Raw genomic sequence first — 57,521 nt, 5'->3', positions numbered from 1 at the left:
AAGGGTGTAGCTAAAAATTCTATAAAGTCTAAAATAACTAAAAAATACTTTAAAATTGTTAATGAGCTTTGCATGGGTTCACCCCCAAAAATTTAATAAAATAACATCGGATCGGTATAATGAGTGTTTTTTCGTCTATAGCTCTAGTTTCCTCACTGCTTTACTCTTGGTTCCTTGTTCGTTACAAATTGTAACATAAAATTTTAAACTAAGCATTCCAGACGAAAAAATTTTTTCTAAGTTCCCTTAAATCTATAGTACAAGCTAGGTTTCGACTATTCCGTATCAATGGATAACATTTAAACAATTCGATATATCAATATTTCGGTTATAAAAGAATTAGGGGGAGGATAAAACACATTGTTAAATTCCTATGAGAATATATTTATAGGTACATAATAATATTTACTTCTCAGAAAAAAACAATTGTTAATACAGGACATAGTGTTAATAAAATATATTTAATTGTTGATAAAATTCAATCAAAATAATTGTATATTTATCTTATGTATCTACTTATTTAATATTTTAATTAAGAATCTATAAGTTATAAAATTGTATTTGTTATAATTAAAGAAATTGTTTAACTTAGTTATGATAATTGTTCAATGAATCAACAGAAAAATTTTGATATTTTTATTTCTTATGGTAGAGCAGATAGTAAGGACTTTGCCATCAAGCTTTATGAGAGTTTAAAAGCAGAAAATATTCTGGCTTGGTTTGATCAAAATGATATTCCTTTGGCGGTTGATTTTCAGGAACAAATTAATGAGGGAATTGAAAAGTCTGATAATTTTGTGTTTATTATTTCCCCTCATTCCGTTAATTCTCCTTATTGTTTAAAGGAAATTAAATGGGCATTAAAATATAATAAGCGGATAATTCCTTTGCTTCATGTTGAAACAATTTCTTGGGAAACTTGGCAAGAAAGGAATCCTAGTAAAACAGAAATTCAATGGCAAGAAGATCAACAGCGAGGATTACATTCAAGCTATGATAATATGCACCCAGAAATTAGTAAAATTAATTGGGTTTATTTTCAAGAAGATATCTATAATTTTGAAAATTCATTGAAAGATTTAGTTAAAACCATAGAAAAAAATAGAGATTATGTAGAACAACATACTCGATATTTAGTTCAGTCTTTAGAGTGGGAAAATAATCAGAGACGGAGTAATTATTTATTAATTGAACAACAAAGTCGCCAAGCAGAACGGTGGTTGAAAAAGAGATTTATAGAAGAACAACCTCCTTGTGTTCCCACAGATTTACAGTGTGAATTTATTACAGAAAGTATCCAAAATGGTAATAATTTAATGAGTGATGTTTTTATTGCTCATGGAGAAAAAGATGAAGAAATTACCGATAAAATTAATAGAACTCTGCGGAGAGAATGTTTAACTATATGGTTAGCTAAACTTGATATTGAGACAGGAACAACCTTCCAAGATGAAATCAATAAAGGTATCGAGGAAGCAGATAATATTATTTACTTAATTTCTTCACAATCTCTACAATCAAAATATTGTCAGCAAGAAATAGATTATGCACTTAAACTTAACAAAAGAATCATCCCTATTTTAGTTGAAAATATCGATATTAGAAATCTTCCACCTGAGATTAGCAACCTACAATATATTGATTTAACAGACTATAAAAATGCAGAAAAATATAGTCTGGGTAGAGATAAATTACTAAAAATAATCAAAGATGATGCAACTTATTGCCAGCAACATAAAACCCTATTAGTCAAAGCCTTAAAATGGCAAAGACAAAATTATAATCCCAGTCTTTTACTACGAGGTCATAATCTTCAATATTATGAACATTGGCTAAAAATTGCCCTAAACAAAAAACAATATGCTCCCTTACCTCTACAAATTGAGTTTATTAAAGCCAGTCGTCAAAACCCAAACGAATCATCCTTAGAAGTATTTATTTCCTATTCTAGAAATAACTCTGACTTTGCGCGTCAATTAAATGAATCATTACAAAAATTGGGAAAAACAACCTGGTTTGATCAAGAAAGTATCCCCCCAGGTTTTGATTTTCAACAAGAAATTTACGAAGGGATTGAAAACTCAGACAACTTTATCTTTATTATTTCCCCTGACTCTATTAATTCCCCTTACTGTGATGATGAAGTAGAATACGCCCACAGCTTAAATAAACGCATTATAACCATTCTTTATCAACCCGTATCCTCTCAAAATTTAAACCCTATTTTAGCCAAAATACAGTGGATTGATTTTCAAAAATATGGGGGAGACTTTAACGCTAATTTTCCGGAAGTTGTTCGCACCATTCATAGCGATAGAGAATATGTTCATCTCCATACTAAATGTTTACAAAGGGCCAGAGAATGGCAACAAACTAACCAAAATCCAGATCGATTATTACGGGTTGACGAATTAGCGATCGCCAAAAACTGGTTAAAAAAAGGCGAAGAAAACAATAAACAACCTCCTGCCACAGTTTTACAACAAGAATTTATTGAAGCCAGTCAAAAAGCCCTTGATGCAGAAATTACTGCTGAGAAAGAACGACAAGCAGAGATATTGCGCTTACAAAAAGAACGTACTCAAGCAGCAGAAGCCAAACTCCAGCAGGAGAAAAAAAGTTTCAGACGACAAAGCTTTTTACTAGGGGTGGTAAGTATTTTACTTGCCGTTGCAGCCGTCGCTGGACATAATGCCATTCGTCAGTCTCGTCAAGCTGCCATTAACGAACTAGAAGCCATTCATGAATCATCCCTGGCCCTGTTTGCCTCCAATAATAAACTAGATGCACTGGTAAAAGCCCTTAAAGCTTGGCAAAAATTCAAACAGTTAGGCTACAGTAGTCCAGACTTGAAACGTCAACTGCAACACGCACTCAGACAAGCTGTTTACCAGGTCAAAGAATATAACCGTTTATTAGACCATCAAGGGGCCGTTAACGGCGTTGCTTTCAGTCCCAACAGTGATCTCATTGCCTCAGCAAGTTCAGATAATACCGTTAAACTGTGGGCAAGAAATGGTCGCTTGCTGACAACTTTGGGTCAACCAGATAGCAAAACAACCCATCAGGGTGTGGTTACTAAAGTTACCTTTAGTTCTGATGGCCAGTTTCTAGTTTCGGCCAGTGAAGACAAAAGTATTAAAATATGGCGAAAACATCAAGAAAATAATTACCATCTCTTACAAACCATTGAAGGTTGCAAAATTCAAAACGATAACAATAATTGTCCCGGCCATTTTGCTGGGGTCAAAGACATTGTCATCAGTCCCGATAATCAAATCATAGCCTCATCCAGTGCAGACCATAGTATCAAACTTTGGCAAAATGATAACCAGGGAAGCTTTCAAATCTCACAAACTATTAGTGGCTGCAAAGTCGATAATGATAACTGTTTAGGGCATTCCGATGAGGTTAATGGCATCGCCTTTAATCATAACGGTATGATCCTGGTCTCCGGAAGTGAGGATCAAACTATCAAAATCTGGCAAAAAGATGATCGAGGTAAGTACCAACTCCTAAAAACCATCGAAGGTTGTGAGGTTAATAATGATAATTGTCCGGGACATCAAGACGATATTAATGCAGTAGTATTCAGTCCTGATGGTAAATTTATCGCTTCGGCCAGCCAAGACAAGACAGTTAAACTTTGGAAGTCCGACGGTACTTTAATGAGAACATTTAGAGGACATCTCGACGAAGTGGAAACAGTGGTGTTTAGTCCTGATGGCCATAAGATTGCTTCTGGTAGTCGAGATCATGTCCTGAAACTATGGCGGTTAGACGGGACCTGGTTGACCAACTTGTATGGCCATCATGGTGAGATTCATAACCTTGCCTTTAGTCCTGACGGTAAAATTATTGCTTCTGCTAGTAGGGATGCAACCATTAAACTTTGGAAACTTAATCACCCCTTACTGACTACCTTTTATGGTCATAACAGTCGGGTTTATGACGTTGCTTTCAGTCCTGACGATAAAATGATTGCCTCTGCTAGTCGAGATGGAACCATTAAACTATGGAATACTCAAGGTATTTTGCTTAATACTCTTATAGGCCATCAAAGAGAAGTTGAGCAAGTGACATTTAGTCCTGATGGCCAAATGATTGCCTCTGCAAGTTGGGATAATACGGTTCAACTCTGGAAAAAAGACGACCAAACAGAAAATGACCATGACTTTAAATTGTTCAAAACCCTCGATAGTTGTCGCAGACATCCCTATACTCATAGATGTCCTGGACACAGAGATCAAGTTCATGGAATCACTTTTAGTCCCGATGGGCAAAAAATAGTCTCTCTCAGTAAAGATAGAACGGCAAAGGTTTGGAGTAGAGAAGGAAAATTATTGAAAACCTTCGTGATTGAAAAGGGTACACAGGTTTCTGACGTGACTTTTAGTAAAGATGGTCAGATTTTAGTTATCTCCAGGGATAATATTGTTGACCTCAGAGAAAGGCAATGGAAAGATATCTATCAACGGTTTGAGATTCTCGATGGCTGTGAAACCGATGATTCTAACTGTCAGGGACACACAAATACGGTGGAGGGTGTGGCTATTAGTCCCGATGGTCAAATGATTGTTTCTGCTAGTCGGGACCATACCTTAAAACTGTGGAATCTTCAGGGTGAGTTATTAGAAACTTTACATGGTCACAGTGGTGAGGTGCAAGGGGTTGCTTTCAGTCCCAATGGTCAAGTGATTGCTTCTGCTAGTCGAGATGGAAGCGTTAAACTTTGGGACACCCAGGGTAAGTTACTAACTACTCTCAACGGCCATTCTGCGGAAGTGTATGCAGTGGAGTTTAGTAGTGATGGTAAAATGTTGGCTTCGGCCAGTGCTGATCACACTGTTATTTTATGGCAATTAGATCGTGTGGTTGATTTTGATCAGGTACTTCAAGCAGGTTGTCGCTGGACTCATAATTATCTTAAGTACCAACGCCCAGAAGATGAAACTTTGACTATTTGTAATGGCGTTTCTTCTAGCAATTGATAATTAATAATATTAGCAAAAACGTCCTAATCAAAATGCGTAGTGCTATAACGTTATTGTGAACTTAGTATTATAGCAATTTTCATTTGCATAGATTACAAACTCAAAGAAAAATACTCCCCACACTTCCCACCCCACCCTCACTAAACCGAGATTTTGATGCACCCAATTGAAAACTGCTATTATACTACAAAAAATAAATCCGACCCTTAACATCGATCTATAAGAATAAGAAGAAGTTATGTTTGCAAACATTCCTGAACGACAAATAAATATCCTGCGTTGGATAGCAACCCTGAGTTGGCTATTATTAATTGCATCATTATTCTACGATCCCATCACCCCTTTGCTCACTCAACCTGGTATCGAGTGGAGTCGATTTACAATTGATAAAATAACCCAATTAGATTGTGTAGAGTTTCAAGGAGAATGCTTAATAGAAACCCCTTATGCCATGGGAACATCAATATTTTGGGGTTTTGTAATTCCTTTAGCCATTGTTATTTTATTTATGGTAGGACATGAATTTTGGCGGAGAATTTGTCCTCTTTCTTTTCTTTCGCAAATTCCTCGCGCATTGGGATTACAAAGACAACGTAAACGAGTTAATGAAAAAACGGGGAAAACTCGCTACGAGTTAATTAAAGTTAAACGAGATTCTTGGCTAGGTCGTAATTATTTATACGTACAATTGGGCTTATTTTATTTAGGAATTACCAGTCGTATTTTATTTCTAAATTCTGAGAGACTTTTACTAGGAATTGTTTTAGTTTGTATTATTTGTGCGGCTGTTTTAACGGGTTATTTATATGGGGGCAAATCTTGGTGTCAATATTTTTGTCCCATGGGGCCAGTGCAAAAAATTTATAGTGAACCCAGAGCATTATTAAATAGTAAAGCTCATGAAGGGGAACGAAAATTAATTACTCAGTCCATGTGTCGTACTGTTAATTCAGAAGGAAAAGAGCAAAGTGCTTGTGTTGCTTGTAATAGTCCTTGTATTGATATTGATGCAGAAAGAAGCTATTGGGAAAATATTACAAATCCAGAACAACAATGGCTTTATTATGGTTATTTTGGTTTAGCTATTGGTTATTTTTTAGTTTATTTTCTTTATGCAGGAAACTGGGAATACTACTTTTCTGGAAGTTGGAGTCATGAAGATAATCAACTAGCCAATCTTTTAAGTCCTGGTTTATATTTGTTTGGTCAATCAGTTGCTATTCCTAAACTATTTATTGTTCCTTTTGTTATTGGTTTTTTTGGTTGGCTAGGTTATCAGTTAGGTAAACAAATAGAAAAATCTTACAAAGCTTTTTTACTTCGTAATCATCAATTAGTTAATAATGAAATTGTTCGTCATAGGATGTTTACTATATCAACTTGCTTGATCTTTAATATCATCTTTTTCTTTGCAGGGAATAATTTTATGAGTTTTCTGCCTAATTTTCTTGATCCCTTTATACCCATTTCAGTTATAGTTTGTAGTGGTATTTGGTTACATAGAACTTGGCAGAGAAATCCCCATATTTATGAAAGAGAAAGTTTAGCAAGTCGCCTGCAAAAACAATTGATTAAATTAAAGCTTGATGTTTCACAATTTTTGGAAAATCGTTCTTTAGAAGACCTCAGTGCAGATGAAATTTATGTCTTAGCGAAAGTTCTTCCAGGGTTTGACAAAGAAAAACGTTTACAAGCTTATAAAGGAATGGTTAAAGAATCTATTTCCGAAGGATATGTCAATATTATTAATAGTCATGAAATGTTCAAAGATACTCGATTAGAACTTAATATTACAGATAAAGAGCATGAACTTATTTTAACCGAAATTGAAGTAGAAAATCCTAGTTTATTTACTCCCCAAAAACAGAGTAATCATGAAGATTGGTTAAGACAAGAAAGTTATCATCAAGAGATATTAAATACATTAATTAAATCATCAGAGAATCATCCCCATCAAAAAATTATTTTGGATTTGTTTGATATAGCAGTAGGGAAAAAGTCTGTTGAAGCTTTTAATGATCTCTTGGAGAAACTATCGGTAGAAGAAAGAGAGAGTATTAAAAATATTCGAGAAACTTATTCTATTACTACAGAAGAAGAAGAGGAAATTCTTACCCATTTAGGTACTGAAGAACTTTGGAAAACTATTGCTTATACTTTGAGTATGCTTCAAGGAATAAATACTATTTCTGAACAACAAAATACCCTTTCTCAAGATAATAATATGGTAACAATTAGTTCTGAGCAAATGGTGTTTTATGAACAAGCATTTAAGAAATTTGATAAAAATGGAGATAACCTTTTATCCTTGGATGAACTACAAGCTTTACTGAGAGCAGTAGGACGGTATTACTCTGGTGAAAAAATGGATAAATTAATGGCAACAATAGACGAAAAAATTAGTAAATATGGTTTAACTTTTGAAGTATTTATTAATTTAATACAGAAGGTTTTATCAGATACAAAAGAGAGTCCAATTAAGCAGTATTTTGATTTCTTTGATATGGACCAATCAGGAACAGTAAGTGCCGAAGAATTACGGTTGTGTCTAAACGATTTAGATTTAGGTTTGTCTGAAACTGAAATTGAGCAAATGCTACAAACAGTTTTCAAAAATAGCGACCAACAATTGTCTTATGAAGAGTTTTCTGATAACTTTAAACAAATCACCCAGGACAAACTTACCTAGAATTTGAGAAATACTAAGTTATATCATTTTCATCAACTTAGACAACATAAGTTTATATTGTAGGGGTTAACGGCCGTTAACCCCTACTAAACATGTTTATAGCAATTTTCATTTGCATAGATTACAAATTCAAAGAAAAATACTCCCCACACTTCCCACCCCTCCCACACTCCCCACCCTCACTAAACCGAGATTTTGATACACCCAATTGAAAACTGCTATAGTTAGACTGACAAAAATTTGTATTCCCAGAAATCAATCTTATTTTTTAATTGTTCCTAAAAGACCTAATCACTGGAACCATAACAGTGGCTACAATACCAGCAACAAAACCGTTATTATAAAGATTAAGTCCAGCTTTGGGGATACCCACAGATAAAACGGCTGATGAGTGAATCAAACCAGCTAAAACCCCTAAAAACCAGCCAAACTTCCCTGCAATGGGAGCAAGAGTTGTGCCGAATAAAGCAGCTAAAATCAAAGGTGCATCATTAGCATTGACCGATCTCGTCAGAGTCCCCAGAAAAATACCCATCATAATAGGAATAATATTTTTAGGGTGTTTACCAAAAGCACCAAACCCTATAATAGTGAATACGCCAGCTATGGTCGGTCCATTGAGGTCAGCTTTAACCAATAGAATGTAAATTAAACCAATAAGTCCGCATAAACCCATATTTACCAAGGTTGGACCCAATCCTACCAAAGCAATAAAATCTGTGGGAGCTTGACCCGATGAGCTTAGAATAGTCGGTAACTTAGCCCATGCACGTCTATCTATATAGAAACCTCCCAAAATCATCGACGTAATCAAAACTAACAAAAATGTCCCCAGAATAGTATTGTTACCTGAAGTCCAAATCATGACCGGATCGGGAACAAAACCGTAGGCTTTGTAAAGCGCAACAATTAAGTTACCCATTAACCCGGCCGTAAACCCAATATTATACAAACTGAAACCTAGATGGGTTTTAGGAAGATGGGCTGCTAAGGGAGGTAAAATCAACCCAAGCATTAGGGACGTACCCACAGCCAATGGTATTCTAAAGGGTAGAGAAAGAGTGCTGCTATAAAGAATTTCCGAAAAAATGGGAGCTAAAGCCCCACCGAAAAAAGCAACATTGATGTAATTAGCAAACTTTTCTTGGCGAAATCTAGCATAAAGATAGACTCCTGCGACAATAGACCAAATATTGACCAGATTCTTCCCAAAAAGACCAAACCCTAGCAACAAAAATAAGCAAGCTACCGCCGTACCAGAAATTTTAGCTTTAGTGATACGATAGAGGGCGCAAACCATCAGATTCAACAATCCAGCGTTGACGAAAGTAGCTCCCATTCCCCCGATGCCGATATAATCAGTAATTAAGGTGTCGCGCACTGTGAGAATACGAAACAACCCAGTAATAATTTCCTTTGGGGGTGACATCACAAAACCAAAGATAATAAAGGTTATGGCATAAAAGGTAATAATATTTAGGATGGTGTTATCGGATACGGGTTTAATAGGAAATTCTTGATTATTTTTTCTTTTATTTCTTCTAAAAAGGTTTTTCAAATTCATATATTTTTTAGTAATTAATTATTAAATTTAGTTATTTATAATAATTGATCTTGGTTGACATAGACTAGATCAGTAAAATATAAAGATAATCTAAACTATATTTTTTCTTAACCCCTAAAATCAAAAAAGCATTTATAATAAGTCTAAAAAATTTGATTAAACAGAAAAATATGGCAGCACTCACAGTTTGGAAGTTCGATACCCCAAAAGGGGCGCAAGAAGCATTAAGCAAGTTAGCTCCCTTACAAAAAGAACATATCATTGAAATCAGAGATGCAGCAACTGTATCTTGGGCTGAGGGCAAAAAGAAACCTAAAACCAAACAAGCAATCAATTTAGTGGGTTTAGGAGCTTTAGACGGAGCTTTTTGGGGCTTACTCTTTGGATTAATCTTTTTCTGCCCAATTTTCGGTATCGCTGTTGGTGCAGGGATGGGAGCTTTAGGGGGTTCTATGAAGGACTATGGCATCAATGATGATTTTATCAAAGATGTGAGAAACAAGGTCACAGAAGGAACCTCAGCCCTGTTTTTGCTAACCCGTGATGTAACCCTGGACAAAGTAGAAGAAGCCCTTGGGGACATCAAGGCTGAACTCATTCAATCTAATTTATCCAATGAAGAAGAAGCCAAACTAAAAGAGCATTTTAGTCCAGAAGTTTAGTGATAAATTTTAGTCAAAAAAGAGTCATATTTAGATCAACATCTTCACTAAAAAATTGATCTAAATATTGACTTTTTCAAGGTCATTTCATTTATCATTCGTTTGGAAGTAGGCTTGAAATCTCTCCCAAACTTCTTTCTCCCTAAAGGGAGAGGCTTGAAACCAAAATGTTCAATGTTCAACGTTCAATGTTTGGTCATGAGCAGCAAATATCAACCAGAACCAGTAACAATAATTGTTTCTACCGCATTAACCGCTTTAGCACTTGGTTTAACAGGAAAATATAACAGCACTTGGGTCAATATTTTACTCACCTTGATTTTTTTCTTTTCAGGACAAGCAGCCGCAACTCTTTACTGGTCACTAATTCTGAATTTAATTAGAGATGAGTTTGATTATAACAAAACTTTTAGGGACAACAAACTTATTTTTTGCTGTAGAGTTATTAGATTTTACTTAAGAATTCAAATAAAAATATTATCGTTAAATTGTACTACTAAAGATATAACGTTTTTCGGCTATTTCTCTAGCTTTATTAGCTTTCTTCTTTTCTATATTGGTCTCTTAATTAAATTGATACACGTTATTTTTGTTAATATTAATTTCACATTTTAGATTTGATTGAAAATTAAAAGTAATTAGTGCTATCATCAATCAAAATAATAGTTGAAAGGACTTTTATGAAAATTACTACTACATTAGCCACCGCATTTCTCATCGCCACAACATCCTCAGTTTCAGCCGATGTTGTTGTTGATCGAGCAATTAGCGAAGATCAGGTATTAACGGCACAGAAAGCATGGTGTGATGCCCTAATAAATATCAGCAAAACTCACACCATGCAAGGTCAAGCAGCCGCATCAGAACTTGCTGAAAAAGTCATTGATTCTGCTTATGGTTACCAAATGGGTGTTGTTTTATTTAAGCCCACACTAACAGTTAATCCACAAACTTTCCGCACTACCAGAGAAGGCGCACTTTCTTATTTTGTTGGTGGGAATCCAGCCTATCCTGATGACGACGGTTTTGCACTGAATGGTTGGACTAAATGTGAAATTGATAATCGTGCCATTCTCATCATAGGAAATAGTGCCAGCACAATGGGTAAAGTTCACCTTACTGATAAAAATGGCAATGTAACATCAGTGGATAAAAGTTGGAAATTCGTTAAAGATGATAATGGTCAACTGCGCATTGTTTTGCACCATTCCTCATTAGAATTTACTGGTGAGTAAACTACTCTAAATAATTGTAAGCAATTAGGATTATCGAATTTAGAAACATCCTGGTAACAGCAAAATTACTTAATCCTAAATCTATTCTAATTGTCTTACCTTATGTTGCGGTTTCAGGTTTATTCAAAACAGAACTATAGTATTTACAATCAATATTTTTTGAGATCGTATCTAAAAAGGGGTATAATAATTCAATCGAGTATGATACGAAATCTGCTTATGATAGTAGAAGAAAATTTTAGTCAACATTTGTTGCTGCTTTAGTTTGTTATTCTACTTTGTAAAGAGGATTTGATGTTATACCAAATCCGATTGTCAAAACCTCTTTATTATTTTGCTATCTTTCTTCCCACACCTCCCACACTCCCCACCCTCCTCAACTAGAAAGATAAGGGGGGTATCTAAACCGGATTTGGTATTAGTTGGCGAACACATTTTTTTAGAGCAATTATCAAATGTTTCAAATAAACATTGAAAGTCTTATACAAGTTTTCACAATCTTTTTTATAAGATTAGTGGTGACAGTTGTAATTATAGTTATTGGTTTATGGCTGAGTAAAAATATTCATAAACTAATAGTTAAATTTTTGAATAGAAGCCGTCTTGATAATACTGTTATTTCTTTTATCAGCAATATCAGTAAACTAGCTTTGAATACAATTGTTGTTTTAGTTGGCTTAGGAAATTTGGGGGTTAGAACAACATCCATTGTTGCGCTTTTAGGTGCTACTGGTATAGCAGTAGGTTTAGCTTTACAAGGTTCTTTATCTAATTTTGCCGCAGGAATAATCTTAGTTATTTTTCGCTATTTTAAAGTTAATGATTTAATTGAAAGTGGAGATATAATCGGCTATGTGGAGGGAATTCGTATTTTTACTACAGTAGTCAGAACTTTAGATAATCGAGAAGTAATTATTCCTAATAATAGATTAATTGAAGATAAAATAATCAATCACTATGCTAAACCTGAACGTAGAATTGATTTAGTTGTAGGAGTTAGTTATGTAGATGATATTGATAAAGTAAGGCAGATTATTGCCACTGTTTTAGAACAAGAATCAAGAGTTTTAGATAAACCTGAGCCAAAAATTCTTGTAGGAGAATTAGCAGATAGTAGTGTCAATTTTTATGTTTACCCTTGGGTTGAATCTGTTAATTATTTACCTGTTAAATATGCTTTAATTGAAGGTATCAAAAAAAGCTTTGATGCTCACGATATTAGCATACCTTTCCCTCAAAGAGACATTCATATTTACCAAAATTAGTTTTAGTTTGTAAATAAGCTAAAAGTTGTTGTTTGAAATGATAATTAACAACTTACCCAAAATTAAGGTTGCCAAATATGAATACGAAACAACAACCACAAGCTAATAGTAACTCCAACTAATCCGGCTAAAATTACATTCATGATTGCTAATAAGCCTAAAATATCCATCGGTACAATGACCAAACCAGGGTTAACCATCGTTCCCCCTGGTACGGGTTGCAAAATAGTAGTTGCCCCTTGAGGTAATGAAAGAATGATATAGAGTAGTCTCCCAAGGGTTATAATCCCAATTAAAACCGCCAATAAAATAACCCCTAAATTAGCAGTAATACCAATCCATATAGTTCGGATAATCTTAGCTTTTTTCGGGTGTTTTTCGCCCTTTTCAAGTTTCTTTCCTAGTTGAGTATAACCCAAACACCAAAAAATAGTAAATAAAAGGGTCATAATATCAATAAAACTAAAAATATTAGTAATATCAATTCCTGCCATTGTCTGTTCCTTGGAAAATATCCATTGAAACGTTAACAAAACAACAGGAATAGAACCTAAAATAAGTTGACACCAAAAACCAATCCAACCTAAACGGCGTAAGTTAGCAGCAATTTGGAGATGAGTGGGTGGGGTACGAGACAATAATTTAAACATATCTAAAAGTTTAAAATTTTATGCTAGGGTGATTAGTTTGAAATTTGGCGATCGCTTTTTCCAATCCTTCTAGAGAATCATTGGTAATCAAAAACGCTTTAAACTCTTCTCCTTGACTAAGATGTTCAGCATAAGCTGACTGTAAATAGGGGCGAAATGACTCGTTTTCCCGTAAATGAACTTGTAAAAAGGCTAAGATTAAAGCTTGATTATAACTGGTCAATAAACCAGGTTCAGGAAGGGATAAATAGACAAAGTTATCTATTAACTCAGCCAAACCCCCATCCAGTTCAGAAATATCAGCATGGGTATCCCCTTCTTGTAAACTCAAATAACGATTAGAACTCTTAAACCAGGGAAATGGCCTCACTTGTTCCAGTACAAAAGGTGTGGCTGGATCATATTTTCCTGCTTGAACATACACAGGAATAGAAACTCTTGATAACCCTTTTGGACCAAAGATAGCACTTTTTAGAGGATTGGTAAGTGCAATGGCTTTGACTCGTTCATCTTTTAAGGAATACACTTCTGGATCTAAATTTAAAGCACTACATTGTAACAATAAAGATAAATTCAAACTACCAGGACATTCTTGGGCTAAATGTTCAAACTCAAGGGTTGCACCGGCTACTGCTAAGGCAGTATAACCCCCAAAAGAATGACCAATAACTGCTATTTTATTAAGGTCTAATTTCCCTCTCATAGCTATTTGATTACGTCTTTCTAATTCATCAATCACATAACTAATATCTTTGGGTCGATCAATAAATTCACTGGTTAAAAAGATTTGCCTAGATAGTCCTCTTTTCAGATTTTGAAGTTGTTGGCGATCGCTACCTGGATGTTGGGGTACAGCAACAACATAACCATAAGAAGCTAAATGTTCAGCATAGTCACTAAAATGTTCGGGTGAGGAGGCTAAACCATGAGAGGCAATAACGATGGGATAAGTCCCATTTTGCTGTTGTTGGGGCTGATAAATATATACTTGAAAGGTTCGGTTTCGTTGGCTATCTGTAAGAGTCCATTGGTTTTTTTGGACTGGCAATTTTCCTGGTTGACGTAAATCAGGAAGGGTAGAAAAATCTGTAGGTAAAGCGTTGGCTATTTCTTGTTGAGCAAGTTGACTAATTTCTTCGCGGAAAAAATTGGTAGCAATAATAATTGAATCGAAACGGGCTGCTAAGGAAAGAGCCTGATTAACATTAATTTGCATATTAGTGGGAAGATGACGCAATACATTAATCAAAGTTAAACCTTCATCATCGAAAGCTGATTTAACTATGGCACCACGCAACGCATATTTACCGTTTCTCCCCCCTTGAATATTGATATGTTCTCCCCAACGAGTCAGCATATCTTCTCCCATTTCTGTTCTGAGTAACCTTGAGAATAAAACAGGGTCAATTTCTAGTTTTTTGCTTAAAACTTCTCGAAACCGTATTTGTTCTGCTTCTCCTACTCCAGCCATCCTAAAATAATCTGCTAATCTTCTATCAATGGTTCCCTCATCAGCAAAGTTTTCTAAGGAACTGATATTTAAAGATAAGCGTAACGGACCAACAATAAAATTAATTTTTTCAGCAGTAATGGTTGGCCCATGCGTTCCTACTATTACTAAGATACTCCCTATTAAGGATAGAAAAAAAGACGTATTTTTAAATTTCATGATGTTGCTTCCAACACTATTTTTATTATCTTGTTTAAATTTTATACCCAACTGTCCTTTTAGGGATAAATTTGCTAGTATTATTTGGGTATTCTTTTTAGGAAAGTTACGATGAATAGCATATTTAGAACACGCAAAGGGACGATCTCAGACATCCCCTTTCTTGCCAAAATCGAGTATGAAGCCTCTTTGCCACCTCTTAATTACTGCTTTTGGGAAGGTCTTTTGCAGGGAACTGGGACAAACCCATTGCAATTCATTGAGGCAATGCTGAGGGCTGACGCTGGTAACTGGGGTGACGTGGCTGATTTCTTGATTATAGAAGATCAGGGAAAACCGATGGCAGCGGCCTCTGGTTATACCCCGAATTCAGAGGATTACTGCCCTTTTCGGCTGTCTAAGCTTGGTAAGATAGCCCAAGAGTTAAACTGGTCTGAGGAGATTGCCACGACATGGGGTGATCGCTATGTGCAGTTTTGGGGTGGAAACTTACAACCATCTTTTCTGACTCCTCAAGCGACATGGATTATTGAATCGGTTGCGGTATTGCCAGAGGCACGGGGTCGCGGTTTGGGAAAACTATTAATCAAAACCTTATTAGAAGAAGGGCTCTCAAAACAGCACTCTTACGCAGGAATTATGATTATTCATGGTAACGAGGCGGCTCGTCATACCTATGAATCTCTTGGATTTAAGCCCTATCAAACGTTTTATGCAGATTACTTCCTAGACCAATGCAATTTTGGCGTTGAATTTCCAGGAGTCACTAAGTACCGACTTCGCCTTGACTAAATAAGAGCTTTTTCTAGATTAATCAACTCAATCAATACCCAATTATTGCTGAACTTCAAACTGACTAAAAAACGAAATGATCCTGTTTACTTGCTTGAAAAGAATTTTGTCAATTCTGCTTGTTGCTTGTTTATTGGTTGCTTGTAGTACAACAATAGAAGTAAACAATAATAGTAATAACCCAGAAACTAGACTCTCAGGAACTATCATAGTTTGGCAGAGCTTTTCTCGGAGTGAGTTGACAGAATCCTTAATTTCTCAATATAGGGAAATTTTTGATGAGTACATTGGCAGGTTTACCCAACTCTATCCCCAAGTCAAGATCATCACGAAGTTTATAGAGGAAGAAAAGTTAGTTGCAGAATTAGAGAGGGAATTAGAAAAGGGTTTAGGTCCGGATCTGATCTATACCAGATCCATCTATATTCTTCCCCTCATTAGAGCAAAAGCCTTGCTTCCTCTTAAGGAAGATGCTCTTGATTTGTTACAATTTCGCTCTGAGGCACTAGATCAATTCTTGTATCAAAACAAAATATATGGAGTGCCTTTAGACTTGAGTACCCAGGTTCTCTGCTATAACAAGAATAGAGTCAAAGAACCACCAAAAACCCTCTCAGAACTGATTAATCAAGCTAGAGCAGGATATTCTGTGGGAATGTTATCCAGTTTTAGCGATGCTTTTTGGGGAACGCAAATTTTTGGCGGTCAACTATTGGATGATCAAGGGCGTGTAATTTTAGACCAAGGTTTGGGTTGGGTAAAATGGATGGAATGGCTAAAAAATGCTAGAAACGAGCCTAATTTTATCCTCAACGAAGATTCCCTTATCCTACAAAATGCTTTTATTGAGGAACGCTTACCCTATCATGTCTGTTGGTCTGATAAAATTCCCTTTTTGAGAGAATCATTGGGTGCAAACAAATTTGGAATTGCTCTCTTACCCGGAGAAGAAAATGGGCAAGCAGCCCCTCCCTTGCTTGTGAATGGTTTCTTGTTCAGTTCTGCATCAAGTAATAATCAAACCAAAATTTCCCTGAGATTTGCTCAGTTTTTAGCTAATACCCAACAGCAAACAGCACTAGCTGCCCAATTACGCTCCTTTATACCAGCAAATAGAGAAGCATTGATCGATCTTCGCTTGTTTCCGCTTCAAGGAATTTTGCAAAAGCAAACTCTATCAGTTACCGCATTTAGTTTAGATGAGACGAAAAAAATAAATGCTGTCAGAAAATATGGTAGAGATTTGTATAAGAGGGTGATGGCAGGAGCAATTTCTCCTGAGCAAGCCGCAAGTCAATTGACTCAAACTGTCAACACTCAATTTAAAACCCCTTAAAAATAGAAGCAGATGACAGAAACAACTGAGTTGGATTTAACCCCTATTTTTGAACTAATCTGGAGATGTTTACACGCTCTAGAACGTCCTCTAGTTCAGATTCAGTTGTTTGCCATTATCATTAGCTTGGCTCTGGTTTGGTTCCTTTCTCAAGGAATATGGATTCTCTGGCTAAGACGATTTCCGAGCATGAATGATGGGGAATTAAGCGATCGCCCGCCCTCTCTCAAGCACTATGCAACTAACTTGCTTCGCTTAATGTTTACCCCAGTTCTCGGTTTAATGGTGGTTAGCCTTCTGGAAACTGGTTTCAGCCAAGGGGGTTGGAGAGCAGGACTAATAACCGTTGGCATCAAAATCTTGTGGACTTTTTTTTTCTATCGTGGCTTTTTAATAATCTGCTATGAGGTTTTTCCTTCTGCTCATGTCAGCCGCTATCGCCGTCTATTCTCCGCGCCTTTATTTATCTTGTTTGTCATCAATACTATCGGAGGTTTATTAACAGACATAGACAAATTGTTTCAAGTGGCAGTTATTCGCCTATTTGAGACCCCAGTGACTTTAGGAGCTATCTTCATAATTACAATCGGAATTTATTTCTGGGTGATGGGTGTATCCATAGTTGAACAAATATTTTTGTACGTCTCTTTTCTCATCGCCCAGGAACCAACTGGGGCAGCACAAGCAATTTCTATTATTATTCGCTACTTTCTGATCGGCATTGGCATCGTTTTATTTTTCGGTTACTTAGGGTTTGATGCAACTGCTCTGGCGGCTATTAGTGGGGGACTATCAGTGGGGATTGGATTTAGTTTGAAAGAAATTATCGGTAATTTTGTCAGTGGAATTGGTCTTCTCTTTGAAGGCTCTTTGCGTCCCGGTGATATAGTCGAAGTTGAAGGAGAACCCACCACTGTTGAAAAAGTCAGTATTCGCGCCACAACCGTCAAAACTGTTGACAATGTTGAAAAAATAGTCCCCAACCAAACCTTTTTCACCTCTATTGTCACAACCTACACGGGGACAGATCCAGTTATTCGTGTCTTAGTTCCAGTGGGAGTTAGCTATAATTGCGATCCAGAGGAGGTTATTGAGATTCTGCTGGATGTGGCTCGGCAGAATGATGACGTGCAAACTGAGCCTCAACCTTCTGTTCACTTGATGGGATATGGTGATTCTAGTGTGGATTTTCGCTTAGCAGTTTTTATTGACGATCCTGCCATTCGTATTACCGTAAGGAGCGATCTCTACCGAGCTATCTGGAAAGCCTTAGTCGCTCATAAGATTGAAATTCCCTTCCCACAAAGAGATTTACATATTCGCACTGATAACACAAAGAATGGTTAATTCAACCACCAATATTGAAGTAGATTGTCTAATTTCTAATTTCACCAACTTGTTCTAAAATTGTTAAGGGTTTTAACTCTTTTAATGTCTTTAATTGTTGCTCATTTTTAACTAATAATGCTCCAGAAAATCCTAATGAATTAACAGAAATTGATTCATATTTGGGTTGCGATCGCCTGACAATCATCATCCATTCTCTAGTTATCAAAAGGTTATAAGGTTCTGTTTTTCCTTCTTGATTAATAGTAATTTTTAGACTTTCTAACAAATAAGAATAATTGTCGAAAATTTGTTGAGCTAATTCTAAAATGCTATTATTATTTTGAGTTGATATTTTAGCTATACCATGAACAAAATTAAAACAAGAAACTTGACCTATCTTATCTTTATATTTTGCTGTTTCTATTACATTATCAACGGGAGTTTTAGGTAATTCTGGGATGAGGGGAAAAGGAACTAATTGAAGATGTTTATGATTTTGACTTGCTCCGGCTATTTTACCACTATTATAAAACCCCAAACCATCAACTTGTAATAAACAGACGGATAAAGCAACAAAATCATTTAAGTTTAGTAATGTTTCTTGTTCCTCAAACTCCCGAGTAATTACTAATAAGTGATTTTCTACCACATTAAATTTATTTAATAAACAAACATGAGTATCTGAAATATCAGCTACAAATAAGTCTTTTTCGTAAGGTAAAAAAGGATTAAAATCTTTACCCAATTTTTTTTGTTGTTTTTTCGTCTTATCTTTTCTTCCTAAATTAGTAACAATCCTCACTAAAAAGTCAACTTCTCCATCTTCTATTAATTCATACTCTGTGGGAATCGATTTTAAAGCACCACAATTTAAAGCGTGTTCTGTTTGTTGTTTGACTTTTTGCCATAAACTATTAGGCTGTAAGATAATATTGGTTGTTTTTTTCATAATAAATAACCTAAATATCCTCTTTTTTCAATAACCAGATTCCTGTCTCAGTCATTCCTGAATCATCGGGTTGTATTAATAGAAAATGAAGACCTTGACTACTTTCTTTTTGCTGCTCATACTTTTGTGCAGATTGAGCCATTTCCGAATCTTCAAACGTCAATAAAACCCAACGATCCACTAACCGTGATTCTAAAATTAATCCCCCAGATTTTCCAACTTCAGTAGGAATATAATTTAAAGAAAATGGCTTATTATCTGCCAACCAACGGGCTAAATACATTGATTTTCTACCACCATAAATGACCACACCAGGAATATTTATACCAGAAGCAATACCTAAATCAATCGGGTTTAACTCTTCAGATAAATCTTTGATTGGAATAGGGCGATCTCTAAAATAATCAAAAAAATCTCCTGCTTTAAAGGTCGCAAAACGCCATTTATCACCCCATAAATTTTCAGGTACAGCTTGAGGAGGTAATTGTTTTAGTTTAAGAGAACTAGGAAATTTTTCTTTTAAAATTTGTTTCAATTGAGGAGTTCTTCTACTAGCTTCAATTTTAACTCCTAATGTTTTCCCAAATAGTTGAAATAAACTAAGACATTGAGGACGAAAAACCTTAATAAGATCAGGAGAATATTGCTTAACCAAAGATTCTAATTCAGTGATTAACCAATTAGAATTAGCTTCGGACTGTTGACAACTTCCTTGATGAATGATAGAAGAATTTTGATCACAAACAATGAGATTCCAGACAGTATTATCTTCATTTTCTTGTGATAAATGTTTATAGAAATCTGCTTGCCAAATAATCATAAGATTTGGATACAGTTAATTACATTAATTCAAAACTAATAATAACATAAACAATTTTTTAAGACTATTTTCATCAAATTTAACTGTATATGTGGATTTCATAGGGGTCAACGGTCATTGACCAAACATTGAACATTTTGGTTTCAAGCCTCTCTCTTGAGGGAGAAAGAAGTTTGGGAGAGGTTTCAAGGCTACTTCCAAACGAATGATAAATGAAATGACACTATTCATTAATTTGTAACGAGATGTAACTATTTCTGGATTAAGTCTCCCAACGGCTTAACTAGAGTCAAACACTGCGATACTCTAGAATAAGTCCCCTCATCGTTACATTGAATTATTATCTTACCCTCTATGGTTGTTTCTAGTCGCGCTATTCGTATCGGTTCCCGAAAAAGTCAGTTAGCTTTAGTGCAAACTTACTGGATACAAGAACAACTACAAAAACACTATCCAGATCGTCAGTTTGACGTAGAAACCATGAGTACCCAAGGAGACAAAATTTTAGATGTTGCCTTGGCAAAAATTGGAGATAAAGGATTATTTACCAAAGAGTTAGAAACGGCCATGTTGCAAAATCAAGTAGATTTTGCAGTACACTCGCTCAAAGATTTACCCACTAATTTACCCGATGGTTTAATGTTAGGCTGCGTCACCGAAAGGGTAAACCCTGCCGATGCACTGGTAGTCCACGAAAAACATAAAGATAAACAACTGGATACCTTAGCAGAAGGGTCGGTGATTGGAACATCTTCCTTACGTCGTTTAGCCCAACTACGTCACCATTATCCCCATTTAACCTTCAAAGATGTTCGTGGCAACGTTAACACTCGTTTGGCTAAACTAGATTCAGGGGAATACGATGCAATCATCCTCGCTGTAGCCGGTTTACAACGCTTGGATATGAGCGATCGCATTCATCAAGTTATCCCCGATGATATTTCCCTCCATGCTGTGGGCCAAGGGGCCTTAGGTATCGAGTGTCGCACCGGTGATCCCGAAATTCTAGAACTACTTAAAGCTTTAGAACATCCCGAAACCCGCGATCGCTGTTATGCAGAACGGGCGTTCTTACGAGAATTAGAAGGGGGTTGTCAAGTTCCCATCGGTGTTAACACCAAGATTGAAAATAATGTCTTAACCTTAATCGGAATGGTGGCCAGTCTTGACGGCAAAACCTTGATTAAAGATACTATTGAAGGGGAACCTGCTCAAGCAGAAAGCTTAGGTCAAACATTAGCCACCCGTTTACGTGATGCTGGTGCAACAGAAATCTTAGCCGAGATATTTGCCGAAATTCAGCGACAATGATCGAAAAATTGGGTAGAAACCCCGTCCTTGTAGGACGGCTTTATATTGTGTTAGATTGGTTGAGTTAGTAAGTGGCAGTGACTTTCAGGCGTGGGTGAAACACCTAGTAGTAGGACGCTCTAGTTAAAGGTCTAGTTCTAGCCTCTACAAGTAAAGGGTCTGAATTGAGCGAAACTCAAAAACCGAACTAACGTAAAAGCTCAGACCCTTTTTAGGGCGAGAGAGTGGGGGCAATTGGCATCGCCCATCGCATGACACTGAGATTCGAGTCTGTACGGTTTTAGTAGTTGTGGTTCGAGCAATGACTAACTCGAGTTAGTTATCTCCTTTAAAAGAATCCTCGCCGTTTTACGGCGCGGGAGTGTCAATAAGTCCATATAGCAACAAACAATATTTTTAACGAATATGTCAGAAAACAAAAAATCAGGATTTGGCATCCCCGGATTAGGCAAAATCAAAGAACTTCAAGATGCTTTCCAAAAAGCTCAACAAGTTCAAGCCGGGGCGCAACAACTCCAAGAAGAATTGGAGCAGATGCATATTAAAGGGTCCGATGCGCAGCAATTGGTTGAAGTGGTTATGAGTGGTAACCAAGAGCCTCGTCAAGTGACCATTAAACAAGAAGCTTTAGACAAAGGTGCAGAGGCTTTATCTGAGCTAGTAACCGCAGCTATGAAAGATGCTTACGCCAAGTCCACTGAAACTATGCGCGGAAAAATGGAAGAACTGACCAGTGGTTTAAATCTTCCTGGTATGTAGTATCTCTGTTTGTAGTCAGGAAAGCGATCGCTTTATCTTGACTACCCACTTTTTTAGTAGATCACAAATACTCAAATCTTACTTTTGGATACGTTATTCCGTTCATTTTGCATTTTTAATATACCACACACCAATCAAACGGCGCAAACTCGTTATCTATTTTGTTATCATTTCTTGATAAAAGGGTAAAAATTAGGCAACTGACCAAATATAAATAATGTAAAACTTATGATAATAATTGATTATAAAAAATTATATAAGACCAAGAAAGGAATATAAATTAAGTGGTAAAAATGACTCTAAGTTGATAGTATAATTAGGTTATATAGCAATCAGTTATCAGTTGTGAGAATTAAGTCTGAGTATAAGGGAACAGGCAATAGGAAATAAGACAAAAGATATTTCATGAATCATTCCTGACTGCTATATAGAGAATTGGACAAAAATTTGAGTTTATTAATAAACCCCAACCAAATTAAAAATTATAGTTGGGGCAATTAATGCTTTTCTTACTAAGCAAGTTCTAATTTTCTTTGATGTTATTTAACCATTCACGGAGTTGTTCAGCAGCAACTTCTCGGCCTCCTAAACCGAAAGCCAAAGCAATAGCTGCAGCAATACCACCAACTAATAAACCAAAAGCTAAATTAACAATATTGGGAGCAATACCCATCTGTTGTAAAGCCATAGCGATAACAAAAACAAGAATTGAAATACGCGCCGTATGACCTAAAAACCTAGCTTGACGAGTGCCTGAATTAGTAATCAAATTAAAGCAAAGATTGGCTAAATATAGTCCTAAAGCCAACACAGCCAAGCCAACCAACACTTGACCTGCGATCGCTAACAAAGTACCAACCACAGCCCTTAAAGCTTCGATTTCGAGAATATCTACCGCCGTTAAAGAAGCAATCAACATCACCGCCACTAAAACAATAACACCGGCAATTTGCGACGGGGTTCTAGTTTCAGTAGTAGTAGTTTCTGGAGTTTCTTCGCTGCTGGTTTCTGGGGTTTTAGGGGTTTGAGCGATACCCAACCATTGAAAAATATTGTCAAAACCAACACTCCCTAAAACATTGCTGACCATATCCGAGAGATATTGTCCTCCAGCATAGGCTAATCCTAAAACCACTGTAGCCGCCAATAATTTCGGCAACAGCGTTAACACTTGATTGAGCATTTCCGTCGCCGGTTGGGAAATAGCTTGAATTTGCAGTGCATCTAAAGCGGTAATAGCAACAGGAATTAAAATTAAAACCTTAACAACATTGCCAACAATATTGGATAAAGAGTTACCAGTAGGTTCACTAGATAAGCCAAATTTTGCCCCTACTTGATTAATGGGAGTTGTAGCCAATAAACTACTAACCACCCCTTGAACAATTCTTGCTACAACCCAACCCACAGCAGCGATAATAACCGCCCCCAGGACATTAGGAATAATAGCTAAAATTTGGTCTAAGAGTCCCTGTACAGGAACTAAGGTTCCTTCTAGCTGAAGGGTACTGAGAATGGAGGGTAAAAAGAGGAGAAAAATGAACCAGTAGGCTGCTTTCCCGATGGTTTGGGACACAGATATTTGTTGATTGTCTTCCCCTAACTTTTCTTCCAGATTAAAACTCCCTAAAACCCGAGTGATGATCGTCTTGGCTAGGGTAGCCAATAACCAAGCAATAGCCGAGAGAAGACCAGCCCCTAATAATTTAGGTAAGAAACTGGTAAGTTCTCCTAGAAGGGCATTAAGAGGTTGATAAACCGCCTCAAGTTGTAGGGTGTTTAAGAAAGCAACAACAGCAAAGAGAATAATCAGCCAATAGGCGAAGTCCGATAGCCATTTTTCGATGGGGATCGAACTATCTGAAGAATCATTGCCAGTAATCCAACCAGCGATTTGATTATCAATTTCCGTACTATGGAGTATTTTTTTGACAATACCTCTGACAATAGAGGCAATAATCCAACCAGCCAAGAGGATGAGCAGACCTTGTATCAAAGTCAAACCGTCAGAAAACAGTTTAGTAAATAAAGCAGGATCAACAATTGAAGTTTGTTGTGTGGGTTCTTGCAGAAGAACCCAGCGGGTGAACGTAGTCATAATTTAACCTTGGGATAATCAAGGGGTATATTTTCGGTTTTAATATAGCGAACTACCCACTTAATTTTCAAAATCCGTAGTTTTATCCTAATGTCGGGCAGAATACCCCATGCTTCTACAAGATGGGGATGAATGACCAACCAAAATATAAACCGACCGAAGGGAGTCCACATAAAACTTAACTTTTTTGGATAAAATAGATAAACTTTGCTAGAGTAACCTTAAGGAGGTACTAGACATGGGTAATAAAGCGTATAAATTTCGGTTGTATCCTAATCAAAAACAGCAACAATTCTTAGCAAAATGTTTTGGTTGTTCAAGATTTGTGTATAACTATTTTCTGCGCTTAACTACTGATATCTATGCCGATTGTAAAAAGAGCTTAAGATACAAAGAATGGGCTAAATTACTAACATCTCTAAAAAAAGAGTTTGAGTGGCTAAAAGAGGTCAATTCTCAAGCATTACAGCAAACGCTTAAAGATTTAGAAACTGCTTATTCTCGCTTTTTTAAGGGATTAGCCAAGTTTCCTAGATTCAAGAAAAGGTCTAATAAGCAATCTTTTCGAGTTCCTCAACACTTTTCTATTACCTCAGAAGAGAAGTTACAACTTCCGAAAATGTCTCCTATTAAGATGATAATTCATCGAGAAATAGAAGGAGATATTAAAAGTGTAACGATTAGTAAAACTCCATCAGGAAAATATTATGCTTCAATTGTTACAGAGTTAGACATACCAAAAGCTCCCTTAAATGGGGAAAAAATAGGCATGGATCTAGGACTTAAAGATTTTTGTATTACCAATAAACCTGAAAAGTTTGAGAATCCTCGTTATTTCCAACGTTCATTAAGAAGGTTAAAAATTAGACAAAGGAGGTTAAGTCGAAAAAACAAAGAATCTAACAATAGAAAAAAAGCTAGAGTTAAAGTAGCCAAAATTCATGAAAAAGTGGCTAACCAACGATTAGACTATCAACACAAAATAAGTCTCAAACTGACTAACGAAAACCAAGTTATTAGTTGTGAAGACTTAAATATTAAAGGGATGGTTAAAAATCGAAAACTAGCCAAGCAAATCAGTGATGTGGCTTGGGGACAATTTTTAACACTTTTAGAATATAAAGGAGATATCTATGGGTGTGAAATTAAGCGAGTTGATAGATTTTTTCCGAGTTCTAAAAGATGCTCTAATTGTGGTTATATCAAAGAAGATTTGACCCTAAAAGATAGAGAATGGATTTGTCCAGAATGCCATGCACACCACGACAGGGACATTAACGCCTGTTGGAATTTGCTTCAATTCTCTGATTCAAAAATACCGTTGGAAGAACGGAAATCCACGCCTAACCAAACTGTTGAAATGCAGTGCATCAAGAGCGTTAGTTCTTGAGGGTAGGAAGCCCCACCCTCAACGAAGTAGGGTGGGGTACTTCACTAAGACTACGCTTAAAAATTAATTATAATTTCCTTGTAGCCCCCTAAGAAGGACTTCCCGTCAAAGTAGGAACCGATTGATGGGTTAAACACTGCCAATACCAACTAAATAAGTTAGAGTGGGGGTAGGTTAAAGAAGCGATTGCAGGGGCAGCAGGAAAGGGCCATAAACGATCAAAAACAATGTTTTGACCTTTGAGGCGAAATTGTAACAAATATAAGGATGGAGGGGCATCTAGGGACTCTAATAACCCTTGCGCTAACTCATGTAAAGGACGACGTAAGGAATTCTTTAAGGAAATGGGTTGTTCGTAGGAATTAGGAAATGCCCCTTCGCCAATGATTTCCCCATAAATTAATTCTTTGGGAGTAACAGCGATGGGTAGCCACAAATCTCCTAACCAAGAATCTCGAATACTGGTTTTGTAGCCTAACATTTTATCTACCCATTGTCTTCTTCCCTTAACATCTTTGCAGTCTTGGTAAATTTTTTGTCCCGGAAAAGATAACCAGTGAGGTACTTCGATGGTTAGGGGACAATAGATAATATCCGGATCAGGTTTAGCAGACTGAGCATTTTTTGACCATAACGTGGCTGTGGCCATCACTTCAACCTGAGTTGAGGGAGAATCAGCCTTAATGGCTGCTTCAAGTGCCATAACCATTTTTTCGGTTGCAGGAGAAGCAGGATACATCGTACCTTGAGTTTTCACCTGAGCATTGACGATAATGAAAGCTTTACGCATATCGGTTTAATGGTTGAGCGAATCTTGTCTTTTCTAGTTAGTCGAGTCAATCTAAAGAGACCCCTATTAAAGAGATCATCCATGTTTATCCTTACCGATAAACAGGTAATGTGAAATGGAAATAGCTACCTTGTCCCGGTACACTATCAACCCAAATTTGGCCATAGTGTACACGAATAATTTTACGACATAAAGATAACCCTAATCCATAACCTTCTTTTCCTTGATCTCGTTGTAAGCGGAAGTGGCCTTCAAAAATCCGTTCTTGTTTTTCTTCGGGAATACCGGGGCCGGTGTCACACACACTTACTTGTATTTTTTGACTGGTGCGGTGAAGAATTGATAAGGTAATTTCTCCTCCCCCTGGTGTATATTTAATCGCATTATCGATCAAGTTGACAATGACCTGACGAATTAATTCTTCATCTCCATAGACTGGAGGCACATCTTGAGGGATATCTTCGATCAAGGTTAAGGATTTTTCTCTTAATACTTCGTTATATTGTGCTACTATCTCTTTGGCAAGCCCAGGTAAAAACACTTCTGTCCGTTCCACGCGCAACTGAGCATTCATGCTTTTGGACGCTTGTAAAATGTCCGTAATCAGACGATTCATTACCCGAAATTGATTACGGGTTTGATGAAAGAGTTGGGTTATTAGTTTTTGCCGTTTCTCGCTGTCGTCTTGAGTTTGAGCTAGTTCTAAGGTTTCTACAGCAATGGAGGCCGCCGTTAGGGGACTGCGTAAATCATGGGCTAACATCGCTAAGACTTGATCTTTGAACTTGAGTTGTTCTTGTAAATTTTCTTTATCTTTCTTGAGACGAAATATTTCATCAGAAAGCCGCATCAGTTCGGCTGAATATCCAACATGAGTGGATTGTTCTGATGATTCCTTTGGATCATTATTTTCTTCTAAGGATGAGACCCATTTTGGCCACCATTTTTTTAGTTGATTGACCAAATTACTACCGGCTAAGGTTTGTCTGGGTGTGGGTACCACTTTAACCAAGGATGGGGTAGCAACTAAGCGAAAATGCTCTACTAGATGGGGTTGTTCGTGAATCTCAATGATTTCTAACTGGCAAGTATGATCTTGGCTGACGGTTTTGAGATAGTCTCGAATCGGTTGAATGTACTCGTGGGAACTGGGACGCTCATCGACAAACAACAACAACTGAATAGATGCAGCATGATCGCTTTCAGAGTTTGTTTGATAGTTGGGAGGTTCTAGCACTGCAACTTGATACTATATACTGACAGAGAAATAAGGTTCTTGGAGTAAGAGATTTTTCCTATCTATTCTAGTCTAGATTATTAAGATAGTATAAAATCAACTACACTTAATCTTAAGGCTTAATGGCACAAACTTCACTGTGATGGTTTAAAACGATTATGGCTCTTGGCTATGTTGCTCTTGTCCTTCATGCTCATTTACCTTTTGTTCGGCATCCTGAACGGGATTATGTTCTGGAGGAAGAGTGGCTTTATGAAGCTATTACCGAAACCTATATTCCCCTTCTAAGAGTGTTTGAAGGACTGCAACGGGATGGGATCGATTTTAAAATGACCATGAGTCTGACACCCCCTCTGGTGTCTATGTTGCAAGATCCTTTATTACAGGAACGTTATAATAATCATCTGACGAAGTTACAAGAACTGGTTATTAAGGAAATTGAAAATAATCAACATAATGGTCATATTCGCTATTTAGCTGAGTTTTATCACCAAGAATTTGCCAAAATACGTGAAACTTGGGAAAAATACCAAGGAAATTTAATTATTGGTTTTAAACAATTTCTAGAAAGCAATAACCTGGAAATTATGACCTCTGGAGCCACTCATGGTTATCTACCGTTGATGAAAATGTACCCTCAAGCGGTTTGGGCGCAAATTAAGGTGGCCTGCGACCATTATCAAGAGGCGTTTGGTCGTCCCCCGAAGGGTATCTGGTTGCCTGAATGTGCTTATTATGAAGGGTTGGAAAAGATGCTGGTTAAGGCGGGGTTACGCTATTTTATTATCGATGGCCACGGTATTTTATACGCCCACCCTCGCCCCCGTTATGGCACTTATGCCCCCATTTTTACAGAAGCAGGGGTTGCTGCTTTTGGCCGAGACCACGAGTCTTCTAGTCAGGTTTGGTCTTCTAAAATGGGTTATCCGGGTGATTCGGAATATCGGGAATTTTACAAAGATTTGGGTTGGGAAGCTGATTACGATTATATTAAGCCCTATATTATGCCCAATGGTCAACGGAAAAATACGGGGATTAAATACCATAAAATTACCAATACTCAGGGCAATATGGGGGAAAAATCTCTTTATGATCCCTATTGGGCCCGAGAAAAGGCTGCTGAACACGCAGGGAATTTTATGTACAATCGTGAGCAACAAATTGCTCATTTAGCTGATATGATGCAGCGTCATCCCCTTGTGGTTTCTCCTTATGACGCGGAATTATTTGGTCATTGGTGGTACGAGGGTCCCTGGTTCCTTGATTATTTATTCCGCAAGACCTGGTACGACCAAAATACGTTTGATTTAGTCCATTTGGCTGACTATCTTCGTCATAACCCGACTCAACAGTTATGTCGTCTCTCTCAGTCGAGTTGGGGTTATAAGGGATTTCATGAGTTTTGGCTCAATGATTCTAATACTTGGATTTATCCCCATCTCCACGAAGCTACGGAACGAATGATAGAATTAGGTAACATCGAACCGGCTGATGAGTTGGAAGAAAGGGCTTTGAATCAAGCAGCACGAGAGTTATTATTGGCTCAAGCTTCTGATTGGGCGTTTATCATGCGTACCGGCACGATGGTTCCCTATGCCATTGAACGCACTAAAAGCCATCTCCTTCGTTTTAATCAGATTTATGATGATTTTCAACTAGGAACTGTTAATGCTACTTTGCTAGATAGCATTGAAGCTATTGATAATATTTTCCCGAACATTGATTATCGAGTTTATCGTTCTCTCGATAAAAAGAAACGGGGAAAAATGAGAAATGAGGAATGAAGAATTTAGAATTAAATTTGTTTAAGATTCTGGATTCTAAATTCTAAATTCTACTTAATTACTGCCACTAAAAGTAACTTCTGGAAACTTGGTTTGTGCATCTTTCATAGTGACATTTTTCCCTTGGTTACGGAGATCCTGCCAGTAATTAATTACTTCTGTGGCCTTATTTAATACGTCGATTCTTTCGGGTTCTAATATCCAATGTTTGGCTTCTAATTCGTCTTTTAATTGTTGCCAAGCATCGTTACGCGGCCAAAAGAAATAAGCAGTTAAGGGACTGGTTCCTTTCCCTACAACTTGATCAACAGCGATCGCTACGTTAGCATCTAACCATAGCACTTTTAATATAAATCTAGGCTCCAATTGCCCCTCCGGTTCAATAAACGACAATAACATATAGTCATAGACAACTCACTATTATAACCTATTGAGCTACTTTTTGGCTATTAAATCGACTCATGGCTTTTTCTACTCCTTCCCTTAAGCTGCTTTCGATGGCATCAACTACGAGGGGATAGGTTTTATCGATAATTTTCCTTTCTTCGGGTGAAAACCGTCCTAAAACGTGAGAAATAGTATTATCTACTTGATTTGATTTACCAATACCAAGGCGTAAACGAGGAAAATTTTGCCCTCCCAAATGGGAAATAATCGATTTCATACCGTTATGACCGCCGGCTGAACCGGATAGACGCATTCTTAGGCGACCAATGGACAAATCCATGTCATCATAAATGACTAAAACCTTCTCTGATTCTAGTTTATACCAATCTGTTACTGCTCGTACAGATTGACCGGAACGATTCATATAAGTTGAAGGTTTGAGCAGATAAATTTTTTCTTGGTTTCTGCTGTTTCCTTCTGCTATCATTCCTTGAAACCGTTTGTTTTCTTTCCAAGAGAATCCCCAATTTTCCGCTAAAATATCTACTATTTCAAAGCCAATATTATGACGAGTTTTATCATATTTTGGTTCAGGATTACCCAATCCGACAATTAATTGAGGAATAATCAATGAGTTAGATTTTGCTGGAGACATTTAGCTGATTATTATAGATTTCAATTTCTTATTCTATCTTAAAATAGTTACCGCGCCCTTTCGGGGAAAGTAAAAAGACAGTCATTTCATTTATCATTTATCATTTATGAAGAAATAAACAATAAAAGAATCATTCTATGGATACTATTACTGACAGAAGAGGTAATACTTTTGACTGCTAAATTTTGATTTGTGAATTATCCTAATGAGTTACTGTTGATGTTTACTAAAGCGCAAGTATTTAATATTTTATGTATTCCTTTAGAAGATATAATCGAGTGGGCTATTGATTTATTAAACTTAGGTTATGATAGTTTGTCAAAAATAATAATTAATGGGGAATCGAGTTATTGACAAATAGAAATGTAAAAAATCATGTCCCCATCTAGCACAAAACCCACTATCCAGACTGATTGTCAGATATGGGTTTGTGAGAGGGGATAATGCTCGGTTATTGTTATAATCTAAGAGACCCTAACCTGGGTTTGACGGGACGCTTCCGTTCCTAAGAGATAGCGTCTCGTTACTTTTTAGCAGTCTTTTGAGTGTTTAATTGAGATTTTTGGCTTTCTTCAAGAGTCCAAGAGTTAAATGCTCCAGAATTATATTTATTACTTTGACTAACTCGCCAAACGGCCATAGGAAATGAGGCTACAATTAACATAAATGCTCCCATACAAATAAAAACATATTTGTGATGTTTGTACTTAGGTTGTATGGTTTGAATGGTGTTTCTAGTTTGAATGGATTGTGACATGGTTTTTTCTCTTGATAAAGATGGTTGAGAACATTGAGTTAAGACGCAGTGGGGTTATTTTGGCATTAATGGTAAATAGGGGAATAAGGGATGCCAATTCATAACCGTAGCAGCGACAAGAAATGTAAACAGGAAGAAAAATATTCTTGAAAACGGAACTTGTTGATTTTTCCACAGTTTACTGAGAATAAACCAACTAACCAACCAACCGATTAACATTACCGTTTGTTTTCCTGAATAACTCCCAATTTCACCGTATATGGGGTCTGGGTTGTGACTACCAGGAATCCAACTACCTAAAGTCCAAACAGTTTTTTCCCAGCCTTTATATATACTGCAAAAATGCTGATTAACCATTAATAAGAAACAACTAAAAGCAGCACTGACAAGAGCGGATGCAGCAGGCCCTGACACAGTAGGTGGATTTTTTGAACCTGCGGCCAAACCTGAAGGAAATTTTTTAAGTTGGTTCCAAAACCTCACATAGATTGGTAGATGATGGAAGTTACGATCAATATTTGACATGAGAAGTGGTACTGATAAATAACAATGGTATGAAGATGATTACAGAGAGTGCATTCTGGCAACGTTTAAGCCACTGACAAATCCACCAAGGGCAAAAAACATCATGGCCATTAGTGCTAAACAAGTTCCCATGAGAACAGGACGATTCTCTTTATCTAAAATGGAGTCGCCATATTTCCATAAAATCCAGGTAGAAGCAACACCCAAAGGAAGGGTAAAAAGTACCGTAAATTCATGATATTCCATGAAAAGGTAATGAACTAAGGGTGTATTTTCTCTTAACCAAGCTCTTGCGCCATTAGCCGGCGCACGATAACGCATATATACCCAGTTACCAGTAGCAATGGACAAAAAAGATAAAGCAGTTGACCAAAAAGTGAGGGTTCGCATTTCAGGCAAAATTTTACCAACCCTTCGCAATAAAGGAAAAGCTAAATGTCCTGCATAGGTGACGACTATAATCGCCAAGAGTGAGGCAAAACCATGAATTGCCCCCATATAACGTTGCCAGGGACTTGGACTTAACAGGTTCGCTAAAGGTAAAAACAGAAATAATCCTGCTGAGAGAAAGCTCAAACCATAAATACAGGTTGTCGCCATATCCATTGAACGAGGCAATGATGAAGGTTGTGAGTCCGAAGACTGTAGAACCATAAAAGATTCCTCCACTGAATTTTAGACATAGATATCAGCACCCCTTATTCAGAATCTACTGCAATAAGATAAGTGCTGTTATTAGGAATTTACCATACTTAAAAAAAGAACAACTTTAAGATAATATTAAAAGGAGCAAGACTAATATTCCCCAAATGGTTTAAAATTGTTCCAGCTTGATAATCAAAATAATGGTAATTTGAGCAAATTTTGACTACAAAATCCTTAAAAAAGCCACCTAATAAAGGCTTAACCTATTTTTACTTTTTCTTAACTTTTTGAGCAAATATCTACCTTAAGCTCTTATAAGAAATTATTACTAATGATAATACTTATCAATATTATAGTTTGCGAATAATTTTCCCACATAATTGACACTTCTGAGCAAAATAGGTCAAGATATGAATACAACGTAAACCTTTGTAAAGTTTTGCTTAGATGTCAATAGAACTTCTGTCACTGGATAATATTCAAGAAATTGCGCGTCAATACGGCTATTGGGCAGTATTTATTGGCATTGCCTTAGAAAATACTGGAATTCCTATCCCTGGGGAAACAATCACCATTGTAGGCGGTTTTTTAGCTGGTAGTGGAGAATTAGGCTACTGGGTCGTTTTAGGAAGTGCGATCGCTGGTGCGGTTATTGGGGATAATTTTGGTTATTGGATTGGTCGTTGGGGCGGTTGGCCGCTATTAATTAAAGTAGGCGGTTTTTTTAACATCTCTTCTCACAAACTCGAAGAAGTTCGGCAAAAGTTTAGTAGAAATGCCGATAAAGCGGTCTTTTTTGGGCGTTTTGTCACTTTATTAAGAGTTTTTGCCGGTCCAGTCGCAGGCATCGTGCAAATGCCCTATTATCGATTCTTATTATGTAACTTGGGAGGGGCGACGGTTTGGGCTTTAATTATGGTAACTTTATCCTTTTTTGTGGGAAGATTAGTACCTTTAGCGCAATTAATCCACTGGATCGCCCAATTTGGTATTTTAGCTTTAATTGGTGTCATGGGATGGCTAGGAGTGACATTGTGGTTCGAGTTTGGTAAACCTGGATTGCAAGGTGAAGAATAAACTCTCACACTATGCAAAACTTAAGACAATCATCGTAATTGAGACAATTGTCCCTAGATAATTCACGATACAATAACAATAGGATTGGTAATCATCAATCTTTGTTGTACCACCCTAAAGTAAGATTACTGAACGCAAGGGAAAAGTTACCATATGACCCAATCTAATCTACATCTCATCAACTCCCATGTAGATAACCGTCAGGTTTCTGAACATCACTACAATAAGCAGACTCATCAATCTTATAAACCTGAATTACCCTTAAAAGAAGTTAACCAAACCCTAGAAAATGTCAACGCTCAACAGGTTGTAGAATGGTCTAGGGATACCTTTGGGGAAAAATTGGTCATGAGTACCAGTTTTGGTATTCAAGCTGCTGTAATGCTGCATTTAGTGACCCAGGTGGTACCAGATATTCCTGTTATCTGGGTAGATACAGGGTATCTTCCGGCCGAAACCTATCGCTTTGCCGACGAACTAACCGAACGTCTCCAACTCAATCTTAAGGTTTATCAGTCTCCTTTAACCCCTGCAAGAATGGAAGCACTGTATGGTAAACTTTGGGACCAACACGATCTAAATTCTCTTAACCGCTACGATTTTATCCGAAAAGTAGAACCCATGCAACGGGCGTTAAAAGAACTTCAAGCAACTGCTTGGTTAGCAGGGTTGCGTCGTCAACAAACGGAACATAGACAGTCCTTAGAAAGAGTTGAATTACAAGGAGAACAGTACAAAGTTTATCCTATTTTGACCTGGAATTCTCGTGATATTTATCATTATTTAACGGCACATGATTTGCCTTATCATCCCTATTTTGATAAAGGCTATGTCACTGTGGGAGACTGGCATTCTAGTCGTCCGTTGATGGCCGATGATGAAAGTGAAAGAGATAGTCGTTTTCATGGTGTTAAACAAGAATGTGGCCTACATTTAAACTTGTCTCCCGGTGCAGCCGAAAGTTTAGATTCTAGTACCCTTTAACATTTTTCTTGCCTTAGGGAAACTCTTTAAAGGTTGCGCAATGACTGTACTTCATGCTATGACACACAATTAGGGACATAGTATCTACTTTGCTAACCTAAGACTTCCAACGTATACTATATAGTAAACTCAGAGAATTTTTATGATGACCACCAATGGAACATTCCAACAGAGAAAACTCCCCAAAATCAGTCAAGCAGATAAAGCTGTAATGCGAGATTTACTGAGAATAGGAGCATCAACACCAACTAAGTTTGAGGTGAGATCGAATCGAATTGGAACAAATGTGGAAGAAGAGCTTAATAGCTTATATAATAGACATCTGATTGGTAAAAAGCAAAACTCAAACGTTTATTATCCAACCGCTAAAACGTTATTGAGTTCTTATATTTAACTCAAGTTTTTTGATAAAAAGTTTTTTTCAACTAATTTAATATCATTGAAAAATAAGAACTCAGTTATAGTGTAATTGGGTTCTTATTTATTTTAATGGAAATCTTTCTATGGGTGAAGAAGTAGGTTCTGAAATTGCTTGCCAACTGACATCAGGTAACATTTATACAGTACAAGGGTTCAGCAAGTGTTTAGAATATGGATGGTTCAGTATATTGTGGTTTTCTATACTAGCCTTTGTAATTACATTAGTTATGCTCTTTATTATTTATGCTAAAGATATTAAACTATTTAAGAGAGCAAGACAAAGGATTGCCATAACAATTATTATATTCACATTTATAGATGTAACCGCAGAAATTTTTATTTATTTAGTATCTAGGTTTATCATATATCCAGCATATCAGAGTATAGTTGAAATACCTCATGTAAAAATTCTCATTTTTGTAATTACTTCTTACATTATTGTAGATATTATAATTTCCAATAGAAATCAAGAGTATATAACAACAGAATTAGATAATACTTTTTCAGGATTTGGTGTAGGAACAGGAATTTTTTGGATAAATAGTAAGCTTTTATCATTCATAGAATTTTTCAAGAATGTTCATAGCGTTATGACAAACTTTTTGTTAGACGCTATTTTAGAAGATAAATATAGAGAACCATTAAGAAAAAGACTTATTAAAAGTATAGAAAATACTCCAATTGCGACTATTATCCAAACTCTAGAAAATAGATTAACCAGAAACGCTAATAATAGTTTGTTATTACAAAGATTCAATAACACTATGGAACAGTATAAACAGAATAATGATGAACAAAAACTCAAAGAAAGATTAGTTGAACTTTCTACAGAAGCATATTCAACAGAGGTGATTGAAGAATGGAAAAATGGAAATATACCTTTTAGTTAGAAATTTTTTGAGTTTTAAAAGTCTTCAGAATTGTCTTCTTCTCCTACTCCTAAATCATCTAAATCTTTACCAAACTTTTGTTGAGGAGGAATAGCAGCAATAATGGCATCAATAACCTTACCAACCTGTATAATTTCGATGCCAATATCCTCAGCAAAACTCTGTCCTTTAGGAACGATCGCCCGTTGAAACCCTAACTTAGCTGCTTCTTTTAACCTTAATTCCATCTGGGAGACTAAACGAACTTGTCCCCCTAACCCCACTTCCCCTATTAATACCGTTCTGGGGTCTACCACGCGATCGCGGAAACTAGCAACAACAGCGATGGCCACCCCTAAATCTGCGGCCGGTTCTTCCACCCCTAAACCACCGGCCGAAGCTACATAAGCGTCTAATTTTGATAAAGGAATACCCACCCTTTTCTCTAACACCGCTAAAATCTGCTGTAACCGACTGTATTCAACTCCAGTAGTAGAACGACGGGGGGAAGCATAGCTAGTGGGACTAACTAACGCTTGTAACTCCACCACAATAGGACGGGTTCCCTCACAAGCAACCACAGTAGCTGTTCCGGGGACAAACTCATCTCGGTTGCCTAAAAATAATTCTGAGGGGTTATCCACTTCCACTAAACCATGTTCGGCCATTTCAAAAATACCAATTTCATGGGTTGCCCCAAAACGATTTTTCACCGATCGCAACAGACGATGGGAAGCGTAGCGATCGCCTTCAAAATATAACACCGTATCTACTAAATGTTCTAACACCCTTGGACCGGCGATCGCCCCTTCTTTGGTGACGTGGCCAACAATAAACAGAGTAATATTATCCCGTTTAGCTACCTGCATTAAAGCCGAAGTACATTCCCTAACTTGGGCCACAGAACCCGGCGCAGAAGTCAAGGCAGCGAAATATAAAGTTTGAATACTATCTATAATTGCCACTTGAGGTTGTAAAGATTCTAACTCCCTTAAAATCTCTTCCAAATCCGTTTCAGGGAGAATAAAAAGATTAGCCTTATCTGAGTCCTCTACTGACTTTTTATTACTTTTAACCTTGCCATTTTTGCCATTACTTTCTGCTTCTTTAGCAGCCGTAATACTACTAGCTTCTGCTACTCCTAAACGAGAGGCCCGTAACTTAATTTGTTGCCCTGATTCTTCGGCCGATACGTATAAAATACGGGCTAATCTTTGGGACAATTGGTTAGCAGTTTGTAACAATAAAGTAGATTTTCCAATACCCGGATCTCCCCCAATTAAAACTAAAGATCCCGGCACAACCCCACCTCCCAAAACCCGGTCTAATTCTCCATAACCCGATTGAAAGCGCGCTTGTTCCTCTTCTGTAATATCATTAAAAGAGACAGAAATGCGAGGTTTTGGGGCAGCAGGAGACCGTTTATCGGTGCGATTATTGGATTGCCAGCCCCCTCTAGCTGCCTCCACAGGAGAGGATGAACTATTGACCACTTGTTCTTCTAGGGTTCCGTATTCCCCACAAGCTTCGCACTTGCCGAACCATTGAAGCGACTCTGCACCACAGGCACTACAAACATAAACAATTTTTGTTTTAGCCATAATGAAATTTAAAGAAACGTTAAAAAAATTAAAAAAATACTGGATATTGAGGGAAAAACCCGAGAAAATGAAAAGGGGCGTTAAGAGAATAATCTTCTTGCAACCCTGATTATGTTTAGATTCTCAACGAAGAATTTAGGCTTAAGAATAGCAAAAAAGGGATATTCTGGATCTTTAGAGAGATTCAGGAAAGGCCACTTAACTTAAAGATTAGCAATTTTACTTATTATTAGGGAGCGTGGGCAACATTGGAAACACAGAAAGAGAAAATTTTAGTGGTGGATGACGAAGCTAGTATTCGTCGTATTTTGGAAACTCGTCTTTCTATGATTGGCTACGATGTAGTAACGGCGGCCGACGGTGAGGAAGCTTTAGATATCTTTCATGAGGCCATTCCCGACTTGGTGGTATTGGATGTGATGATGCCTAAATTAGATGGTTATGGGGTCTGTCAGGAGTTACGCAAAGAGTCGGACATCCCTATTATTATGTTAACTGCTTTAGGGGATGTGGCCGATCGCATTACGGGGTTAGAATTGGGTGCTGATGATTATGTGGTCAAACCTTTTTCCCCGAAGGAGTTAGAAGCAAGAATTCGTTCTGTCTTAAGACGGGTGGAAAAAAATGGCGCACCTGGTATTCCTAGTTCTGGGGTTATTTCTATTGCTTCGATTAAAATTGATACCAATAAACGTCAGGTTTATAAGGGAGATGAACGCATTCGCTTGACTGGGATGGAGTTCAGCTTATTGGAGTTATTGGTGAGTCGTTCGGGTGAACCTTTTTCCCGTTCAGAAATTTTACAAGAGGTATGGGGTTATACTCCTGAACGTCATGTGGATACGAGGGTGGTTGATGTCCATATTTCTCGTTTGCGGGCAAAATTAGAAGATGATCCGAGTAACCCTGAATTGATTTTAACGGCGAGAGGAACAGGTTATTTATTTCAACGCATTTTAGAACCTGGTGAGGAACCATAATCGTTGTTAGGGGTTTAATAAAATTAAACCCTAATTTTTGCCTGAAATATTTAAAGAATTAACAGTTTAGAAGACTCTGTTACTGTAAAGATTAAAAACAATAAAAGTGGGAACTATTTGTGCTTAATCGTTGTCTTATAGCTCGATATATGTAAATTATCTATGAATAATTAACATATCAAAGTTCAGATTGTTATATTCTTGGGAATAGAAAATTGCTCAATTGTGGTGTGTGGGAAGTCTAGGAAATGAAATTATCAGTGGTTATCCCCTGTTTTAATGAAATTGGGACGATTGGTCAAGTTATCGACGCAGTTAAAGCATCTCCTGTGAAAAATTGTGAGATTGTTATAGTCGATGATTGTTCAACAGACGGCACAAGAGAACTGCTACAATCTAAACTGGAACCATTAGTGGATCAAGTTATTTATCACCATAAAAATAAGGGTAAAGGGGCGGCCTTAAGGACGGGTTTTGCCGGGGTAACGGGAGATATTGTTATCATTCAAGATGCTGATTTAGAATACGACCCCCAAGAGTATCCTTTAATGATAGAACCTATCCTCAAAGGGAAAGCAGATGTGGTTTTTGGTTCTCGTTTCCAGGGAAGTCGTCCCCATAGAGTTGTTTATTATTGGCACATGGTGGGTAATAAATTTTTAACCACATTATCCAATATGTTAACTAACATTAATTTAACAGATATGGAAACCTGTTATAAAGCTTTTAAAAGAGAAGTAATTCAATCTATTAGAATTAAAGAAAGTCGTTTTGGTTTTGAACCTGAAATTACGGCCAAAGTGGCTAAAATGGGATGTCGTATTTATGAAGTTGGCATTTCTTACTATGGGAGAACCTATAAAGAAGGTAAAAAAATTGGTTGGAAAGATGGCTTTCGAGCCATTTATTGTATCCTTAAGTATAATTTGACTTGATTCATTATAACCCAACTATATTGCACAGCAATTAGTTGGGGTATTTAACTTAGATATGGATTAAGGGGAGAGTGTTAATTCTAAGCAGTTTCCGTGATTTCTACCTCATCGTCACGAAAATGCGCTTTAAATCGTTTCTCGAACTTGACTAATACAGGTAGGTTAGCACTAACTGGTCGACCTTGCCAATTGGTGACAATATCGATTATCTCCCCTTCCATTCCTTTAAGGTCAAATGGTTGTTTCTTATGCTTAGGATGATGATAAACAATAACAGATTCTATAACACGAACGCGATCGCCGATTTTCATAGTCATTAATTCTATATGATCCTCCTATTAAGGTTATTCTGGAGATAATTGATAACTTTACTATTCTGACATAGAGTGTGACGAGATCATAGTTGTAGCAAAAATCGCTTTTGCGTCAATAGACTAAAAATAAGCTTCAAAAGTTTACTCATTAAGTTAAATAATATAAAGAAAACTTGAATTTTTGTCAAGGAAATTATTATAATTGTTGTTTATACCTAAAATCTTAAGACAATGTTCTTTTCGATCTTAAGAAAGCAGTTATCCTGTAGAAAAGTTGCGGTTATTATTAGCCGTCTCATTATTATTGAGTTATTGTTATTAGTTATTGGTATATTAGCTCTGCGTCAAACTTATTATACCTATCAGAATTATACTTTTCTTGCATCACAAAGATGGGATTCTAATGTTTTATTTCCCACAGTTCCTTTAGCTTTATCTTCTGCTCTTAGTAGTAATAATCAAAAACAAATTGAGCAAATTTTAAATACTAATTATCATGGTATACAAGGATTAATTATTACGGATATAGAAGGAAATAAAATTATTGATTATTCTCATGATAATTTTCCCAATAAATCAAATTGGATTAATAAAATATCAGTTAAGAATCTCAATCGTTATCCCCATGATTTATTGTTAGATCCTTTTTCATCTTCTGCTAGACGCTATTATTTTAGTGAGGAAAAAGAGAAGATTGACAATCAGAAATCAATTGATTCACAATTTATTTTGGCTCGGGTTTATTATATTAGAAATACCACTGAGAAATTTTCACAGGAATTATTACAATGGATTCATAATCCTTTTGAAGAAAATGCTCGTTTTTCTATTTACAATTTAACTATTTTATTATTTATAATTGGTGGAATATTTATCTGGAGTTTGACTGAGTGTTTTTTAATGTATCGACTTTTAACTATTAGGGAAAAACAACAGTTGTTCCAAAGAATAAAGTTAGAGAAAGAATTAGTAAAAAAAGAAAAAGAAAAAAGAAAAATTGCTGATAAAAATCAAGAACTGTTAGAAAATAAGCAAATTCAATTACAAAAAGAAATTACGATTCTCCAGAATAATCTTAAAGAAAAAATATCACAAAATTACCGTTTAATCGAAGAAAGAGAAAAAGAACAAAAAAAATTAGAAAAGATAGAAATTCAGCAGACTCAAAAAATACGAAATCTTCAAGCTATTATCAAGGAATACGAACAAGAAATTTTGATTTTGGAAGTTTGGCAAGATAAATCTCAAGAGTTAGAAGAGATTAAACAAGAAAAAGATAACTTGTTGTTACAATTAGAGGAACAACAAAACTTAGAACAAGAAAGTAAAAAACACATTCAGTCTTTGAGAAAGAAAATTGAAGTTTTAATAATTCAAAATCAAGAAAACGAAGAAAAAATCAATGATTTACAAGAATTACAATTATCTAATAAAAATTCCATTCAACAAAGAGAAGAAACCATACAACAAGAGTTTAAAAGACAACTAAACCTAGTTCAAAAAGAATCACAATATGCTTTTGAAGAAGCACAAAATTTGGAACAAGAAAAAGAAGGATTAATTGCACAAAATAAAACCCTAAGAGAAAATTTGAACTCAGAAGTTGAAAAAAATAAATACTTAGAATTTGTCCTAGAAAGATATAAGAAAGAGGATAATAAGATCATTAATGAATTACAGGACACTAATGATGATTATCCCTCAATCCCGACATCTTATTTAACTAACATTTCTAGTAGAAAAGCAATTAGAGCTTTTCAGAAATTGGGATTTGAAAAAGACAGACATAATGGAGATCATTTTATTCTCAAAAAAAGAGAAACCAATACAATTACTTTTCCTATCCCTCATCCTCGACAAGAACTTAATCCCCTAACCCTCAAAAATATTTTGATACAAACCAATACTACTTTAGAGGATTTTTTAGAGAATTTGTGAATTTTAAAGTTCTAAAACCTTGTTTCTGCCCAACGAGCAACATTTGTTAAGATAGCATGGGGGTTATCAAAAGCTTTCATAAATATTTGGTGGTAATAACACTCTTCTGGTGATCTTAATTTTGTACCTGAATGCTCTTTTTGATATTGTCTAGCTTGTTCTTCATTCATGACATCTTTTAGGGTTTCAGTCAATAAGTCAACTGTACCACTACCTTCGTCAAATTGTTCTTTTTTGCGCCAAACAATTTCCTCTGGTAACATATCTTCAAAGGCTTTTCGTAAGATCCACTTTTCTACAGGAGGTGTACCTTTGAGTTTTAAATGTGCTGGTATTTTTTGACCCAGTTCGATCATTTTTAAATCTAAAAATGGGACTCTTCCCTCAATAGAATGGGCCATAGTTAAACGATCAACACGCTGTAAATTAATGTTGTGTAAACTATTAACTGAACGTCTTAATTCTGTGTGTAAGGTCTCATCACTAGGAATATCTTTGTAGTAAGTATAACCTGCAAATAGTTCGTCTGCACCTTCTCCTGTAAGAATTACTTTGACATATTCCGAGGCTAAACGAGAGGTAAAATAACAAGGAATACCGCTTCTAACTAAGTCTTGATCAAAGGATTCTAAGTAATAAATAATCTCTGGTAGTTTGGCGATCGCTTCTTCGGGAGTAATAATATATTCGTGGTGTATGGTTCCTAAATAATCAGACACCAAACGAGCAGCATTAATATCTTTACTCCCGGCAATACCTACAGAAAAAGTATGTAATTCAGACTTATGTTTTTTGGCTATAGCAGCGATAATACTACTATCTAAACCTCCCGATAAAAATGCCCCTAAAGGTACATCGGCCATCAATCTTTTGACCACAGACGCTTCTACAGTTTCTCGTATTTCTTGCAGTAAATCATCGACATTAGCATCTGGTTCAGGAGGAATATCTGGTAAGCTATAATATTGAGAAAATCCTGTTTCCGATGAGAAGAAATGACCAGGGGGGAATTCTTCTACATTCTCACAAAATTTCGTAAGAGCTTTTAATTCCGAGGCAAACCAAAAATCACCGTCCTTTTTGCTATAATAAAGGGGCTTGATGCCGATGGGATCACGGGCAGCAATAAACTTATTATCGTCAATAATAGCAAAGGCAAACATTCCATCTAATTCGCCTACTGCTGTGGTATTTTTTTCCTCATATAAGTGTAAAACTGCTTCTGTATCGCTTTTGGTTGCAAATTTGTATTTTTTCGCTAATTCTGGTTTTAATTTCGGATAGTTATAGATTTCCCCATTACCAATAATTGCTTGACTGTTTCCTTTAGAATAAATGGGTTGATCTCCCCCATCTACATCCATAATACTTAATCTTTGATGCCCCAAAATTCCTGAACCGTCGGGAACTGTAAAAACACCTTTTGCATCTGGACCACGATGAACAATACTTTTCATCATCGCTTCAACGCTAGTTTCTTCTGTTTGTCCCCAGATTCCTGCAATGCCACACATAGTTTCCCTTAGAATGCTACTTCTGAGCCTAGCCCAACATTTTTGAATGGTCTAGAAAACCCAAGAATAATTTAAGAAATAGCAATCATTTAATTAAGGGCGAACGATGGGACTTGAACCCACGAGTGCCGGGACCACAACCCGGTGCCTTAACCACTTGGCTACGCTCGCCATACATCTTCATTAGTATAACATATTTTTCTGCTTGTGTACAAAAGAGGGTAAGCTAATTGGCAAAGTGAAAATGACAGACTTATTTATTATTATTTTTATGGTTATTTCTCTTGCTCATCTCGGACCGGTTGGTACTAATGCAGAAACTGCTGCTTTAGCTTATGCTCATTGGTTAGAAAAGACTCAGGCACAATCTTCTTTATTGTGTCCTTGTCCTAGTATTGCTCAAACCTTGCATTCTGTTGCTCAAGGAGACACCAAAAAGGCCGTAGTGCCGGTGGAAAACTCGACGCAAGGTAGTGTTGCTTGTACCTTGGACACCCTTTGGCAACTGGACAACCTGAAAGTTCAACAGGAGTTAGTTCTACCCATTATCCATACTTTCTTTTCACGGGGAACGTCTCTGAGTGGTATCAAAACGGTCTATTCTCATCCTCAAGCTTTGGCACAATGTCAAAGATGGTTAGAGAAAAACCTCCCCAACGTGGCCTTAATTCCTACTAATTCTACCGCAGAAGCTTTACAAAAAATCAGTCTCGAACCAACATCGGGGGCGATCGCTGCCCCTCGTGCTGCTAAACTGTACCATGTGCCTATTTTAGCCAACCATATCAACGACTATCCGGATAACTGTACCCGTTTTTGGGTAATGACCTTAGACCCCATTCCGACGGTGAGTAGTCGCATTTCTTTGGCTTTCAGTGTCCCTGAGAATGTTCCTGGTTCTTTGATGAAACCATTACAGGTGTTTGCTGAACGCAATATTAACCTCAGTCGCATCGAGTCCCGTCCAACCAAGCGATCGCTCGGGGAGTATGTTTTTTATATCGACATTGAGGGGAACCACGAAGATCCCAACATTATTAACGCCCTGGATGCTTTAACCAATCATACGGAAATTATCAAGATATACGGTAGTTATCCAGTGTTATTTCTCGAAGAAAAGGATATTGAAGAACTTTAATGCTAACTGGTCACTGATCACTGATAACTGTTAACTGTTCACCTACTTGAGTACATCTTTCAGTGCGGTTCGCGCTGCTAAATGATTGCGGGTAGAGGTTAAGATTTCAACTTCACGTTCAAGACGGCCTTTGGTGTTTTGCATTTCTAAGAGTGCTTGTTGTTCTGCTGCGACTCCGTACAAGTTCCCGGCTACCCAATAGGATAATTCTACAGGAAGTTCCGGTAAATCATCGGGTAGTTCAATTTTTTGGTCGGTTAATTTAGCTGAAAGACGGACAACATCCTGCAATAACTGTGCTACTTCATTACCCAAGGGATGGAGGTTTTCCTGGGTTGGTTCATCTTCTAGCCATTCTACCAAACCGACCCGATAAGGTTTTTCTCTGACATATTCTAGAACTCGAAACCGTTGTTGTCCCATGGTTAAAACTTTCATGCGATCGTCGGGAAGACGTTGAAAACGCATTAATTCAGCACACGCTCCTACTTTAGCAATTTCTCCATCAACAGGGTTGACCATCACCACACCAAAACGACGATCCTCTTCTAAAATAGTGTTCATCATCATCCGATAACGAAATTCAAAGATATGCAGAGGTAGAGGACGACCAGGAAATAATACGACTTCAGGTAGGGGAAAGATAGGAAGTTCTCGAACTGCAAGGGAAGATGATGTCATAATACTTAAGCGCGCTTCTTAGCTTTTATTTAATACTTTAACTGATTTTTCCCAATTTAAGTGAGGTACTCTTGGTGCAAATTTTTTGCCACAAGTATCTCAAGGTTGTCAACCCGAGTTCGGAGTAGGAGTCAACGGCCGTTGACCTCTACTGTGTTATAGCAGTCGCCAAAGCTATTAGGACATTTTTCTGTTCCCTGTTCCCTGTTCCCTGTTCCCTTAAAATATAATTTATGTGTCCTAACTAGCCTGTCTATTGCTATAACTTTCAGAAAGAAATTTTATAGCTATCAAAACTTTTGCTACAGGACGAAATTAGCTGTCTGAAGTTGAAATAATAATTGAGAGGCTGTAAGATTTGCTCGTTCTACAATTGGAGTATTAGGTGGTAATTTTTTCAATATGTTCAAAGATTCTTGATACATTTTAACGGCTCTTTTGTCATCTCCTTCTTGTGTATAAATGTGACTGAGATCTAGATAGGCTCCGACAGAAGATGGCTCTAAATAAATAATTTTCTTCAACAAGGATTTTGCTTCTTCGAGTTTTCCTGTTTCTTCAGCAATTTGTGCTAAGAGATAATGAGGAGCAATGGCAAAGCAATCTATTTGTAAAGCTCGATTTCCATTAGTAACAGCCTCTTCATAAAGTCCTTTATTGGCAGATATTTGAGCCAAAAGATAATAAGCTTGAAAGTTATTAGGATTATTTTTTAGAACTTTCTTTACTTTTTCTATGGCAGCATCATATCTCTCTTTTTTGATTAAGTCTTCTGCTGTTTTGATAAGTTGCTCATTGGTTAGTTGTTTAATCGCTGTTTTAGCAGTAGAATAAATAGGGTCATTTTTTACGGATAGAGAAGAATAAGCTCGGGATTTTTGGGTAGATTTAATAGGAGTTAATGGAGGAATTAATGGCTTACTAATATTTTTTTTCTCATGAGTAACGGCTGGTATGTTATTGATTTTTGCTGGCATTGAATTATTAGCTCGACGTTGATAAATTAATGATTGAGAGAAAACTTTTGCCGTAAACTTATGTAAGTTTTGTCCCGATAGTTCTGTGTGTCCCGTTAATAAATAGCCATGAGGATGTAGAGACCCATGAAATTTATCTAATACTGTGGCAATCGCTGTTAAATTAAAATAGATAAAAACATTTCGACAAATAAATAAATCAATTTCTCCAAAAGAGAAAGAATCTTTGACTAAATTGACAGAATGAAACCGTACCATACGTTTGATATTATCATCTAGATGGTATTGTTTTTTTACTTTCTTAAAGTAAGTTTGAATAACTGATGGACTAACCCCTCGTAGCGACCAAGGGTTATAAACACCTTTTTTTGCTCTTCTAAGAGCTTCTTGATTAATATCTACTCCTAAAATATCTAAGTTCCATTCATGATAATTTGGAATAAGCTGACTGAGCAAAATTGCCAAAGAATAAGGTTCTTCTCCTGTGGAACATCCAGCACTACAAACGCGAATTGTTTTATCGATTTGCTTACGAGAAATGATTTCTGGAAAAATATTATCTTGTAATAATTGAAGCTGTTGTTTATCTCGGAAAAAATAACTTTCATTATTGGTCAATGATGGGACAAGATGTTGCCATTCTTTTTCGCTTTCTTGACTGTTACCTTTTAAAAAAAGATAGTAATCTTTTGGGTTAGATAAGTTAAGAACTTCTATTCTTAGTAACAGTTTATTGACGAAAGTTTCTCGCTCTGATTCTCGAATGACTAAACCTATGCGCTTGGAGAGTAAGTGATGAAATGATGTTTGTAAGTCTGACGATAATGAGGTTTTGTTGACCATTTAGGTAGTTTAGGAATTTAGAAGTTTATGAGTTCGGAGTTTAGTTTATTGTCTACCAGTGAGTTAAATCTAGTAGTTTAGATACTTAAAATTCTTATATTTGGACTTGTTATGGTCGCTGAATTTTTGTAAGTAAAGGAGCGATTTTTTGGAGAGGAAGAATATGTTTTGCAGCACCTATTTCTATGGCTGCTTTAGGCATTCCAAAAACGATACAACTTTTTTCATCTTGAGCAATTGTCATTCCTCCTATTTCTGCGATCGCCTTCATTCCAGTTGCTCCATCTCTTCCCATTCCTGTTAATAAAATTCCCAGACTTTTCCTACCATAAAATTTAGCAACTGATTGAAACATAACTGTAGCTGAAGGACAATGTCCGTCTACTGCTTCTGTAGAACTGTGAATAAATTTACCTTGAGATGTCAGTTGTAAATGGCTATTTTCAGGAGCAAAATAAACCGTTCCAGGTTGGGGAGATTCTCCTTGTTGAGCAATTTTAATTCTGAGTTGACATTCTCCATCTAGCCAATTAACTAATCCTTCCAAAAAACCTAGACTAATATGTTGGGTACAAATAATGGGAACGGGAAAATTTTTTGGCAGTGGACTGATAACTTGATTTAATGCTCTTGGCCCCCCTGTGGAAACCCCAATAGCAACAACTCTAACCGGAAAAGCAGCAATATCTTGAGTTGCTTTTAAGTAAGCAATAATGTTTCCTTTCTCTTGTTCTGATATCTTTTTTATTGCTTCAGAAGTCGATACTGTTTGAGTAGATGATAATTTAGTATTAATTGAAGAAGCAAGAGTTTGTCGAAGAGGTTTCCTAAAGACACTCACTCCCGATATAACTTTAATTTTATGTAATAACTGTTTTTTAACTTTGCCGTAGTCTGATTCTAGACCAGTTTTTGGCTTAGGAAAGACATCTAATGCTCCCGCTTGTAAGAGGTTAAAAACATTCTTCTTGTCATATATTTGTACCGAATTACTAATTACTAAAATGGGTGTAGGATATTTAGCCATTACTTGTTGCGTCAACTCTAAACCATCCATACCTTTCATAGTGAGATCAGTACAAATCACTTCGGGATTAAGCTTAGGAATCAACTCTAGAGCTTCTTTTCCGTTACTCGCTGTGCCAACAATCGTAATCTCAGGACAAGATTTTAGTAGTCTTTGGAGAATGTTTAAAGCTACGGGAGAATCTTCAACTAATAAAACTTTAATAGGCGCTTGGCTCATGATTTTTAGTTAGAGTATAATTAAAGTTATTACAGCAATAATAACCAAGAAAAAATGAAATTAAAACTCTGTAAAATTGGCAATTCACTGGGAGTAACGCTACCACAAGAAGTTTTAGAGAAATTCAAGTTAAGTAAAGGAAACAGTTGATCTTTAATTCAAATTAGAGAAAGTATTATGCAACCCCATCTAAGGTGAAAATTTTAGATGGGGACTGCGTGAAACAATTTTGTTCAAGATCAAGTATTATGCACTCCTAAACTCCTACACTGCTTAACCCTACTTCAAAGCCTTAGCAACAACCTTTTTATTAGCCAAGACTTTGATCTTAGTGACTAAATTTTTTTGAAGTGCTTCTCCATCCCTTGATCCACCTTGGGGTTTGGGAAGAAATTCTAATGCACCTGCTTTCATTGCTTCAAATCGATTGTCAATGTCGCTTTTTTGTACAACATTACTTAAGACTAATATGGGCATGGGGCAGTTAGCCATAACTTGTTTAATTAATTCAATACCATCCATATTGGGCATATGAAGGTCTGTTACCATGACTTGGGGTTTTGCTTGGGGCAATAAAGACAAGGCTTGTAGTCCATCACTGGCGGTTCCTACGATTTCAATTTCTGGGCAAGATTGAAGAAGTCTTTTATACAGTCCTAAAGCAACGGGAGAATCTTCCACTAAGAAAACTTTGATTTTAGAGTCTGACATTTTTTGTATCTCGATTTGAATAGTTATTGGGTGGTGGGTGGCAGGGAGTTCGGACAAAGTCCGTGCTAGGTAACAGAATAGTTAACAAGTTTAAAGATCAAATCTCCTACACTCCTGCACTTCTACACTCTTAAATGAACCGTCTCAACGTCTCGATCAGGATTTTTTGATCGAAATCACCTTTGGTTAGGTAAGCATTGGCCCCTGCTTGCGCTCCCCGACGTTTATCGGCTTCGGATGTCAAGGTGGTGACGAGAATAATGGGTAATTCGTTATATTCTCCATACTGGCGAATCTTGGCAGTGAGGTCTAAGCCACTGAGATTAGGCATTTCTACATCAGAAACTACTGCATCGAAACGACCTGCTCTCAATTTGTTAAAGCCCTCTAATCCATCCACAGCAATGGTTACGTCATAACCTGCCTCCTCTAATAAACGTTTCATTTGCGTCCGAATGATGATGGAATCTTCCACCAATAGCAGTTTAGATTTTGTCTGTTTCTGCTGAGTTTGTTGGGAAACGGTTGCGCCGCCTCCCCCTTGTACGGATTTGAGCAAGTCTTCAGGGTTGAGAACCATGCAAACTTGCCCATCCCCAAGAATGGTGGCACCATTAATGTTGCGAATACGCTTGAGTAACTTGCTTTGGGGTTTTAAAACGATGTCCTGTTGGTCAAGGATGTCATCAACGATAATACCCAAGCGGTTTGTGCCAAATTTTAAAATGATGCAAGAAAGGGTCTTGGCACTGGTATGAATAGCTTTGGCAGAAGTAGGAACAGTAACGGGTAATTCTAGGAGATCCACTAACCAAGTAATAGATACAGGTTCACCTCCAAAGGTAATGGCTTCGGTTCCTTCTAGGGCAAAGATATCATCACGGGAGATAAGCAGCATGGTTTCTACTGCTTCTAAGGGCATGGCGTAGGGAGTTTCATTAACTTCTACAATTAACACCTGACTGGTAGCTAAACTGGTGCTTAATTGTAAGCGAAACTCACATCCCATTCCTGGGGTAGATTCCACTTGAATAGACCCTTTGAGCCGTTCGACGTTGGCGCGAACTACATCTAAACCCACCCCTCTACCAGAAATCTCGCTGACTTCTGCACGGGTGGAAAATCCAGAGGCGAAGATAAGGGATTGAATCTCAGGGCTGGTCATTTTTTCCAGTTCTTCTTCGCTAAAGATACCACGCCGTATGGCTGTGCGTTTAATGGTTTCGAGATTTAATCCTCGACCATCATCAGTGATGTCAATGGCGATCATGCTACCTGTTTGATAACCGCATAGACGAATGGTAGCAGTGGGAGATTTTCCTTTTATCTCCCGTTCTTGAGGGATTTCGATCCCATGATCCACTGCATTACGAAGGATGTGCATCAGGGGATCTTTCATTTCTTCAAGAACCCGCTTGTCTGCTAAAGTTTCTCCTCCTTCGATGACCAGATTAATTTGTTTGCCCTGCTCTTTGGCTAAATCCCTTACCATACGAGGAAAGACGGTAAAAATGGTTGATAAGGGTAACAGTCTTAGGTTTTTGACCCCTGCTTCTAATTCGTTAGAAACAATGTCTAAACTGGCGTTATCTTCGTAGGCAGCATTTTTTAACTGACTAATAATGGTTCCTAGTTCTTCTAAGCGTTGTTCGGCATGGTTGTAGAACTTTTGGAGTTGCGGAGAATGACCATTAAGGGATTCTTGTCGGAAAAGGGAACGATTAACCGAAACATCTCGACTCCATTCTTCCCAGAGGTTAACAATGGATTCAATGCCAGTCATACGCTCGGCAATTCGCAGTTTAGTAACCCCTAACTCTCCTACTTGTCGGATTAAGGTATCCAGTTTGGCTGCTTCAACCCGAATGGTCTCTAGGGTATCGGTGGCAAGGCGAACGGGTTGTTGTGGGGTAACTGGGTCTTGTTTTTCTTTGACAGCCACTGGTTGAGGGCTAACAGCCACTGGTTCAGAACTGCTAGGGGTTTCAGTCAAGAGCCAATCATCATTAAACAAATCTGTTTCTTGCGCAATAAAAGCGTCAGAGGCACTGTGACCATTACCATTACCGTTATCATCGCTTTGGGCCCCCATTAAATTGGCCAAAACCTGGAAAACCACCACGTCTGCCGGTTCCCCTGTGACAGCTTCATGAACCAGCTTACGAGTCGCATCTAGTCCAGCATGAATGCGATCGCATAAATCGGGCGTAAGGACACTTTTCCCCTTTTTGATAGCGATTAAGCAATCTTCTATCTCATGGGTCAAGGTTTCCACATCTTTAACCCCTAACATTCTGGAGTCGCCTTTGAGGGTATGGGCTTCCCGTAGAAATTCCTCGATTTTAGCTTGATCATCGGGCTGTTTTTCGAGATGAATTAAGGCATCTTCGAGGTTTTGTAAGCGTTCTGGGGTAACGGTTTTATAAATATCTCTAAGTTCGTTGTCTTCGATATACATAGGCGTTTGGGAGAGTTCATAGGAGTTCGGACAAGGTTCGTGCTAACGTGAGTTCGGAGTTAGGAGTTAGGAGTTATAATTTTGTTAACGAGAGAATGAAGGTTTGAGACTTCTGATTTGAGTCAGTTTTCTCGAAATTTCCTTATATCGAACTCAGGTTGCTAAGTAACAGAATAGTTAACAGGCTTGAAGATTTGATCTTCAAGCTTGTTAATTCCTCCTCTAAACAATTGCTTGTAACTCTTTTGCGTCGTTGCTGAGCTTGTCGGTAGTGACTTTGACTTGGTTAATTCCTGCGGTGGTTTCTTGGGTACCGATGGTTAATTCGTTCATGGCGGAGATGACTTGCTGTACCGCAACAGCTTGTTGTTTGGCACTGAGGGAGATTTGTTGGCTGTTGACGAATACCCGTTCAATAGAGTTTCTCACGCCAGTAAAGGTTTCGGCGGTTCCTTGGGCTAATTCGATACTTTCGTTAGCTTTTTTGGTTCCTTCATCTGTTACCATCACGGTGGAGTTCATGGCAGCTTGAACGTCCTTAGCCAGGAGATTAATTTTCTCGGCCGATTTCTTACTTTCATCGGCTAATTTGCGAATTTCACTGGCAACAACGGTAAATCCTTTTCCTTGCTCTCCTGCTCTGGCTGCTTCTACCGCCGCGTTTAGGGCAAGCATATTGGTTTGGTTAGCAATGTCTCCTACTAGGTCGGAAATACTGGAAATTTGACCAGTTTGTTCACTGAGGCGCATAATTTGTTCGGCGATCGCCCCTACATTGTCTTTGAGAATCTTCATTCCCTCCATGGTTTGTTCTACCACTAAGGTTCCGTTTTCGGCTAACTGTTGAGCATTACGGGCCCCTTCGGCAGATTCTTCGGCTTGTTCTGCCGCTTTGAGAGAAGCTGAACCTAACTCATCCATTGTGGTGGTGGTTTGGGCAACAGAGGTGGCTTGTTCGTCGATGGTGCGTGCTTGTTGTTCTACGGTAGTGGAAATTGCATTGGCACCAACAGCAACGGCATTGGCTGCATCGTCAATGGGTTTCATGATCAGGCGAGACACCACGAAGGAGATATAAAGACCTAGTCCCAAATTCACAACCCAACCACCCCAGTTAATTAAACTAGCAATGAACTGGAGGCGTTCAGATGCTTTGATGCGTTCTTGTAGTAAGGTGTCTTCTTCATCTATCATTTCCTGCATCTCAACTCGCATTTCGTCCATGATGTTCTTCCCTAGATCGGAAAGTACCAATTGTCTAGTTTCTTCAAATTTTCCGGCTTTGGTGAGGCGAATGGTTTCTGCTAACTCAGCAAATTTTTTTTCAGCGTTCATCTGCACATTCTTTGCTCTTTCAATCTGCTTGGGGTTGTCATTCACCAATTCTTTTAATCCTTCTATGAGAGGGGTAAAATCTTCTCGTCCAGTGTTATAGTCTGCTAAGTATCTTTCTTCTCTGGTAAAGATAAAGCCCCGTTGTCCTGTTTCTGCATCCACTAACGCTTTTTCGATGGATTTCAGGCCTAGTTTTACCTCATAGGTCTGATCGACCGAGTATTGAGACTCTACTAACTTACTTTGAGTCCATTGATTAACTCCAGTGGTTATCCCTGCGATGGTGATAATAAGACCAAAACCGAGGGGGACAATTTGATTAACTTTAAGTTTACGTTCCATGTTTTAAAATTAGTTTAGATTAGACACAAAAAATGAAATATTGGGAAATGATTTGCCGAAAAAATGATTGTATATTTAATTTTTTTTTACATTCTTTCGTAAAGAAAACTCTCTTGAATTTTCTATCCTTAGAGTTCCCAAAAACAGAGACAATGTGATCAATTTCTTCAATTATTTCTTTACTTTCTTTTCCTGCTAATCACAAGACTTAGGAAGTCTTATGATTAGCATTTCCCATAAAATTAAGCAGCTTCGTTCACTTCTAAATTTCCTTGGGTAATAATTTTAGGTAAGTCGAGAATGGTTAACATTTTGTCTGCATAAGCAGCCGTTCCTCTTAGATATTCATGTCGGCTAGATTCCACAGCCATTGGTACAGAATTAATTCTGCTTTGAGGTAAATACATGACATCAAAGACTTCATCAACTGGTAGTCCTGCTACCACTTCATCGACTTCAATAACCACTGCTTTAGAAGTATTTTTGTCCGTCTTTATTGGTAAATTTAAGGAACTTCTTATATCTACTAAGGTAACAATTTCTCCCCGCAAATTTATATTGCCCAAAATATGCTGAGGACAACAGGGAATCGAAGTAACATTATAAATGTTAATAAACTCCCTTACGGTGTCTAAATCTAGGCCAAAGTATTCCCCATTGAGACTAATAATGGCTAGGGGAAGTTGTTCGGTTATATTCGTAATGGTTTCTAGGGTTGCTTGTCGTAAATTATCAGCCCGTCGCCGAAAATTTGCTCGTTCTTCTGGGGTTGCATTAGGACAACACAACTCATAAAAGTTGCTAAGAACTTTGACTTTATCCCGACTCTCACTATCTTCTAATTGTTCTACTTCTTCTACTAAATCTTTAACCTCATCAGGTTGTCGAATTAATGCTTCAGGATTAAGTAAAAGAATCGTACTATCATCTATTTTTGCCATCCCTGAAATAAAGGCAGGATTAATATTGTTGCTACGTCCATAATTTATCTCTTTTTCAATTATTTCTGATCCAATTTCTTTAACTTCATGAACAGCATTAACAATGATTCCAATCTGTAAATTATTCCAATCTAAAACAATGATACTGTCAGTCAGTTGGCATCTAGTAAAAGGATTTCCTAATCTTAAATCTAGGTGCATTACCGGTAGCAATTTTTCTCTTAAATTAAGAATACCGACAATATCAATGGGGGCTTCAGCAATGGGAATAAGTTCAGGTAATAGAAAAATTTCTTTCACTAAATTGGCATCTATTCCATACTGAATGTCATGAAGATGAAAAATTAAATAGGGTTTGGTTTTCATAGCTATTATTTGAGAGGATCAAAGTTTGGGAACAGCCTATTTTTGTAAGCGAATCTGTCAAAGCAACATTAGAGGAAGGTTTCAGCCAACTATATTAAAATGAGTAATTGGCAAAATTGGAACCTTCCATTTAAATATTCCCACAATGAACAAATTCATTAACAACACCTAACAAGGTTTCAGCATCAAATGGTTTAAGTAAATAGCGATTTGTTCCAGCCAATTTACCTTTAACTTTATCAAAAAGCCCATCTCTGGCTGTTACCATAATAATTGGGAGGTCAGAGAATTTAGGAATACTTCTTAGGGTTTTGCAGACTTGTAACCCATCCATATCAGGCATGGTGAGATCAAGCAAGAGTAAAGAAACTTGATGTTTATTGAGTAGATGAAGAGCATCTGTCGCATTACTTGATAATACAAGATTGCAGTGATCGCCCAAGATTCGTCTCATAGTCGTTTGTACAATCAAACTATCATCAACTGATAAAATAGTTGGTTTATAATTATTACTAATTGGGATTTTCTCTTCAAAAATCACCCAATTTTGTCTTGACCAATCAGAATATACTTTCTCTATCGTCCGAACATCTTTACCCATTTGGTTGGCAATAACTTCTAGAGTTCTTTCCCCATCTATCCATGTCCGTAAATGTTTCCTTACAGTCAGATCTGGAATATTTTCTAGTCCATTTATTGGTAAATAAACAACTGAATTTGGTCCGGGAATAATCGGATTTGTCTGATTGTTTTTGAGATAATATGTAAAACCATTTGTCTTTTTTAATAATCTTAAAAAAGTTTCTTCATTAGCTTTTTTATGTTGTGTTAGCCAGTTCCTGAGAAGGTTGTCTCCCTCCAATATAGAAACTCCAAAACGCATTAGTAACTTTGTGAATATATCTTGTTTTATATCTTGTTTAATCTTAGTAGGCATTTTCAGGACTATCTCTCCTCTTTTAGAATTAGTGGTAGATATGGATTTTGCCGGCTTCTTTACTGAATGTCATGAAGATGAAAAATTAAATAGGGTTTGGTTTTCATGTCTATTATTTGCCAGTATCAAAGTTGGGCAAAAATCTCTCAAAGCAAAATTTAGATAAAGGTTTCAGCCATATTAAAATGGCTAATTGAGAAAATTGGGACCCTCATCTAATTTAAGTATTCCCACAATTAAGCAATTTATTAACACAACCTTAATCTTATATACAGCTATTATGCTAATTTTGATCTTAAAAGCTGTGATCAGCTCCAAAGTAACTGTTGTTCTCAATCACAACTTGTATCTGAAACAGTAAAAAAAGAACTGACTGCAATTAACTAGGAGGTGGCAATCATAGACTGCCACCTCCTAGTTCTCTGAAAATGATGATTTTCTGGAATGCTCTAATGCTGTTAATTTGAAGAGTTTACAGGAACAGCAGGGAAGATTTGAGCAGACTGAGAAGCGATCGCTAGTTGAACCTTAGTCCCAACAGCTAACTGGGTTTGTAACGTTGTTCTCGCATGAATTTGACCACCAGAAGGGGTTTGTAAACAATAGCGGTATTCTCTGCCCAAAAATTGGCGATCGCTTATAACTACCTTGGCCGTGTCATCGGGTTCTAAGCGGATATCTTCTTGTCTCACCATCAAGTCTCCTTCGGGGACGGTTTCTGGAGAGGAAGATAGTTCCCATTGGCCTATTTCTGTAGTCCAGAGTTTCCCTTGTCGTTTAGCAGGGATAAAATTAGCCTGGGTGACAAATTCAGCCACAAAACGAGACAAAGGACAGGTATAGATGGCTTCAGGGGTTCCCAGTTGTTCGATTTTTCCAGAAGACATGACTGCAATTTTGTCACAAATGGCTAAAGCTTCTTCTTGGTCGTGGGTGACAAAAATAGCCGTGATGCCTGTTGCTTTGAGAATTTGACGAATTTCATGGCGCAGTCTAACACGAACCTGTACATCGAGGTTACTGAGGGGTTCATCCAGTAAAATTAAGGCAGGTTGAGGGGCTAATGCTCTGGCTAAGGCCACCCGTTGTTGTTGTCCTCCGGAAAGTTGGTGAGGATAGCGTTTTTCTAAGCCTTCTAGTCCAACTAGGGTTAATACTTCAGCAATACGGTATTTTATGTCTTTTTTGCTTAATTTTTTCTTATTTAAGCCAAAAGCAATGTTAGCAGCTATGTTTAAATGGGGAAAGAGGGCATAATCTTGAAACACCATCCCTGTGTTACGCTGTTCCGGGGGGAGTAACTGAGAAGCACTAGCAACCAGATGGCCTCCGAGTTCGATGATTCCGGCGGAAGGTTGCTCAAACCCTGCAATCATCCGTAAGAGGGTGGTTTTGCCACAACCAGAGGGTCCCAATAACCCTAAAATGTCTCCTTGGGCCAATTGAAAGTTAACTTCATCCACAGCAGGAATAGGATGATTAGCAAATTGCTTAACAAGTTGATTAACCTGGAGAATAATAGAGTCTGTCATAGTAAGAAAGATAGGGATAACGAATTAGAGGTAATTAGAGTTAAAATAATTGATTACAATCGGTAAATACTTATTATGATTTCTATGCTATGTTTGAGCTATCTTTGCTGAACGGCTCAATTAGCATTAATTTTTAATAAGTGTCTTTAACTTGTTATATACCATTTTTATCGTTTTTCAAATAAGAAAGATTTGCAAGAATCGTCAATGTTATCTAGAACACACTCCCATTATAACCCGAATGATCAAAACCCTAGTTTTGCTACTGTTTTAGTTCCTCAAGGGATGGAATATCAAGCAGTATACCAAGGAATAGGCATAAATAAATCAAAATTCAAAATTATAGCCATTCCTGCTGGTATTCAACCTTTAACTAACTTCCTGGAACAGTGGCAACAAAGTCCAAACTTTCTTGATAAAATCTCTCAAAGATTGATTCTGATGGGGTTAGGGGGTAGTTTGTCCCTAAATTATTCTGTAGGGGATGTGATTTTGTACAAAAAGTGTGGTTTAATGGATTATAGTCAGGAAAGTAAGGGCTCGTGTGACCAATTTTTGACAAACGCCCTGTTTCAGCAGTTAGGAAATATGACTATTATTGGGGAAGGAATAAGCAGCGATCGCATTATTTGTTCTGCTGAAGAAAAGCTTTTATTAGGTAAAAAATATCAAGCTGATGTAGTTGATATGGAAGGTTATGCACTCTTAAATTGGAGTGATAAATTAAACATTCCTGTGGCTATGATTCGGGTGATTAGTGATGGTTGTCAGCAAGATTTACCTGATTTAACAGACGCTTTTATGGAAGATGGAAGCCTACAGCCTTTAATATTAGCTCGTCAAATGCTGAAAAATCCATCAAATTCAATACATTTAATTCGGAGTTCTTTAAAAAGTTTACAAGTATTACAGGAAGTTGCCAACACGATAGGTAAAATGGACAATGGATAATGGACAATGGGGAGCATCCCATTTTTGCCAAAAACTTATTCTTGGAGTTTGACGGGGAGAGGGGGAGATGGGGAGACGGGGGGAAATTAATCAGATCAACTATTATCAATCAAGGACAATTTGCAACTTTGGGATGCTC

Annotated in this window: 47 protein-coding genes and 1 tRNA gene; 22 read left to right on the top strand and 26 right to left on the bottom strand. The window is 37.2% G+C overall.

Annotated elements, in window-relative coordinates; translation table 11 throughout:
* Window positions 1-608 precede the first annotated feature (608 nt).
* Together QNJ66_RS12240 and QNJ66_RS12235 are read left to right on the top strand one after the other, a co-directional pair.
* Window positions 609-4,991, top strand: coding sequence for a TIR domain-containing protein (locus QNJ66_RS12240; RefSeq protein WP_300507070.1), 4,383 nt, complete (start codon window positions 609-611; stop codon window positions 4,989-4,991).
* A gap of 241 nt (window positions 4,992-5,232) precedes the next feature.
* On the top strand, window positions 5,233-7,683 hold the full coding sequence (locus QNJ66_RS12235) for an EF-hand domain-containing protein (RefSeq protein ID WP_300507067.1): 2,451 nt from the start codon (window positions 5,233-5,235) through the stop codon (window positions 7,681-7,683).
* A gap of 268 nt (window positions 7,684-7,951) precedes the next feature.
* On the opposite strand, the gene QNJ66_RS12230 is transcribed toward QNJ66_RS12235, so the two are convergent.
* Window positions 7,952-9,247, bottom strand: coding sequence for a DUF1576 domain-containing protein (locus tag QNJ66_RS12230; protein WP_300507063.1), 1,296 nt, complete (start codon window positions 9,245-9,247; stop codon window positions 7,952-7,954).
* Between the two features lie 170 nt (window positions 9,248-9,417).
* Here QNJ66_RS12230 and QNJ66_RS12225 point away from each other — a divergent pair, with 170 nt between their 5' ends.
* From QNJ66_RS12225 to QNJ66_RS12215, 3 genes are all read left to right on the top strand, one after another.
* Window positions 9,418-9,909: a DUF1269 domain-containing protein gene (locus QNJ66_RS12225; protein ID WP_300507060.1), complete on the top strand. Its 492-nt coding sequence runs from the start codon at window positions 9,418-9,420 to the stop codon at window positions 9,907-9,909.
* Window positions 9,910-10,589: 680 nt separating this feature from the next.
* Window positions 10,590-11,144, top strand: a complete 555-nt coding sequence (locus QNJ66_RS12220) for a hypothetical protein (protein ID WP_300507058.1) — start codon at window positions 10,590-10,592, stop codon at window positions 11,142-11,144.
* Between the two features lie 518 nt (window positions 11,145-11,662).
* Window positions 11,663-12,409: a mechanosensitive ion channel domain-containing protein gene (locus QNJ66_RS12215; protein ID WP_300507055.1), complete on the top strand. Its 747-nt coding sequence runs from the start codon at window positions 11,663-11,665 to the stop codon at window positions 12,407-12,409.
* A gap of 62 nt (window positions 12,410-12,471) precedes the next feature.
* On the opposite strand, the gene QNJ66_RS12210 is transcribed toward QNJ66_RS12215, so the two are convergent.
* A complete protein-coding gene (locus tag QNJ66_RS12210) occupies window positions 12,472-13,059 on the bottom strand; it encodes a DUF3611 family protein (RefSeq protein ID WP_300507052.1) in 588 nt (195 codons plus the stop codon).
* A gap of 10 nt (window positions 13,060-13,069) precedes the next feature.
* On the bottom strand, window positions 13,070-14,728 hold the full coding sequence (locus QNJ66_RS12205) for an alpha/beta hydrolase (protein ID WP_300507049.1): 1,659 nt from the start codon (window positions 14,726-14,728) through the stop codon (window positions 13,070-13,072).
* A 267-nt stretch (window positions 14,729-14,995) separates the two neighbouring features.
* Between QNJ66_RS12205 and QNJ66_RS12200 the strand changes: the two genes are divergently transcribed.
* The 3 genes from QNJ66_RS12200 (at window position 14,996) to QNJ66_RS12190 (ending at window position 18,203) form a co-directional block, all read left to right on the top strand.
* Window positions 14,996-15,520 carry a GNAT family N-acetyltransferase gene (locus QNJ66_RS12200; RefSeq protein WP_300507045.1) on the top strand — a complete coding sequence of 175 codons (525 nt, stop codon included), beginning with the start codon at window positions 14,996-14,998 and terminating at the stop codon, window positions 15,518-15,520.
* Between the two features lie 106 nt (window positions 15,521-15,626).
* Window positions 15,627-16,856: an extracellular solute-binding protein gene (locus tag QNJ66_RS12195; protein WP_300507043.1), complete on the top strand. Its 1,230-nt coding sequence runs from the start codon at window positions 15,627-15,629 to the stop codon at window positions 16,854-16,856.
* Between the two features lie 12 nt (window positions 16,857-16,868).
* Window positions 16,869-18,203: a mechanosensitive ion channel domain-containing protein gene (locus QNJ66_RS12190; RefSeq protein ID WP_300507040.1), complete on the top strand. Its 1,335-nt coding sequence runs from the start codon at window positions 16,869-16,871 to the stop codon at window positions 18,201-18,203.
* 28 nt (window positions 18,204-18,231) lie between these two features.
* Here the strand turns inward: QNJ66_RS12190 and QNJ66_RS12185 are convergent, their stop codons facing one another.
* Together QNJ66_RS12185 and QNJ66_RS12180 are read right to left on the bottom strand one after the other, a co-directional pair.
* Window positions 18,232-19,134, bottom strand: coding sequence for a phosphorylase (locus tag QNJ66_RS12185; RefSeq protein ID WP_300507037.1), 903 nt, complete (start codon window positions 19,132-19,134; stop codon window positions 18,232-18,234).
* Between the two features lie 10 nt (window positions 19,135-19,144).
* Window positions 19,145-19,954, bottom strand: a complete 810-nt coding sequence (locus tag QNJ66_RS12180) for a Tab2/Atab2 family RNA-binding protein (RefSeq protein WP_300507034.1) — start codon at window positions 19,952-19,954, stop codon at window positions 19,145-19,147.
* 354 nt (window positions 19,955-20,308) lie between these two features.
* Between QNJ66_RS12180 and hemC the strand changes: the two genes are divergently transcribed.
* Both hemC and QNJ66_RS12170 read left to right on the top strand, forming a co-directional pair.
* Window positions 20,309-21,265 carry a hydroxymethylbilane synthase gene (gene hemC, locus QNJ66_RS12175; RefSeq protein ID WP_300507031.1) on the top strand — a complete coding sequence of 319 codons (957 nt, stop codon included), beginning with the start codon at window positions 20,309-20,311 and terminating at the stop codon, window positions 21,263-21,265.
* A 405-nt stretch (window positions 21,266-21,670) separates the two neighbouring features.
* The gene (locus tag QNJ66_RS12170) at window positions 21,671-22,024 is read left to right on the top strand and encodes a YbaB/EbfC family nucleoid-associated protein (protein WP_300507028.1); all 354 of its coding nucleotides are present in this window, start codon (window positions 21,671-21,673) and stop codon (window positions 22,022-22,024) included.
* 523 nt (window positions 22,025-22,547) lie between these two features.
* Here QNJ66_RS12170 and QNJ66_RS12165 read toward each other — a convergent pair.
* Window positions 22,548-24,122 (bottom strand): mechanosensitive ion channel, encoded by a 1,575-nt coding sequence (locus tag QNJ66_RS12165; RefSeq protein ID WP_300507026.1) that lies wholly within the window; start codon window positions 24,120-24,122, stop codon window positions 22,548-22,550.
* Between the two features lie 238 nt (window positions 24,123-24,360).
* On the opposite strand from QNJ66_RS12165, the gene tnpB reads away from it, so the two are divergent.
* Window positions 24,361-25,512 (top strand): IS200/IS605 family element RNA-guided endonuclease TnpB, encoded by a 1,152-nt coding sequence (tnpB, locus tag QNJ66_RS12160; protein ID WP_300507023.1) that lies wholly within the window; start codon window positions 24,361-24,363, stop codon window positions 25,510-25,512.
* Window positions 25,513-25,600: 88 nt separating this feature from the next.
* Here the strand turns inward: tnpB and QNJ66_RS12155 are convergent, their stop codons facing one another.
* Window positions 25,601-26,302, bottom strand: coding sequence for a hypothetical protein (locus QNJ66_RS12155; protein WP_300507020.1), 702 nt, complete (start codon window positions 26,300-26,302; stop codon window positions 25,601-25,603).
* Window positions 26,303-26,393: 91 nt separating this feature from the next.
* Window positions 26,394-27,539: a histidine kinase gene (locus tag QNJ66_RS12150; protein WP_300507017.1), complete on the bottom strand. Its 1,146-nt coding sequence runs from the start codon at window positions 27,537-27,539 to the stop codon at window positions 26,394-26,396.
* A 158-nt stretch (window positions 27,540-27,697) separates the two neighbouring features.
* Between QNJ66_RS12150 and QNJ66_RS12145 the strand changes: the two genes are divergently transcribed.
* Window positions 27,698-29,323 (top strand): glycoside hydrolase family 57 protein, encoded by a 1,626-nt coding sequence (locus tag QNJ66_RS12145; RefSeq protein WP_300507014.1) that lies wholly within the window; start codon window positions 27,698-27,700, stop codon window positions 29,321-29,323.
* Window positions 29,324-29,377: 54 nt separating this feature from the next.
* Here the strand turns inward: QNJ66_RS12145 and QNJ66_RS12140 are convergent, their stop codons facing one another.
* Together QNJ66_RS12140 and pth are read right to left on the bottom strand one after the other, a co-directional pair.
* Window positions 29,378-29,722: a 30S ribosomal protein PSRP-3 gene (locus tag QNJ66_RS12140; RefSeq protein ID WP_300507012.1), complete on the bottom strand. Its 345-nt coding sequence runs from the start codon at window positions 29,720-29,722 to the stop codon at window positions 29,378-29,380.
* A gap of 28 nt (window positions 29,723-29,750) precedes the next feature.
* Window positions 29,751-30,365 (bottom strand): aminoacyl-tRNA hydrolase, encoded by a 615-nt coding sequence (gene pth, locus QNJ66_RS12135; protein WP_300507009.1) that lies wholly within the window; start codon window positions 30,363-30,365, stop codon window positions 29,751-29,753.
* A gap of 219 nt (window positions 30,366-30,584) precedes the next feature.
* Between pth and QNJ66_RS12130 the strand changes: the two genes are divergently transcribed.
* Window positions 30,585-30,719 carry a hypothetical protein gene (locus tag QNJ66_RS12130; protein WP_300507006.1) on the top strand — a complete coding sequence of 45 codons (135 nt, stop codon included), beginning with the start codon at window positions 30,585-30,587 and terminating at the stop codon, window positions 30,717-30,719.
* 169 nt (window positions 30,720-30,888) lie between these two features.
* On the opposite strand, the gene QNJ66_RS12125 is transcribed toward QNJ66_RS12130, so the two are convergent.
* Genes QNJ66_RS12125 through QNJ66_RS12115 form a run of 3 tightly spaced genes read right to left on the bottom strand, consistent with a single transcriptional unit; the run spans window position 30,889 to window position 32,301 of the window.
* Complete coding sequence (locus QNJ66_RS12125; RefSeq protein ID WP_300507003.1) at window positions 30,889-31,122, bottom strand: hypothetical protein; 234 nt, start codon at window positions 31,120-31,122, stop codon at window positions 30,889-30,891.
* 54 nt (window positions 31,123-31,176) lie between these two features.
* Window positions 31,177-31,647, bottom strand: a complete 471-nt coding sequence (locus tag QNJ66_RS12120; protein ID WP_300507000.1) for a hypothetical protein — start codon at window positions 31,645-31,647, stop codon at window positions 31,177-31,179.
* A gap of 39 nt (window positions 31,648-31,686) precedes the next feature.
* Entirely contained in the window at window positions 31,687-32,301 is a 615-nt protein-coding gene (locus QNJ66_RS12115) for a hypothetical protein (protein ID WP_300506998.1), read from the bottom strand.
* Window positions 32,302-32,739: 438 nt separating this feature from the next.
* Here QNJ66_RS12115 and QNJ66_RS12110 point away from each other — a divergent pair, with 438 nt between their 5' ends.
* From QNJ66_RS12110 to QNJ66_RS12095, 4 genes are all read left to right on the top strand, one after another.
* Window positions 32,740-33,369: a DedA family protein gene (locus QNJ66_RS12110; RefSeq protein ID WP_300506995.1), complete on the top strand. Its 630-nt coding sequence runs from the start codon at window positions 32,740-32,742 to the stop codon at window positions 33,367-33,369.
* A gap of 153 nt (window positions 33,370-33,522) precedes the next feature.
* Window positions 33,523-34,353: a phosphoadenosine phosphosulfate reductase gene (cysH, locus tag QNJ66_RS12105; protein WP_300506992.1), complete on the top strand. Its 831-nt coding sequence runs from the start codon at window positions 33,523-33,525 to the stop codon at window positions 34,351-34,353.
* A 142-nt stretch (window positions 34,354-34,495) separates the two neighbouring features.
* Window positions 34,496-34,747, top strand: coding sequence for a hypothetical protein (locus QNJ66_RS12100; protein ID WP_300506989.1), 252 nt, complete (start codon window positions 34,496-34,498; stop codon window positions 34,745-34,747).
* Between the two features lie 109 nt (window positions 34,748-34,856).
* The gene (locus tag QNJ66_RS12095) at window positions 34,857-35,663 is read left to right on the top strand and encodes a hypothetical protein (RefSeq protein WP_300506986.1); all 807 of its coding nucleotides are present in this window, start codon (window positions 34,857-34,859) and stop codon (window positions 35,661-35,663) included.
* 14 nt (window positions 35,664-35,677) lie between these two features.
* On the opposite strand, the gene radA is transcribed toward QNJ66_RS12095, so the two are convergent.
* Window positions 35,678-37,243, bottom strand: coding sequence for a DNA repair protein RadA (radA, locus tag QNJ66_RS12090; protein WP_300506983.1), 1,566 nt, complete (start codon window positions 37,241-37,243; stop codon window positions 35,678-35,680).
* A gap of 248 nt (window positions 37,244-37,491) precedes the next feature.
* Between radA and rpaB the strand changes: the two genes are divergently transcribed.
* Together rpaB and QNJ66_RS12080 are read left to right on the top strand one after the other, a co-directional pair.
* Window positions 37,492-38,223 (top strand): response regulator transcription factor RpaB, encoded by a 732-nt coding sequence (rpaB, locus tag QNJ66_RS12085; RefSeq protein WP_300506980.1) that lies wholly within the window; start codon window positions 37,492-37,494, stop codon window positions 38,221-38,223.
* 248 nt (window positions 38,224-38,471) lie between these two features.
* The gene (locus QNJ66_RS12080; RefSeq protein ID WP_300506978.1) at window positions 38,472-39,158 is read left to right on the top strand and encodes a glycosyltransferase family 2 protein; all 687 of its coding nucleotides are present in this window, start codon (window positions 38,472-38,474) and stop codon (window positions 39,156-39,158) included.
* 80 nt (window positions 39,159-39,238) lie between these two features.
* On the opposite strand, the gene QNJ66_RS12075 is transcribed toward QNJ66_RS12080, so the two are convergent.
* On the bottom strand, window positions 39,239-39,469 hold the full coding sequence (locus tag QNJ66_RS12075) for a ferredoxin-thioredoxin reductase variable chain (protein WP_300507074.1): 231 nt from the start codon (window positions 39,467-39,469) through the stop codon (window positions 39,239-39,241).
* Between the two features lie 234 nt (window positions 39,470-39,703).
* Between QNJ66_RS12075 and QNJ66_RS12070 the strand changes: the two genes are divergently transcribed.
* Window positions 39,704-41,410 (top strand): type II toxin-antitoxin system HicA family toxin, encoded by a 1,707-nt coding sequence (locus tag QNJ66_RS12070; protein ID WP_300506975.1) that lies wholly within the window; start codon window positions 39,704-39,706, stop codon window positions 41,408-41,410.
* Between the two features lie 11 nt (window positions 41,411-41,421).
* Here QNJ66_RS12070 and asnB read toward each other — a convergent pair whose 3' ends face one another.
* Both asnB and QNJ66_RS12060 read right to left on the bottom strand, forming a co-directional pair.
* Window positions 41,422-42,924, bottom strand: coding sequence for an asparagine synthase B (asnB, locus tag QNJ66_RS12065; protein ID WP_300506972.1), 1,503 nt, complete (start codon window positions 42,922-42,924; stop codon window positions 41,422-41,424).
* 98 nt (window positions 42,925-43,022) lie between these two features.
* A tRNA-His gene (locus tag QNJ66_RS12060) sits at window positions 43,023-43,095 on the bottom strand.
* A gap of 100 nt (window positions 43,096-43,195) precedes the next feature.
* Here QNJ66_RS12060 and pheA point away from each other — a divergent pair.
* Window positions 43,196-44,062 (top strand): prephenate dehydratase, encoded by an 867-nt coding sequence (pheA, locus tag QNJ66_RS12055; RefSeq protein ID WP_300507072.1) that lies wholly within the window; start codon window positions 43,196-43,198, stop codon window positions 44,060-44,062.
* Window positions 44,063-44,104: 42 nt separating this feature from the next.
* On the opposite strand, the gene QNJ66_RS12050 is transcribed toward pheA, so the two are convergent.
* The 9 genes from QNJ66_RS12050 to QNJ66_RS12010 form a co-directional block, all read right to left on the bottom strand.
* Window positions 44,105-44,743, bottom strand: coding sequence for an LON peptidase substrate-binding domain-containing protein (locus QNJ66_RS12050; protein ID WP_300506969.1), 639 nt, complete (start codon window positions 44,741-44,743; stop codon window positions 44,105-44,107).
* 302 nt (window positions 44,744-45,045) lie between these two features.
* Complete coding sequence (locus tag QNJ66_RS12045; protein ID WP_300506966.1) at window positions 45,046-46,563, bottom strand: CheR family methyltransferase; 1,518 nt, start codon at window positions 46,561-46,563, stop codon at window positions 45,046-45,048.
* Window positions 46,564-46,672: 109 nt separating this feature from the next.
* Window positions 46,673-47,809 (bottom strand): chemotaxis-specific protein-glutamate methyltransferase CheB, encoded by a 1,137-nt coding sequence (gene cheB / locus QNJ66_RS12040; RefSeq protein WP_300506964.1) that lies wholly within the window; start codon window positions 47,807-47,809, stop codon window positions 46,673-46,675.
* Between the two features lie 279 nt (window positions 47,810-48,088).
* Window positions 48,089-48,520 carry a response regulator gene (locus QNJ66_RS12035; protein ID WP_300506961.1) on the bottom strand — a complete coding sequence of 144 codons (432 nt, stop codon included), beginning with the start codon at window positions 48,518-48,520 and terminating at the stop codon, window positions 48,089-48,091.
* A 130-nt stretch (window positions 48,521-48,650) separates the two neighbouring features.
* Window positions 48,651-50,978: a hybrid sensor histidine kinase/response regulator gene (locus QNJ66_RS12030; RefSeq protein ID WP_300506958.1), complete on the bottom strand. Its 2,328-nt coding sequence runs from the start codon at window positions 50,976-50,978 to the stop codon at window positions 48,651-48,653.
* 222 nt (window positions 50,979-51,200) lie between these two features.
* Entirely contained in the window at window positions 51,201-52,655 is a 1,455-nt protein-coding gene (locus QNJ66_RS12025) for a CHASE3 domain-containing protein (protein WP_300506955.1), read from the bottom strand.
* Window positions 52,656-52,897: 242 nt separating this feature from the next.
* Window positions 52,898-53,962: a chemotaxis protein CheW gene (locus QNJ66_RS12020; RefSeq protein WP_300506953.1), complete on the bottom strand. Its 1,065-nt coding sequence runs from the start codon at window positions 53,960-53,962 to the stop codon at window positions 52,898-52,900.
* A 130-nt stretch (window positions 53,963-54,092) separates the two neighbouring features.
* On the bottom strand, window positions 54,093-54,899 hold the full coding sequence (locus QNJ66_RS12015; protein ID WP_300506952.1) for a response regulator: 807 nt from the start codon (window positions 54,897-54,899) through the stop codon (window positions 54,093-54,095).
* 458 nt (window positions 54,900-55,357) lie between these two features.
* The gene (locus QNJ66_RS12010) at window positions 55,358-56,431 is read right to left on the bottom strand and encodes an ABC transporter ATP-binding protein (protein WP_300506949.1); all 1,074 of its coding nucleotides are present in this window, start codon (window positions 56,429-56,431) and stop codon (window positions 55,358-55,360) included.
* Window positions 56,432-56,638: 207 nt separating this feature from the next.
* Between QNJ66_RS12010 and QNJ66_RS12005 the strand changes: the two genes are divergently transcribed.
* Window positions 56,639-57,382, top strand: a complete 744-nt coding sequence (locus QNJ66_RS12005; RefSeq protein ID WP_300506946.1) for a purine phosphorylase — start codon at window positions 56,639-56,641, stop codon at window positions 57,380-57,382.
* The last annotated feature ends 139 nt before the right edge of the window (window positions 57,383-57,521 follow it).

The sequence above is a fragment of the Crocosphaera sp. genome (assembly GCF_030064895.1).
Taxonomy (GTDB): Bacteria; Cyanobacteriota; Cyanobacteriia; order Cyanobacteriales; family Microcystaceae; genus Crocosphaera.
The sequence above is the reverse complement of the archived record's forward strand: the minus strand, read 5'-3'. Positions and strand labels throughout refer to the sequence as shown.

Excerpts from the sequence above, each read along its gene's own strand:
- QNJ66_RS12240 (WP_300507070.1), top strand. The coding sequence starts at position 609 with ATGAATCAACAGAAAAATTTTGATATTTTTATTTCTTATGGTAGAGCA.
- QNJ66_RS12235 (WP_300507067.1), top strand. The coding sequence starts at position 5,233 with ATGTTTGCAAACATTCCTGAACGACAAATAAATATCCTGCGTTGGATA.
- QNJ66_RS12230 (WP_300507063.1), bottom strand. The coding sequence starts at position 9,247 with ATGAATTTGAAAAACCTTTTTAGAAGAAATAAAAGAAAAAATAATCAA.
- QNJ66_RS12225 (WP_300507060.1), top strand. The coding sequence starts at position 9,418 with ATGGCAGCACTCACAGTTTGGAAGTTCGATACCCCAAAAGGGGCGCAA.
- QNJ66_RS12220 (WP_300507058.1), top strand. The coding sequence starts at position 10,590 with ATGAAAATTACTACTACATTAGCCACCGCATTTCTCATCGCCACAACA.
- QNJ66_RS12210 (WP_300507052.1), bottom strand. The coding sequence starts at position 13,059 with ATGTTTAAATTATTGTCTCGTACCCCACCCACTCATCTCCAAATTGCT.
- QNJ66_RS12205 (WP_300507049.1), bottom strand. The coding sequence starts at position 14,728 with ATGAAATTTAAAAATACGTCTTTTTTTCTATCCTTAATAGGGAGTATC.
- QNJ66_RS12200 (WP_300507045.1), top strand. The coding sequence starts at position 14,996 with ATGCTGAGGGCTGACGCTGGTAACTGGGGTGACGTGGCTGATTTCTTG.
- QNJ66_RS12190 (WP_300507040.1), top strand. The coding sequence starts at position 16,869 with ATGACAGAAACAACTGAGTTGGATTTAACCCCTATTTTTGAACTAATC.
- QNJ66_RS12185 (WP_300507037.1), bottom strand. The coding sequence starts at position 19,134 with ATGAAAAAAACAACCAATATTATCTTACAGCCTAATAGTTTATGGCAA.
- QNJ66_RS12180 (WP_300507034.1), bottom strand. The coding sequence starts at position 19,954 with ATGATTATTTGGCAAGCAGATTTCTATAAACATTTATCACAAGAAAAT.
- hemC (WP_300507031.1), top strand. The coding sequence starts at position 20,309 with ATGGTTGTTTCTAGTCGCGCTATTCGTATCGGTTCCCGAAAAAGTCAG.
- QNJ66_RS12170 (WP_300507028.1), top strand. The coding sequence starts at position 21,671 with ATGTCAGAAAACAAAAAATCAGGATTTGGCATCCCCGGATTAGGCAAA.
- QNJ66_RS12165 (WP_300507026.1), bottom strand. The coding sequence starts at position 24,122 with ATGACTACGTTCACCCGCTGGGTTCTTCTGCAAGAACCCACACAACAA.
- tnpB (WP_300507023.1), top strand. The coding sequence starts at position 24,361 with ATGGGTAATAAAGCGTATAAATTTCGGTTGTATCCTAATCAAAAACAG.
- QNJ66_RS12155 (WP_300507020.1), bottom strand. The coding sequence starts at position 26,302 with ATGCGTAAAGCTTTCATTATCGTCAATGCTCAGGTGAAAACTCAAGGT.
- QNJ66_RS12145 (WP_300507014.1), top strand. The coding sequence starts at position 27,698 with ATGGCTCTTGGCTATGTTGCTCTTGTCCTTCATGCTCATTTACCTTTT.
- QNJ66_RS12140 (WP_300507012.1), bottom strand. The coding sequence starts at position 29,722 with ATGTTATTGTCGTTTATTGAACCGGAGGGGCAATTGGAGCCTAGATTT.
- pth (WP_300507009.1), bottom strand. The coding sequence starts at position 30,365 with ATGTCTCCAGCAAAATCTAACTCATTGATTATTCCTCAATTAATTGTC.
- QNJ66_RS12130 (WP_300507006.1), top strand. The coding sequence starts at position 30,585 with ATGTTTACTAAAGCGCAAGTATTTAATATTTTATGTATTCCTTTAGAA.
- QNJ66_RS12125 (WP_300507003.1), bottom strand. The coding sequence starts at position 31,122 with ATGTCACAATCCATTCAAACTAGAAACACCATTCAAACCATACAACCT.
- QNJ66_RS12120 (WP_300507000.1), bottom strand. The coding sequence starts at position 31,647 with ATGTCAAATATTGATCGTAACTTCCATCATCTACCAATCTATGTGAGG.
- QNJ66_RS12115 (WP_300506998.1), bottom strand. The coding sequence starts at position 32,301 with ATGGTTCTACAGTCTTCGGACTCACAACCTTCATCATTGCCTCGTTCA.
- QNJ66_RS12110 (WP_300506995.1), top strand. The coding sequence starts at position 32,740 with ATGTCAATAGAACTTCTGTCACTGGATAATATTCAAGAAATTGCGCGT.
- cysH (WP_300506992.1), top strand. The coding sequence starts at position 33,523 with ATGACCCAATCTAATCTACATCTCATCAACTCCCATGTAGATAACCGT.
- QNJ66_RS12100 (WP_300506989.1), top strand. The coding sequence starts at position 34,496 with ATGATGACCACCAATGGAACATTCCAACAGAGAAAACTCCCCAAAATC.
- QNJ66_RS12095 (WP_300506986.1), top strand. The coding sequence starts at position 34,857 with ATGGGTGAAGAAGTAGGTTCTGAAATTGCTTGCCAACTGACATCAGGT.
- radA (WP_300506983.1), bottom strand. The coding sequence starts at position 37,243 with ATGGCTAAAACAAAAATTGTTTATGTTTGTAGTGCCTGTGGTGCAGAG.
- QNJ66_RS12080 (WP_300506978.1), top strand. The coding sequence starts at position 38,472 with ATGAAATTATCAGTGGTTATCCCCTGTTTTAATGAAATTGGGACGATT.
- QNJ66_RS12075 (WP_300507074.1), bottom strand. The coding sequence starts at position 39,469 with ATGAAAATCGGCGATCGCGTTCGTGTTATAGAATCTGTTATTGTTTAT.
- QNJ66_RS12070 (WP_300506975.1), top strand. The coding sequence starts at position 39,704 with ATGTTCTTTTCGATCTTAAGAAAGCAGTTATCCTGTAGAAAAGTTGCG.
- asnB (WP_300506972.1), bottom strand. The coding sequence starts at position 42,924 with ATGTGTGGCATTGCAGGAATCTGGGGACAAACAGAAGAAACTAGCGTT.
- pheA (WP_300507072.1), top strand. The coding sequence starts at position 43,196 with ATGGTTATTTCTCTTGCTCATCTCGGACCGGTTGGTACTAATGCAGAA.
- QNJ66_RS12050 (WP_300506969.1), bottom strand. The coding sequence starts at position 44,743 with ATGACATCATCTTCCCTTGCAGTTCGAGAACTTCCTATCTTTCCCCTA.
- QNJ66_RS12045 (WP_300506966.1), bottom strand. The coding sequence starts at position 46,563 with ATGGTCAACAAAACCTCATTATCGTCAGACTTACAAACATCATTTCAT.
- cheB (WP_300506964.1), bottom strand. The coding sequence starts at position 47,809 with ATGAGCCAAGCGCCTATTAAAGTTTTATTAGTTGAAGATTCTCCCGTA.
- QNJ66_RS12035 (WP_300506961.1), bottom strand. The coding sequence starts at position 48,520 with ATGTCAGACTCTAAAATCAAAGTTTTCTTAGTGGAAGATTCTCCCGTT.
- QNJ66_RS12030 (WP_300506958.1), bottom strand. The coding sequence starts at position 50,978 with ATGTATATCGAAGACAACGAACTTAGAGATATTTATAAAACCGTTACC.
- QNJ66_RS12025 (WP_300506955.1), bottom strand. The coding sequence starts at position 52,655 with ATGGAACGTAAACTTAAAGTTAATCAAATTGTCCCCCTCGGTTTTGGT.
- QNJ66_RS12020 (WP_300506953.1), bottom strand. The coding sequence starts at position 53,962 with ATGAAAACCAAACCCTATTTAATTTTTCATCTTCATGACATTCAGTAT.
- QNJ66_RS12015 (WP_300506952.1), bottom strand. The coding sequence starts at position 54,899 with ATGCCTACTAAGATTAAACAAGATATAAAACAAGATATATTCACAAAG.
- QNJ66_RS12010 (WP_300506949.1), bottom strand. The coding sequence starts at position 56,431 with ATGACAGACTCTATTATTCTCCAGGTTAATCAACTTGTTAAGCAATTT.
- QNJ66_RS12005 (WP_300506946.1), top strand. The coding sequence starts at position 56,639 with ATGTTATCTAGAACACACTCCCATTATAACCCGAATGATCAAAACCCT.